Origin of the sequence: Ornithinibacillus sp. 4-3, from assembly GCF_040958695.1 — a bacterium.
In the GTDB taxonomy this organism is placed as follows: Bacteria; Bacillota; Bacilli; order Bacillales; family Amphibacillaceae; genus CALAMD01.
On the sequence record NZ_CP162599.1, the window covers coordinates 230686 to 288356 of the forward strand.

The 57671-nt window shown below is 36.7% G+C and carries 58 protein-coding genes, 3 tRNA genes, 3 rRNA genes and 1 pseudogene (2 of these 65 only partly in view); 57 read left to right on the plus strand and 8 right to left on the minus strand.

The genetic code is table 11. The features are described from left to right. The 4 genes from AB4Y30_RS01215 to AB4Y30_RS01230 all read left to right on the plus strand — a co-directional run. A protein-coding gene (locus tag AB4Y30_RS01215) for a DUF3885 domain-containing protein (protein ID WP_368653715.1) crosses the window boundary here: on the plus strand, positions 1 to 622 show its 3' portion. 20 nt of this gene lie to the left of the window's left edge; the window shows 622 of its 642 coding nt (coding positions 21-642); its start codon lies off the left edge, out of view; the stop codon is at positions 620 to 622. Positions 623 to 824: 202 nt separating this feature from the next. After that, positions 825 to 2450 carry a diguanylate cyclase gene (locus tag AB4Y30_RS01220; protein ID WP_368653716.1) on the plus strand — a complete coding sequence of 542 codons (1626 nt, stop codon included), beginning with the start codon at positions 825 to 827 and terminating at the stop codon, positions 2448 to 2450. 305 nt (positions 2451 to 2755) lie between these two features. Further along, a complete protein-coding gene (locus AB4Y30_RS01225) occupies positions 2756 to 3532 on the plus strand; it encodes a MerR family transcriptional regulator (protein ID WP_368653717.1) in 777 nt (258 codons plus the stop codon). Further along, positions 3489 to 4565 (plus strand): hypothetical protein, encoded by a 1077-nt coding sequence (locus AB4Y30_RS01230; protein WP_368653718.1) that lies wholly within the window; start codon positions 3489 to 3491, stop codon positions 4563 to 4565. Before AB4Y30_RS01225 ends, AB4Y30_RS01230 begins: the two co-directional genes overlap by 44 nt. A 95-nt stretch (positions 4566 to 4660) precedes the next feature. On the opposite strand, the gene pepF is transcribed toward AB4Y30_RS01230, so the two are convergent. Together pepF and AB4Y30_RS01240 are read right to left on the minus strand one after the other, a co-directional pair. Further along, a complete protein-coding gene (gene pepF / locus AB4Y30_RS01235; RefSeq protein ID WP_368653719.1) occupies positions 4661 to 6472 on the minus strand; it encodes an oligoendopeptidase F in 1812 nt (603 codons plus the stop codon). A 210-nt stretch (positions 6473 to 6682) separates the two neighbouring features. Then, positions 6683 to 6964, minus strand: coding sequence for a hypothetical protein (locus tag AB4Y30_RS01240; RefSeq protein ID WP_368653720.1), 282 nt, complete (start codon positions 6962 to 6964; stop codon positions 6683 to 6685). A 136-nt stretch (positions 6965 to 7100) separates the two neighbouring features. On the opposite strand from AB4Y30_RS01240, the gene AB4Y30_RS01245 reads away from it, so the two are divergent. The 3 genes from AB4Y30_RS01245 (at position 7101) to AB4Y30_RS01255 (ending at position 10310) form a co-directional block, all read left to right on the plus strand. Beyond that, positions 7101 to 7979: a GNAT family N-acetyltransferase gene (locus tag AB4Y30_RS01245; RefSeq protein ID WP_368653721.1), complete on the plus strand. Its 879-nt coding sequence runs from the start codon at positions 7101 to 7103 to the stop codon at positions 7977 to 7979. Positions 7980 to 7991: 12 nt separating this feature from the next. Further along, entirely contained in the window at positions 7992 to 8858 is an 867-nt protein-coding gene (locus tag AB4Y30_RS01250; RefSeq protein WP_368653722.1) for a putative RNA methyltransferase, read from the plus strand. A 264-nt stretch (positions 8859 to 9122) separates the two neighbouring features. Then, positions 9123 to 10310, plus strand: coding sequence for an amidohydrolase family protein (locus AB4Y30_RS01255; RefSeq protein ID WP_368653723.1), 1188 nt, complete (start codon positions 9123 to 9125; stop codon positions 10308 to 10310). A gap of 93 nt (positions 10311 to 10403) precedes the next feature. Here the strand turns inward: AB4Y30_RS01255 and AB4Y30_RS01260 are convergent, their stop codons facing one another. Next, positions 10404 to 11096, minus strand: coding sequence for a Crp/Fnr family transcriptional regulator (locus AB4Y30_RS01260; RefSeq protein WP_368653724.1), 693 nt, complete (start codon positions 11094 to 11096; stop codon positions 10404 to 10406). A 51-nt stretch (positions 11097 to 11147) separates the two neighbouring features. Between AB4Y30_RS01260 and AB4Y30_RS01265 the strand changes: the two genes are divergently transcribed. The 5 genes from AB4Y30_RS01265 (at position 11148) to AB4Y30_RS01285 (ending at position 17517) form a co-directional block, all read left to right on the plus strand. Further along, on the plus strand, positions 11148 to 12281 hold the full coding sequence (locus AB4Y30_RS01265; protein ID WP_368653725.1) for an aminotransferase class V-fold PLP-dependent enzyme: 1134 nt from the start codon (positions 11148 to 11150) through the stop codon (positions 12279 to 12281). A 107-nt stretch (positions 12282 to 12388) separates the two neighbouring features. After that, positions 12389 to 13969, plus strand: coding sequence for an ABC transporter substrate-binding protein (locus AB4Y30_RS01270; RefSeq protein ID WP_368653726.1), 1581 nt, complete (start codon positions 12389 to 12391; stop codon positions 13967 to 13969). A 350-nt stretch (positions 13970 to 14319) separates the two neighbouring features. Next, on the plus strand, positions 14320 to 14649 hold the full coding sequence (locus tag AB4Y30_RS01275) for a nucleotide pyrophosphohydrolase (protein ID WP_368655141.1): 330 nt from the start codon (positions 14320 to 14322) through the stop codon (positions 14647 to 14649). 245 nt (positions 14650 to 14894) lie between these two features. Beyond that, positions 14895 to 15836 (plus strand): RimK family alpha-L-glutamate ligase, encoded by a 942-nt coding sequence (locus AB4Y30_RS01280; RefSeq protein ID WP_368653727.1) that lies wholly within the window; start codon positions 14895 to 14897, stop codon positions 15834 to 15836. Positions 15837 to 16065: 229 nt separating this feature from the next. Further along, entirely contained in the window at positions 16066 to 17517 is a 1452-nt protein-coding gene (locus AB4Y30_RS01285; RefSeq protein ID WP_368653728.1) for an Msr family ABC-F type ribosomal protection protein, read from the plus strand. A 602-nt stretch (positions 17518 to 18119) separates the two neighbouring features. Here AB4Y30_RS01285 and AB4Y30_RS01290 read toward each other — a convergent pair. After that, the gene (locus AB4Y30_RS01290) at positions 18120 to 19160 is read right to left on the minus strand and encodes an AI-2E family transporter (RefSeq protein ID WP_368653729.1); all 1041 of its coding nucleotides are present in this window, start codon (positions 19158 to 19160) and stop codon (positions 18120 to 18122) included. A 323-nt stretch (positions 19161 to 19483) separates the two neighbouring features. Between AB4Y30_RS01290 and AB4Y30_RS01295 the strand changes: the two genes are divergently transcribed. Beyond that, positions 19484 to 20470 carry a ring-cleaving dioxygenase gene (locus AB4Y30_RS01295; protein WP_368653730.1) on the plus strand — a complete coding sequence of 329 codons (987 nt, stop codon included), beginning with the start codon at positions 19484 to 19486 and terminating at the stop codon, positions 20468 to 20470. Between the two features lie 62 nt (positions 20471 to 20532). On the opposite strand, the gene AB4Y30_RS01300 is transcribed toward AB4Y30_RS01295, so the two are convergent. Continuing rightward, entirely contained in the window at positions 20533 to 21843 is a 1311-nt protein-coding gene (locus AB4Y30_RS01300; protein WP_368653731.1) for an MFS transporter, read from the minus strand. A 167-nt stretch (positions 21844 to 22010) separates the two neighbouring features. Between AB4Y30_RS01300 and AB4Y30_RS01305 the strand changes: the two genes are divergently transcribed. The 7 genes from AB4Y30_RS01305 (at position 22011) to AB4Y30_RS01335 (ending at position 29891) form a co-directional block, all read left to right on the plus strand. Continuing rightward, on the plus strand, positions 22011 to 22889 hold the full coding sequence (locus tag AB4Y30_RS01305; RefSeq protein ID WP_368653732.1) for a Cof-type HAD-IIB family hydrolase: 879 nt from the start codon (positions 22011 to 22013) through the stop codon (positions 22887 to 22889). 567 nt (positions 22890 to 23456) lie between these two features. Then, entirely contained in the window at positions 23457 to 23990 is a 534-nt protein-coding gene (locus AB4Y30_RS01310) for a YceI family protein (protein ID WP_368653733.1), read from the plus strand. 223 nt (positions 23991 to 24213) lie between these two features. Further along, entirely contained in the window at positions 24214 to 25410 is a 1197-nt protein-coding gene (locus AB4Y30_RS01315; protein WP_368653734.1) for an MFS transporter, read from the plus strand. Positions 25411 to 25561: 151 nt separating this feature from the next. Further along, complete coding sequence (locus AB4Y30_RS01320) at positions 25562 to 26611, plus strand: DUF917 domain-containing protein (RefSeq protein WP_368653735.1); 1050 nt, start codon at positions 25562 to 25564, stop codon at positions 26609 to 26611. A 276-nt stretch (positions 26612 to 26887) separates the two neighbouring features. Continuing rightward, positions 26888 to 27823: a DUF1177 domain-containing protein gene (locus AB4Y30_RS01325; RefSeq protein WP_368653736.1), complete on the plus strand. Its 936-nt coding sequence runs from the start codon at positions 26888 to 26890 to the stop codon at positions 27821 to 27823. 114 nt (positions 27824 to 27937) lie between these two features. Then, positions 27938 to 28687 carry an N-acetylmuramoyl-L-alanine amidase CwlD gene (gene cwlD / locus AB4Y30_RS01330; protein ID WP_368653737.1) on the plus strand — a complete coding sequence of 250 codons (750 nt, stop codon included), beginning with the start codon at positions 27938 to 27940 and terminating at the stop codon, positions 28685 to 28687. A gap of 148 nt (positions 28688 to 28835) precedes the next feature. Beyond that, positions 28836 to 29891, plus strand: coding sequence for an Mrp/NBP35 family ATP-binding protein (locus AB4Y30_RS01335; RefSeq protein ID WP_368653738.1), 1056 nt, complete (start codon positions 28836 to 28838; stop codon positions 29889 to 29891). 132 nt (positions 29892 to 30023) lie between these two features. Here the strand turns inward: AB4Y30_RS01335 and gerD are convergent, their stop codons facing one another. After that, entirely contained in the window at positions 30024 to 30626 is a 603-nt protein-coding gene (gene gerD / locus AB4Y30_RS01340; RefSeq protein ID WP_368653739.1) for a spore germination lipoprotein GerD, read from the minus strand. A 255-nt stretch (positions 30627 to 30881) separates the two neighbouring features. Here gerD and AB4Y30_RS01345 point away from each other — a divergent pair, with 255 nt between their 5' ends. After that, complete coding sequence (locus tag AB4Y30_RS01345; RefSeq protein WP_368653740.1) at positions 30882 to 31547, plus strand: KinB-signaling pathway activation protein; 666 nt, start codon at positions 30882 to 30884, stop codon at positions 31545 to 31547. A gap of 50 nt (positions 31548 to 31597) precedes the next feature. Here the strand turns inward: AB4Y30_RS01345 and pdaB are convergent, their stop codons facing one another. Then, a complete protein-coding gene (gene pdaB / locus AB4Y30_RS01350; protein WP_368653741.1) occupies positions 31598 to 32356 on the minus strand; it encodes a polysaccharide deacetylase family sporulation protein PdaB in 759 nt (252 codons plus the stop codon). Positions 32357 to 32805: 449 nt separating this feature from the next. Here pdaB and AB4Y30_RS01355 point away from each other — a divergent pair, with 449 nt between their 5' ends. The 7 genes from AB4Y30_RS01355 (at position 32806) to AB4Y30_RS01385 (ending at position 38855) form a co-directional block, all read left to right on the plus strand. Further along, complete coding sequence (locus tag AB4Y30_RS01355) at positions 32806 to 33057, plus strand: hypothetical protein (RefSeq protein WP_368653742.1); 252 nt, start codon at positions 32806 to 32808, stop codon at positions 33055 to 33057. A gap of 407 nt (positions 33058 to 33464) precedes the next feature. Then, positions 33465 to 35029: ribosomal RNA gene (locus AB4Y30_RS01360) — 16S ribosomal RNA — on the plus strand. A gap of 253 nt (positions 35030 to 35282) precedes the next feature. Further along, positions 35283 to 35360, plus strand: a tRNA-Ile gene (locus tag AB4Y30_RS01365). Positions 35361 to 35390: 30 nt separating this feature from the next. Beyond that, positions 35391 to 35463 (plus strand) — tRNA-Ala (locus AB4Y30_RS01370). 114 nt (positions 35464 to 35577) lie between these two features. Beyond that, positions 35578 to 38500 (plus strand): 23S ribosomal RNA (locus AB4Y30_RS01375). A 113-nt stretch (positions 38501 to 38613) separates the two neighbouring features. Then, positions 38614 to 38730: ribosomal RNA gene (rrf, locus tag AB4Y30_RS01380) — 5S ribosomal RNA — on the plus strand. Together the 16S, 23S and 5S rRNA genes with 3 tRNA genes alongside form the textbook arrangement of a ribosomal RNA operon. A gap of 52 nt (positions 38731 to 38782) precedes the next feature. Continuing rightward, positions 38783 to 38855, plus strand: a tRNA-Thr gene (locus AB4Y30_RS01385). Positions 38856 to 38957: 102 nt separating this feature from the next. On the opposite strand, the gene AB4Y30_RS01390 is transcribed toward AB4Y30_RS01385, so the two are convergent. Then, positions 38958 to 39662: a site-specific integrase gene (locus AB4Y30_RS01390; protein WP_368653743.1), complete on the minus strand. Its 705-nt coding sequence runs from the start codon at positions 39660 to 39662 to the stop codon at positions 38958 to 38960. A 127-nt stretch (positions 39663 to 39789) separates the two neighbouring features. Here AB4Y30_RS01390 and AB4Y30_RS01395 point away from each other — a divergent pair. The 29 genes and pseudogenes from AB4Y30_RS01395 to AB4Y30_RS01535 all read left to right on the plus strand — a co-directional run. Further along, a pseudogene (locus AB4Y30_RS01395) lies at positions 39790 to 40029 on the plus strand (SAM-dependent methyltransferase); the annotation flags it as partial. A gap of 269 nt (positions 40030 to 40298) precedes the next feature. Next, positions 40299 to 40799, plus strand: a complete 501-nt coding sequence (locus AB4Y30_RS01400; protein WP_368653744.1) for an ASCH domain-containing protein — start codon at positions 40299 to 40301, stop codon at positions 40797 to 40799. Further along, positions 40790 to 41119 carry a hypothetical protein gene (locus tag AB4Y30_RS01405; RefSeq protein WP_368653745.1) on the plus strand — a complete coding sequence of 110 codons (330 nt, stop codon included), beginning with the start codon at positions 40790 to 40792 and terminating at the stop codon, positions 41117 to 41119. The genes AB4Y30_RS01400 and AB4Y30_RS01405 overlap by 10 nt, the downstream gene beginning before the upstream one ends. Further along, positions 41116 to 41613 carry a dUTP diphosphatase gene (locus AB4Y30_RS01410; RefSeq protein ID WP_368653746.1) on the plus strand — a complete coding sequence of 166 codons (498 nt, stop codon included), beginning with the start codon at positions 41116 to 41118 and terminating at the stop codon, positions 41611 to 41613. Before AB4Y30_RS01405 ends, AB4Y30_RS01410 begins: the two co-directional genes overlap by 4 nt. After that, a complete protein-coding gene (locus AB4Y30_RS01415; RefSeq protein WP_368653747.1) occupies positions 41613 to 41777 on the plus strand; it encodes a DUF6877 family protein in 165 nt (54 codons plus the stop codon). The genes AB4Y30_RS01410 and AB4Y30_RS01415 overlap by 1 nt, the downstream gene beginning before the upstream one ends. Positions 41778 to 41844: 67 nt before the next feature. Then, positions 41845 to 42042 carry an XtrA/YqaO family protein gene (locus AB4Y30_RS01420; RefSeq protein ID WP_368653748.1) on the plus strand — a complete coding sequence of 66 codons (198 nt, stop codon included), beginning with the start codon at positions 41845 to 41847 and terminating at the stop codon, positions 42040 to 42042. 60 nt (positions 42043 to 42102) lie between these two features. Further along, positions 42103 to 42564 carry a hypothetical protein gene (locus AB4Y30_RS01425; protein ID WP_368653749.1) on the plus strand — a complete coding sequence of 154 codons (462 nt, stop codon included), beginning with the start codon at positions 42103 to 42105 and terminating at the stop codon, positions 42562 to 42564. An 84-nt stretch (positions 42565 to 42648) separates the two neighbouring features. Further along, a complete protein-coding gene (locus tag AB4Y30_RS01430; protein ID WP_368653750.1) occupies positions 42649 to 42801 on the plus strand; it encodes a hypothetical protein in 153 nt (50 codons plus the stop codon). After that, positions 42801 to 42938, plus strand: a complete 138-nt coding sequence (locus AB4Y30_RS01435; RefSeq protein ID WP_368653751.1) for a hypothetical protein — start codon at positions 42801 to 42803, stop codon at positions 42936 to 42938. The genes AB4Y30_RS01430 and AB4Y30_RS01435 overlap by 1 nt, the downstream gene beginning before the upstream one ends. Then, a complete protein-coding gene (locus tag AB4Y30_RS01440; protein ID WP_368653752.1) occupies positions 42898 to 43416 on the plus strand; it encodes a sigma-70 family RNA polymerase sigma factor in 519 nt (172 codons plus the stop codon). Before AB4Y30_RS01435 ends, AB4Y30_RS01440 begins: the two co-directional genes overlap by 41 nt. 179 nt (positions 43417 to 43595) lie before the next feature. Further along, a complete protein-coding gene (locus AB4Y30_RS01445) occupies positions 43596 to 43802 on the plus strand; it encodes a hypothetical protein (RefSeq protein ID WP_368653753.1) in 207 nt (68 codons plus the stop codon). Between the two features lie 775 nt (positions 43803 to 44577). Beyond that, entirely contained in the window at positions 44578 to 45162 is a 585-nt protein-coding gene (locus tag AB4Y30_RS01450) for a hypothetical protein (protein ID WP_368653754.1), read from the plus strand. 270 nt (positions 45163 to 45432) lie between these two features. Further along, positions 45433 to 46368 carry a terminase small subunit gene (locus tag AB4Y30_RS01455; RefSeq protein ID WP_368653755.1) on the plus strand — a complete coding sequence of 312 codons (936 nt, stop codon included), beginning with the start codon at positions 45433 to 45435 and terminating at the stop codon, positions 46366 to 46368. Next, complete coding sequence (gene terL / locus AB4Y30_RS01460) at positions 46358 to 47935, plus strand: phage terminase large subunit (protein ID WP_368653756.1); 1578 nt, start codon at positions 46358 to 46360, stop codon at positions 47933 to 47935. The genes AB4Y30_RS01455 and terL overlap by 11 nt, the downstream gene beginning before the upstream one ends. Before the next feature lie 2 nt (positions 47936 to 47937). After that, entirely contained in the window at positions 47938 to 49485 is a 1548-nt protein-coding gene (locus AB4Y30_RS01465; RefSeq protein ID WP_368653757.1) for a phage portal protein, read from the plus strand. After that, positions 49482 to 50393 carry a phage minor head protein gene (locus tag AB4Y30_RS01470; protein ID WP_368653758.1) on the plus strand — a complete coding sequence of 304 codons (912 nt, stop codon included), beginning with the start codon at positions 49482 to 49484 and terminating at the stop codon, positions 50391 to 50393. The genes AB4Y30_RS01465 and AB4Y30_RS01470 overlap by 4 nt, the downstream gene beginning before the upstream one ends. A gap of 11 nt (positions 50394 to 50404) precedes the next feature. Next, the gene (locus tag AB4Y30_RS01475; protein WP_368653759.1) at positions 50405 to 50566 is read left to right on the plus strand and encodes a hypothetical protein; all 162 of its coding nucleotides are present in this window, start codon (positions 50405 to 50407) and stop codon (positions 50564 to 50566) included. Continuing rightward, entirely contained in the window at positions 50566 to 51666 is a 1101-nt protein-coding gene (locus tag AB4Y30_RS01480) for an XkdF-like putative serine protease domain-containing protein (protein ID WP_368653760.1), read from the plus strand. The genes AB4Y30_RS01475 and AB4Y30_RS01480 overlap by 1 nt, the downstream gene beginning before the upstream one ends. Before the next feature lie 24 nt (positions 51667 to 51690). Continuing rightward, the gene (locus AB4Y30_RS01485) at positions 51691 to 52611 is read left to right on the plus strand and encodes a major capsid protein (protein ID WP_368655142.1); all 921 of its coding nucleotides are present in this window, start codon (positions 51691 to 51693) and stop codon (positions 52609 to 52611) included. A gap of 63 nt (positions 52612 to 52674) precedes the next feature. Continuing rightward, positions 52675 to 53013: a hypothetical protein gene (locus AB4Y30_RS01490; protein WP_368653761.1), complete on the plus strand. Its 339-nt coding sequence runs from the start codon at positions 52675 to 52677 to the stop codon at positions 53011 to 53013. A 5-nt stretch (positions 53014 to 53018) separates the two neighbouring features. Then, the gene (locus AB4Y30_RS01495; RefSeq protein ID WP_368653762.1) at positions 53019 to 53393 is read left to right on the plus strand and encodes a DUF3199 family protein; all 375 of its coding nucleotides are present in this window, start codon (positions 53019 to 53021) and stop codon (positions 53391 to 53393) included. Beyond that, complete coding sequence (locus AB4Y30_RS01500) at positions 53390 to 53743, plus strand: DUF3599 family protein (protein WP_368653763.1); 354 nt, start codon at positions 53390 to 53392, stop codon at positions 53741 to 53743. Before AB4Y30_RS01495 ends, AB4Y30_RS01500 begins: the two co-directional genes overlap by 4 nt. Before the next feature lie 2 nt (positions 53744 to 53745). Continuing rightward, positions 53746 to 54246, plus strand: coding sequence for an HK97 gp10 family phage protein (locus tag AB4Y30_RS01505; RefSeq protein ID WP_368655143.1), 501 nt, complete (start codon positions 53746 to 53748; stop codon positions 54244 to 54246). A gap of 18 nt (positions 54247 to 54264) precedes the next feature. Further along, positions 54265 to 54705, plus strand: a complete 441-nt coding sequence (locus tag AB4Y30_RS01510) for a DUF6838 family protein (RefSeq protein WP_368653764.1) — start codon at positions 54265 to 54267, stop codon at positions 54703 to 54705. Further along, positions 54706 to 54948, plus strand: coding sequence for a hypothetical protein (locus AB4Y30_RS01515; protein WP_368653765.1), 243 nt, complete (start codon positions 54706 to 54708; stop codon positions 54946 to 54948). Position 54949: 1 nt separating this feature from the next. After that, positions 54950 to 56275: a phage tail sheath family protein gene (locus AB4Y30_RS01520; protein WP_368653766.1), complete on the plus strand. Its 1326-nt coding sequence runs from the start codon at positions 54950 to 54952 to the stop codon at positions 56273 to 56275. A gap of 65 nt (positions 56276 to 56340) precedes the next feature. Next, entirely contained in the window at positions 56341 to 56787 is a 447-nt protein-coding gene (locus AB4Y30_RS01525) for a phage tail tube protein (protein ID WP_368653767.1), read from the plus strand. Positions 56788 to 56847: 60 nt separating this feature from the next. Beyond that, positions 56848 to 57327 carry a phage portal protein gene (locus AB4Y30_RS01530; RefSeq protein WP_368653768.1) on the plus strand — a complete coding sequence of 160 codons (480 nt, stop codon included), beginning with the start codon at positions 56848 to 56850 and terminating at the stop codon, positions 57325 to 57327. Between the two features lie 206 nt (positions 57328 to 57533). Next, a protein-coding gene (locus tag AB4Y30_RS01535) for a peptidoglycan DD-metalloendopeptidase family protein (protein WP_368653769.1) crosses the window boundary here: on the plus strand, positions 57534 to 57671 show its beginning. It continues 4977 nt past the right edge of the window; 138 of the gene's 5115 nt are visible here — the first part of the coding sequence; it begins with the start codon at positions 57534 to 57536; the stop codon falls past the right edge of the window.

Sequence of the window (57671 nt, forward strand, 5' to 3'; positions counted from 1 at the left end):
ATTTCTTAACGAATACTTCCCAAAGTTAAGTCTCACACCAGGATTATTTTATGAATGGTCACCGGCTTTGCGTTTTGAGCTTGGGATTGATTATTCACATGAGCTTGCTTATCCTAATAGTCCATATTTACAGCAAGTATATCACCGCGCGAAAACATTATTTTCTGCGGTTAATGATAAGGAGGATGACATCTTTCTTTTGGTTGACGCAACTGGAGGAAAGGTTTTTGATAAGAAGAAGTTACCACATAAGCATCAAAATTTATTTTTCCCTTATGTTAGAAACAGGGAAATATTAAAGAAACTTACCTTAGAGAAAATAGATTTACCAGAAGAAGAGAGATGCTTCTCGCGATTTGTTCTGCCTTGTAAAGTCAAAGAAATACGCATGCATAAGTTATTAGAGGCAATTTGTAATCAGGATATGGGTATTATTCCACAGTATCAACTGCCAGTATATGTGGTGAATAAAACGAAACAAACGATTTTTTATGCCTATGATGATCAGGGTTGTGATATTTTAGCAGCAAAGACAAGTAAAATTACCCATGTCTATGAACAATTCAATGCTTGGATATTAGATTATGATCGTAAACAGATTGATTCTGTTTTTAAGCGTTAACAAGTTTTATCTCCATATTTTTACTAGATTTACCAGTCCCTTTGGTTTTTATGGATAATAACTTATTAAAAGGAAATATTTAGAATTTATTATCGAAATTGTTAGAAAAACGTCGAGTTTTTGTATATTTTTCCTGCATTTTAGTAATAAAGTACGATATACTTTATGAAGAACAAAATGCAAGGTTGATGGGGAGATTAGAATGGATTTGGAAAAGTATGGAAATCTAGTGTACCAGCGCATACGTGAAAACTTTCAAACATGGAGCGAAACAGATTCCGTAACTGAAAAAGATATATATTTCTTTTTACAGAAAATCAAGGGAACTGCAGGGGCGATTGGGTTAACAGAATTAATGACAATTGCAACAAAAAAGCTGGCAAAGCTAGATGGAGATAGTGAACAACTATGGTCCAAAAAGCAATGGTCAGCCTTTTTAGGGCCGCTTATGGAAATGCAGTCTTTCCATGATAAAAATAATCTTTCAGAAATAGAGAAATGGACGAATAAAGAAAGTATGATGAAAGAGTTTATTCTAATTATTGACGATGATATTGTGTTTATTGCTTATTTAAAAAATATATTAGAAGCAAAAGGTTATTCGGTAATTGTTGCCCATAATGGTAAGCGTGGTCTGGAATTAATTTATGAGCTACAACCTGCAATTGTTTTTTTAGATATTATGCTCCCAGATACAGATGGATTTTCCATATTAAATAATATAGAAAGTATTAAAAAGGATCGTACCTTTATTACAATTATTAGCAGCTTTAATGAGAGAGAGAATAAAGTCCGTGCATATGAGCTTGGAGCAATGGATTTTATATCAAAGCCTATTGATAAAGATATTTTAATAGCTTATGTAGAAAATCGCCTTGCTTATCGTAAAGAATTAGAATATGCGGTTTTAATGGATGAATTAACACAAGTATATAATCGTAAATTCTTAGAAAGCCAGTTACATACGCTAACCGAGGAATATAAGAATAATAAGGATGTATTTACCGTTGCTGTTATGGATCTTGACTTTTTCAAACAGATTAATGATACACATGGACATTTAATCGGTGATGAGGTATTGAAAGGATTTGCGCAGCTTGTGATGGACATGAAGCGTTCTCAAGATATCTTCTGTCGATACGGTGGTGAAGAATTTGTATTACTTATGCCAAATACGACGAAAGAAGAAGCTCATCCTATTATTGAAAAACTACGTCAGTTATTTGAAAAGAAGATGTTTATAGGTAGTGGTAAGTTTTTTCGAACAACATTCTCATCTGGGATTATGGATATTAATGATGAATATACACATGAGAAAAAGCTTTTTGAAGCAGCAGACAAAGCCCTTTATGTTGCCAAAGAAGCAGGTAGAAATAGAATTGTTCTCTTCAATCCTACTTTAGAGACGGTGAAGAACAAGGTGAAGCTACGTGTTATTGTGGTAGACGATGTGAATTTAATTCGTCAAATCATCATCCGACATTTCGCTGAGCTGCCTAAAAATGACCTCATTGATATAGAAGTATTAGCTTTTGATGATGGACTTAAATTTTTAAAAGCAGATTGGTTTGAACCAGGATATAAATATGTCATCCTACTTGACTGGATGCTACCGAACATGAATGGTATTGATATATTAAAAGAAATCCGTAAAAAGTATTCTTCTAAAGATGTCATTGTTTCCATGTTAACCGGTAGAACGGGAGAAGAATATGTACTTGAGGCCTTTAGAAATGGTGCAGATGACTATATTTTAAAACCGTTTCAAATTGGTGAAGTGTCTGCACGGATTCTAAATTTAGCAGAACGTATTTTTACAAAGGGTTAAATCATAGATTAGAAAAACAGTTAGTATCCAAGACTTTTTTATGGATACTAGCTGTTTTTCTGCTTTAGGGGATATAGTTAAAGAGGTTGTTCAAAAAGTCCAATAAAAATGACACATCGAATTTCTGCGTTAGCTTGCTTTTCCGTTGCTCATGTATTAAAACCATACATTCCGCTACTCTAAGCTACGCTGCCTTGAACTTCTCGGTCCTTTTTACTGACCTTTTTGAACACGCACTTAAAGATAAATTTGACGTTGACCTAACGTCATGATGTAAAATTCTATTTGAATAGAGGTGAATAGATTTGAATGAAAAAATGTATACAGTAAAAAAATTTGCTGAACTAACTGGTGTTACAGAGCGTACCCTCCGTTACTACGATCGAAAGGGCGTATTGGTTCCAACGAATTATAATGAAAAAGGTCATCGTTTATATAATCATGCAGATATTGTTAAAATGCAAAAAATTTTAACACTTAAATATTTAGGTTTTTCTTTGAAGGAAATTATTGAAAGTCTTTCTAAACATTCCACAAATAGTGTGCATGATACATTGAATAAACAAAAAGAGCTACTCAAGAAAAAAAGAGATGAAATAGATAATGTAATTCAGACAATTTCAAGGGTGGAAGAAATTATTCAGCACGAAGAGGTTGAAAGCGATCTACTGCTAGCGATAATTCACTCGATTCAAATTGAAAAAAGACAGGAAGATTGGTTATCTAATCAACTTTCTAAGCCAATGGTTGACAAGGTATTTATGCAACATCTGTCTGAAGAGGAGAAGTTGAATACCGAGCGCGAGCTGTTAATTGCTATAAATAAGCTACAAGGTTTTTATGAGCATGGAGTTCCCCCGAATGCTATAGAAGTTCAAAGCTTAATGAAGCAATTAGGAGAGATTCTAAACAAAGTTATCGAACCAGAATATCAAGAAGAACTAGAGAAGCTAAAGATAGAAGAAAGCTCAACATATTATTTTTCCCTTATATCAAAAGGGCTCCAGGATTATGCTTCAGAAGCCTCAAGAATATTAAATGAGGAAAATAATACCAAAGGAGGGGATAAATATAAAAGGTAATCGACTGCAAATACCCATTTTACTTATGATACTTTCTATTGTAATAATAAGTAGCTATATTATTTTGCGTTTAAATAATGTTAGTAGTTTAGTCGTAATATTATTAACTTTAGCTTTAATGATTTTATGCCCATTGAGTATTTATTTCTTTTGGATACGTCCTAGAGCTATGCCGAAATTATTAGTCTATTTATCATTTATTTTATGTTTAGGAATTACCTATGTTATTATCCCAACTTCCCAAAAAGCCTTTTTAAATCAAATGCTAGTATGGATTATTCCTATATTGGAAGTTAGTATCTTCATTTTTGTTGTATATAGTATTGTGAAAAGCATTATTCGATATAAGAGAATTAATTTGAATAAGCGTTATAATTTTCTGGAGGTAATAAGGAAAGCACTCGAGCCAAAATTGGGTAATGGTTTTGTGCTAGAAGCCATTTTAACAGAAGTCAGCGTTTTCTATTACGCAGTATTGGTATGGTTTAAGAAGACAAAGAAACAAGAGAGTGGAGCATATACATACCATAAAACTTCACAAATAAAAACTGTAATCATTGTATTTTCCATTCTCCTTGCTATAGAGGGAGTGGCACTTCACTTTATTATTCAGTTATGGAGTACTATTGCAGCATGGATTTTTACCGTATTAAATGTTTACGCACTGTTTTATATGGTGGGCCTTTATAATTCTACCAAGTTTTTGCCTCATATTATTCATCGAGATAAGCTCATTGTACGTCTTGGCTACCAAAGCAGTATTGAATTAGATATTAGAAATATAGAAACAATTAAAACGGCTCAAGCTCAAGGAGGAATTGGAGAGAAAATACCGAAAACGACCTATTATTCATTGTTGAATATGGATACTCCACATTATGAAATTTTATTAGAAGAGCCAGTTTTGATGAAAGGTGCTTATGGCAGAAAAAGGCATGTTAATACTGTTGTTTTCAGAGCAGATAAGCCTAATGAAATGATTGATCAAATAAACTTGATGAAGAATCAATTTTCGGATGAAAAGCAAGATTAGCTTGTTGTGTTAGACATAAAAATACTCCCTTCCTAGCATAAGAGAATTCTTCCTACTTCTCTGCCCACTATAAAGGGAGTATAGCTATAAACGTATTATTGACCTTCTAATTCATCTGTTAATTGAACTAATTCATCAATTAATTCACCAATATATGCAATGGTGTTCTTCAGTGGTTCATCTGTTGTAATATCAATATTTGCCATCTTCGCTAAGCCAATTGGATCCTTAGTTCCACCAGCGTTCAGCACATTAATCCAGTCTTCTACTGCAGATTGCCCTTCATTTAGTACCCGTTTTGCCATTTCCGTAGAGACAGTCAATCCGGCACTGTACGTATATGGATATAAGCCCATATAGTAATGAGGCTGACGCATCCATGTACGCTCTGCTCCATCATTTATTTCTACTGTATCTCCCCAGAATTGCTCCAATGTCTCGCGTTTTAGCTTATTCAATACATTGGCATTCACACTACCACCAGCATCGATAATTTCATACACTTTGCGTTGATAGTCACCCTCTAAGAGATGTGTGACAAAGTTATGATAGTAGGTGCGAGAAACAATGGAAGAGATTACCCAGCGTTTGAAGCGTAAATCATCCGTGTTTTTCAGAAGATGATTTGCAAGTAACATCTCATTCATTGTAGATGGAGCTTCAATAAAGTAAAGAGATGGACGTGCATTTAAAATAGATTGTGAGTCATTTGCATGGTAGAAATGTCCAGCATGACCTAACTCATGAGCAAGAACAAATACATCCTCCATACTTCCTGTCCATGAAATAAGAATATATGGATGGTGACCATATGGACTAGCACAGAATGCTCCAGTTGATTTTCCAATATTTTTCACAAAATCAATCCAACGTTCATCATAAGCACGTTCCACCATGCCAAGATAATGATCACCCATGATGGAAAGACCTTCTAGAATATGTTTTTTAGATTCCTCTACAGTGATTTTTGGCTCATATGCAGGATCGAGAGGAATCTTTAAATCTGCAAAAGTCATTTGATCTAACTTATGAATACGTTTTAAGAGTTTTGCATATTTACGCATATGTGGTGCCAACTCATTCATAATTAAATCAATTTGACGATTGTACATGTTTCGATCTACTTCCTGATTGTGTAGTAAGTAATCGAAGATAGAGTCATAGCCACGCAGATCGGCAGTTGTTTTTTCTGTTTGTAATAAAGTGTCATATGTTTTCGCAGTCGTATGCTCGTAGTTTTGTAATTGGCTATAAAAGGCTTTATACGCAGCACGACGCACATTGGTGTCAGGAGTAGATTCTAAATCTCCTTCAAAGGTGGTGTAGCTTAAGGAATAGGTGTTGTCATCCACTGTAAAATCATCAAACTTTAAGTCAACAAGCTTTGTTGTGTTATATAAACTATATGGTGCTTGGAAGGTAGAAGCATATGCAGCCAATGTTTTTTCTACTTCTGGTGCTAATTGATATGGCTTACCACGAATAATTTGTTCAAAGTATTTCATGAAGTCTGGCTCTGCATCTTTAAGTGCAGTTAATTTTTCTGTTTCTAAATTCATTAATTCACTTCGAACAAAGGAGAGAGAACTCCCAATTTTACTAGAAATACTTGCTAGCTTATTAGAACGCATTTGTGCCTCGTCATCTGTTTGGTCCCCACTTAATGAAAGTCGTGCATAGGTTTCAATTGGTACGAGCTGTTCAGCAATTTTCTGGTAAGCGCGTAATCCTTCTAATAGAACCTGGTCATTTGCTAGCTGTCCTTTATAAGTTGTTTCGAAAGCCACTACATCTTCCTGAACTTTGGCAAGCGCTGCTTCATATTGCTCCTCCGAAGAAAATAAATCCTTTAAATTCCATGTATACTGCTTGTCTACTTCAGCACGTGTTGGTAATTTTTTAGACACATTGTTTCTCTCCTTTATATGAAAATTGATTTTAAGAGGTTGTTCGAAAAGTCCACCAAAAATGACACATCGAATTTCTGCGTTAGCTTGCTTTTCCGTTGCTCATGTATTAAAACCATACATTCCGCTACTCTAAGCTACGCTGCCTTGAACTTCTCGGTCCTTTTTACTGTCCTTTTTGAACACGTATTTTAAACAATAAAAACAAAACTACAGACCCTTAATATGTTTTTTATATGCTCGAATGAAATCATTTGCATCTTCAACAATGTGAAAGCTAAAGACACCGCGAATGGTATGAATATATAGCATTCCATTCCCGTTTGAGAACTTCTTATAAGATAAATCAAATGTTTCCTTATGCGGAAATTGGGATGTAAATGAATAAATTCCTTGTGCAGTAAGTTGTAGTTGATATATTTGTGCAACATAAGTTACCCCAGAGATATCAATCTTTCGCTCAACTTCTTCATATTTTAATATGATATTCATGTTTCCCACCTAATATTTACAGATTCTTAAATATTTTTGCACTCTTTCTTATTACTTTAACTTAAGATTGAAAAATATCCAACAAAGAAGGCTGTGTTAAGATAAATATATATGAAAGAGCTTTAGGAGTGTGCCTATGTATAAATTAGTCTCCAACTATCGAAACAATCAACAATTAAGAGAGAGCTTTAATCAATTAGCGCTCAAAACCTTTGATCTTGATTTTCGAAATTGGTATCAATATGATTATTGGAATGAGGATTATATTCCGTATTCTTTTATCAAAGGAAATCAGGTAATCGCAAATGCATCCATCACTAAATTACATATCATTATCAATGGAAAATCCTACCATGCTATTCAGATTGGTACAGTGATGACAGATGAAAAATACAAAAAACAAGGGTTAGCTCGCAAATTAATGGAGCATATTTTAGAGAAATATAAAGATGCTTGTGATTTCATTTATTTATTCGCAAATGAAACGGTCTTGAATTTCTATCCGAAATTTGGTTTTACACGTATCGATGAATCCGTATATTGTCTGGATTTAGAAGAAACTGGATTAGCTTCTTCTATTTCTGAAAATATCCGAAAAATTATGATTGAAGAAGACCGTGCATTATTAGAGAAGTTTGCAAAAGAAAGATATGTGAATAGCCAAGTATTGGATGTGCAGGACTATTCTAGCTTATTATTATTTTATTTTTCTATTCCTTTCCATGATATGATTTACCACATAGCAGAATTAGATACACTTGTTTTAATGGAGGAAGAAGGAGATACTATTCATGTTTTTGATATTATTGCTTTAAAGAAGCCGGATATTAAAACAATAGTAGCTAATATCCAAAAAGAAACGACTAAAAAGGTAATTTTTTATTTTACAATCGATGAAAATATGACTGGATTAAGTGTAGAAAAACAGTCGAATGATGAAGATGCATTATTTATTTTAGCAAAGGAACCACTATTAAATGGGCATTTTTTGTTTCCAATTACATCACATACTTAAGGAAGATTAATTATGTCAAATAAAGAAAAGAGCGCAAAGCTCGTTCAGAAATATGAGGATAAACTACGCTGTCCAATTTGCGAGGAACAAGTTCAGGTTGTGGAGCTACGTAGTCTACAATGTGCGAATAACCATAGTTTTGATTTTGCCAAGCAAGGATATATCAATATGTTGATGCGATCTGTAAAAACACCTTATGATAAGGCATTGTTTGCTTCAAGGCAGGAAGTGATAAGAGAAACAAATTTATACACGAAGCTGCATGCAAGTGTGGCAGATATCCTTAAAACACACCTAACTAAAGAGATTACGATATTGGATGCTGGGTGTGGTGAAGGTTCACACTTAGAGCAGATTATGAAGAAAAGCGATCTCAATAATATGCTTGGAATTGGAATTGATATTGCAAAAGAAGGTGTGCTTCGAGCGGCTAAGCATTATCATCATGCGATATGGCTAGTTGGCGATTTAGCAAATGCTCCACTAGCTAATCAATCCTGTAACGCCATTATAAATATCTTATCTCCAGCAAATTATCAAGAGTTTAAACGGATTTTATCAGAAGAAGGCATCGTAGTGAAGGTTATTCCAGGCAAGAACTACTTTAGAGAGCTAAGGGAAGCACTTTATGCGGATGATAAACAGACTTATTCAAATGAAGACACGGTTGAATTGTTTGAAAATCAATTCCAACTTATAGAGCATATGCATGTACAAACAACAGAGAGCATATCAGAGCAAGAACTAGAGCACTTAATCAATATGTCCCCATTAGCTTGGAATATAGAAGAAGGAGAAAAAGATCAACTGCGAAAGCATGGGATCGATCAATTAACGATTGATTTGGAAATTTTGGTTGGCAAAAAGTCAGATAGATGAGACAGCGTATATTTTTGATACGCTGTTTTTTGTTGTGCAGAAAAATAGGAGATATTTAATTTATTTTTCCTCTACGATGACTAAATATATTTCTTTGTTTGTAAATAACTGAAAATTATTTATTGATTCAATATGTTAAATATTTTATATTTTTACTGACTTTTATTATCTATAATAAATTCGTGGATTAGATATAAATATTTCCACTAACTTACATAGACTGTGAAGTATTATTTTTTAATTATAGAAGGGATGAGTAAAAATATGAAAACAAAAATTACGGATGTAACAATCTATGATGGGGTAGGTAAAAAATTAGAGAATACAGAAATTCTGTTTGATGAATCTGGTATTCTAGCAATTGGTCAAGAAGCAGAAGCACAAGATGCAGATATGAAAATAGATGGTTCTGGCTATACATGCTTGCCTGGTTTAATAGATGCGCACGTTCATTTAAACAGTGATGGAGAACCGGATTCGATGAAACAGAAAGCAGAAGATAATGAAGCAACAGGTGCGTTAAGGGCATTAGTTAATTCAAACAAACATATACAGGCTGGAGTTGTTACAGTCCGAAATGCAGGCTCTAAATATAATATTGATATTTCTCTTCGCAATGCAATTAATGAAGGAATTGTAAAAGGTCCGAGAATTCTAGCTTCAGGTTATCCTATAGTGATGACAGGAGGTCATTGCCATAGCTGGGCAATGGAAGCAGATGGAGTTGATGAAGTTCGTAAGGCTGCCCGAAAACAATTAAAAGCTGGAGCTGATTTTTTAAAATTTATGGCAACTGGTGGCGGATTAACTCCTGGGGTGAAATCAGGTGCTTCCCAATTAAGTAAAGAAGAAATGAAAGCAGGATGCCAAGAAGCGGAAAATACCGGTAGAACTACAGCTGCACATGCCCAAGGAAATGAAGGGATTAAAAATGCAATTCGAGCAGGAATTACAACTATAGAACATGGTGTAGAGCTTGATGATGAGGCGATCGAGTTAATGTTAGAAAACGGAACATATTTAGTAGCTACATTAGCAGCGCCACATAATATTGTGAAACATGGTGTAGAGGCTGGTATTCCTGAATATGCTGTTCAAAAAAATAAAGAAGCTATTGTGCCGCATCAAGCAAGTTTCCAAAAGGCATACAGTGCTGGAGTTAAAATTGCGGCGGGTACAGATGCAGGGACACCTTTTAATTATCATGGAGATTTTGCTACGGAATTAGAGCTTATGGCAAAGTTAGGCATGTCAATTAGAGAAGTTATTACTGCAGCAACTTATACAGCAGCAGAAGCTCTACGTATTGAAAAAGAGACAGGAAGTTTAGAAGTAGGAAAATGTAGTGACTTAATTTTATTAAAAGGAGATCCTGAAGAAGATATTTCAGCATTTCGTAAGGTAGAGTATGTGTTTAGAAATGGAAATTTAATGTTTAAATCTAGTATTTAGAAATTGATTTGAACTATTTCATGGAATGGAGAAAAGAGGAAGAACTGTACGAAGAGGCGCGGAAAAATGAAAGCGTTTTATCCCTTTCGTATTTTAAGTTTGGATCGAATACAGTTCTTCGTTAAGCTTTGCTACATTCTCAATACAATAATATTTTCCTGATTTTGAAATAATGTTTTTAGAAATTAATAATTTGATATTGTTAGCTACTGTAACACGTGTAGCTCCAACCAAATCAGCCACTTCTTGTTGAGTAAAAGGGATAGTAATGTTGATCTGGCTGGGATTTTTAGGATCATCCCCATAAGACATCCCTAATTGTAAAAACATCAAGCATATTCTTTGATAAGAAGAGCTGTGGGCCAAGTATAAAGAGTCCTGTGTAAGGAGACGGATTTTAAGACTCATCATCTGTAGGAGTTGATTCATGTAAATCTTGTTTTTAAAGATAACATTTTGGAAGTCCATTGGTTTTACTTTTATAACAATGCTAGGACTAGAAGCAATAGCAGTTGCTACATGCCTTTGGTTTTGGAAGAAGTCACTTTCTCCAAGGAGTCCATTTTTACCGATAATTGCGATCGTTTTTTCGTCACCTGAGACAGAATTTAATGAAAGACGGATTCGTCCCTCTCGAACAATGTAAATATATTCAACAGGATCATTATAAAGAAATAAATTTTCGTCCTTTTTTATAGAAATCACAGCACCTAATTCTTCCAGCTCTGACCAATCATATGGAAGCTCGTCTAACCATGGTGAAAGTGACCAATCATTATTTAACATAGAATCTTTCCTTTCGTAAATGAAAAATATGCTGAATAGGAGTTTATATTTATGACAAAAATTTTTTTGAATTATCGTAATCAGTTTCCCATATTAAATCAAAGTATTCAACTTTCTAGCTGTTCACAGAGTGCAATGAATAAAAATGTAAAAGCACATATTAATAAATATATCGAGTCTTGGGAGAATAACGGGATGGATTGGGAAGGTTGGATGGATGCAGTAGAAAATTCACGTAAAAATTTTGCCCAATTAATTAATGCAGATGTAGATGAGATTGCAGTAGTTTCTTCTGTTTCTCATGCCATATCTGCAATTGCAAACAGCTTAAATCCTTCTAAAGCTCGAAATCAAATTCTTTTAACTGAAAATGACTTTCCTTGTGTTGGTCATGTTTGGCTATCACAGTCAAATGAAGCGTATGATGTGATTTTTGCATCAGAAGAAAATGGAAAAGTTTCATCAAAAATGTATGAAAAACTAATTAATCAAAAGACACTCCTCACCTCTATATCACATGTAACTTACTATAGTGGCTATAAACAAAATCTTAAAGAAATTGCAGAAATTGCGCATAAGAAAGGATCTTACTTATTTGTAGATGCATACCAATCTGCTGGCCAGGCTTCAATTGATGTGAAAGAGTCAAATATCGATTTTCTAGCTGCTGGTATGCAAAAATATCTTCTTGGTATACCTGGAATTGCTTTTCTTTATATCAAAAAGGAAATTGCTAAAAATCTTACACCTGAAGTGACAGGCTGGTTCGGTCAGAGTGATCCGTTTGCTTTTGATATTCAAAATATTAAGTATGCTTCGGGCGCTAGACGATTTGACTCGGGGACTGCGCCTATGATTAATGCATTTGCGGCAGAAGCAGCGTTAAATATTTTATTAGAAATTGGAGTTTCAAATATTGAAAAGTATTTACAAGAGCTATCTGCATTTACGATCGAATATGCAAAAGAAAAAAACTTAATAGTCAAAACCCCGTTGCTTCCAGAAAAAAGAGGAGCAATGACGGCGATTTATGTTCCCGATGCCAGTGAAATAGAAAAAAGAATGAAAGAGAAGAATGTTATTGTTTCTGCTAGAAATGATGTGATTCGTGTCGCACCACATTTTTATAACCATAAAGAAGACATAAAACATGCCATAGATTTATTGATCGAATTATCAAGATAAAGACTATATACCATGATCCTTTAACTTTTGTTATAGAAGCGTTTCTCTTTATGAGGGAGTTTTAAATAACATCTACTAAATAATAAGAATAATGTGGAGGATTTGTAATGAAAAAATACCAGTACAGGCTGTTTGCTGCCTTATTCGTTTTGATGTTTTTAATTGTAGGTTGTAGCTCAAAAGAGGATGGGACTTCAGAGGTAAATGGAGGAAGTCAGGAAAATAATGCTGGTGGAGAGTTGCGGATTGCGTTAAATGCGCAACCGCCAACATTAGATCAACACTTAGCTTCGGGAACTTCTACAAGAGATACAGGTAGATTAATTTTTGAAACACTTGTAACAACAAATTCAAAATATGAAGTGATTCCAATGCTAGCAGAATCAGTTGATATAAGTGATGATGGAAAAATATATACATTCAACTTAAGGCAAGGAGTTAAATTTCATAATGACAAAGAAATGATTGCTGAAGATGTCGTTGCTTCTATGCATCGTTGGTTAGATAAATCACCAGTTACGGGTTCAATTTTTGAGGGTGCAAAATTTGAAGCAATAGATAATCATACAGTTGTTTTAGAGCTAGCAAAGCCCTCTGCTCTTGTGATGGATACATTGGCATCACCTAAACAAGCAGCAGCAATCATGCCAAAAGAAATTATTGAAGCTGAGACAGAAGATGGATTACAAGAATATATTGGAACAGGTCCTTTTGAATTTGTAGAGTGGAAGCAGGATCAGTATATTCATTTTAAAAAATATGAGGATTATAGTTCAGTTGATTTTGAGTCAGATGGGCTAGCAGGAGAAAAAGTTGCTCTAGTTGATGATATCTACTTTGATATTGTAACAGATCCATCTACCCGTATAGCAGGTCTACAAACAGGCAGATATGATATTGTATATCAAATTGCGTATGATGACTATGAGAACGTAGATAGTGACCCGAATCTACAAATAATGTTAGATTCAGGGGGAGAATTAATCTACCTTTATAATAAGGAAGCAGGACCTGCAGCAGATTTTAAAATGCGAGAAGCAATAAATGCAGCATTAAATATAGATGAGATTCTTTTAGCTGCATTTACGCGAGAAGAGCTTTATAGTTTTTCACCAGGATATATGAGTCAAGACATTGTAAATTGGTCAAGCAATGCAGGGGAAGAATTTTATAACCAAAAAGATATAGAAAAAGCCAAAAAAATTCTAGAAGAAATTGGATATAATGGCGAGGAATTTAAAATATTGGTTACTCGCGATTATCCTGCATATTATCAGGCAGGGGTAGTTATTCAAGAACAGTTGACCAAAGCAGGGATGAATATAAAACTAGATGTATTTGATTGGGCAACATTTAACGAGATGATTAACGATAGTGATAGCTGGGATTCGCTAGTTGTTGGCGTTTCATCAGTAAATACTCCTATTCAATTAGTACAGATTAATCCAACTTTTGCAGGTGGAGTAGGAGATCAAGCGATAATCGATTTATTAGAAGAAATTGAAACCTCTCCTGACGAAGAAGAAGCAAAAAGATTATGGGATGAATTACAAAGTTATGCGTGGGAAGAACACCTGCCACTTTCACAATTAGGATGTTATTATAATTTGTTTGGTGTTAGTAATAACGTAGAAGGATTCACAACATCCTCTGGTCCTGTTTTATGGAACACTCGAGTAACTAATTAACTAATTAATGTTTAAATATTCTTCAAAAAGGGGCTGTCCAATAAGCCCTAAAAATAAAACAAGGGGAAGAAAAATAACTCATTCTTCCCCTTGTTTTTCATTTGTAAAAAATCCTTGAAAAGTAGCTTGCGAAGCTCAGCTACTTTCAGGATATTGTGGGCTAATGCCAGGATCCCGAATTTCATGTGGAACTTATCGATGCCCCGTAAAGAAAATCTAATATGCCTAAAATGGATTTAGGCATATTTTTTGAGGAAAATAAGTGTTTGTTCAATCCTTTCAAGAAGTGATAAGATGAAATATATAGAATATAAGCTAATTTCAGTAAAGCAGGTGACATAATGAGTGATATTAAAGAATTACAAAAGAAGGCTGTTGCTTTTCGTGATGAACGGAATTGGCAACAATTTCATAAACCAAAGGATTTAGCATTATCCTTATCTTTAGAAGCAAGTGAGCTACTAGAGTTGTTTCAATGGAAAACAGATGAGGAAGCACTGGCAGAAAATCACCAAGATATGCAGGACGAGCTAGCAGATGTGGTTATTTATGCATTGCTAATTGCAGAGGCTACGAATATTGATCTTTATGATGCGATTGAAAATAAGATAAAGAAGAATGGATTAAAGTATCCTGTGGAGAAAGCAAGTGGAAGCAGGGTGAAATATACGGAATTATAATTAAAAATAATAAATAACCTGTGGCTATCTTTGATTATTAGATAGCCACAGGTTATTTATTTTGGCATCTAATATGTATGGTAATCAAGCATATTTTGCTTAATTATAAATTAATTCATAGTAAACTAATCAGAATACTTTACTTAATGGGAGTTTTAAAGTAAAATATTTAACAAATGAGTAGGAGATGTAACAAATAAAATGTTTGAATAGTTAGACATTAAATATAAAGGAGCGGTATATAGATGACAAAAGTATATATTTTACATGAGAATGATGAGTGGACAATTCATTTAACAAATCGTTTGGAGGAATTAGAAGTACCTTATGAAACATGGCATTTGGACCAGGGGGTTATTGATTTAACATCTGTTCCGCCTGAAGGTGTATTTTATAATCGAATGAGTGCCTCTTCGCATACAAGAAATCACCGTTATGCTCCTGAATTGGCTGGGGGAGTCCTAGCTTGGTTGGAATTACATGATCGTACTGTATTTAATGGATCACATGCACTTTCGCTAGAGATTAGTAAGATTAACCAATATACTGCATTAGAAAAAAGTGGGATTAAAACCCCGAAAACAATTGCAGCTGTTGGTCGGGATCAAATTTTCGAAGCTGCTGAGAAATTAGGAGAATCATCATTTATTACTAAACATAATCGAGCTGGAAAAGGCTTAGGTGTACGATTATTCCATTCAAAGGAAGCACTTAAAGAATATGTAGATGGTCCAGAATTCGAGGAGCCTGTGGATGGAATCACATTGATTCAACAGTATATTCAAGCTCCAAAGCCATTTATTACGAGAACTGAATTTGTTGGTGGAAAATTTGTATATGCAGTTAGAGTTGATACATCAGAGGGGTTTGAATTATGCCCCGCAGATGCATGTCGAGTGGATGATTTATATTGCCCAACAGGAGCAGTGGAAGAAGCGCCAATGTTTGAAATTATTGAATCTGGTATTGATCCAGACCAGATTGCACGATATGAAGCATTTTTAAAAGAAAACAAAATTGATGTAGCAGGAATTGAATTTATTCAAGATAGTGATGGAGAAATCTACACTTATGATGTAAATACAAATACAAACTATAATGCAGAAGCTGAAGCAAAAGCAGATAAATACGGTATGCTTGAGCTAGCAACATTCTTAAAAACTGCATTGGCCAATGAAAGTAAATAGGAATTAAACATACTAAGATTATTGGGTAATGTCATCAAGGGGTGACTTTACCCTTTTTTGATCATTTTAAGATAGGGATGAAAAATGTTATACTTATCTGTAGTAAAGAGTAGGAGGAATTATGATGATGTATTTACCATTATTCTTTTAATACGAGCTTTTAAAGTAAAAAAGCTCGTATCGATCTAAGCTGTCGATACGAAATTTAATTATTTTGGAGGATAGCTAGATGGAAAAAATATGTTATGAAATAGAAAATGTAGAAATGCATTATTTAGATAAAGAGATTTTGAAAATAGATCGCTTAGCTGTGCATCAATTTGACCGTATTGGTATCGTAGGGAAAAATGGTGCAGGGAAAAGTACCTTATTAAAATTATTGACTGGAATGATTGAACCGACGAGGGGCAGAATATACCGCCATGTATCAGAAGGTTATTTAAAGCAGATGGAGATGCCAACAGAAGAAGCGGCAGACCCTGCATTGATTGGTAAGTTAAATGTACCAAAAGAATCATCATCCTTAAGTGGCGGCGAACAAACAAGATTAAAGCTGGCACAATTATTTTCGGATTATCATGAGGCAATACTCATAGATGAACCAACCACACATTTAGATCGTGATGGAATAGCATTTTTGACAGAGGAGTTACGTTATTATTACGGTGCTTTAGTGATGATAAGTCATGATCGGACACTGCTAAATGAAATCGTTACAACGATTTGGGAAGTAGCAGACGGTCGTGTTCAAGTATATACAGGCAATTATCAAAATTACCTTGAGCAGAAAGAATTAGAACGTGAACAGCAACAACAAGCACATGAACAATATACGAAAGAAATGGCCCGTTTAGAGAAAGCGGCTGAAGAAAAGCTGCAACGCGCACAAAAAATTACCCAAGCAAATAGAATGTCTAAAAAAGAAGCAAAGGCTAAACCAAATAAATCGCTGATGACGAAATCCAAAGGAACAAGTCAAAAAGGGGTACAGCGTGCAGCGAAAGCAATTGAAAGTCGTATGGAACAAATGGAAGTGGTTGAATCGGTGAAAGAGGAACAATCGATTATCTTTCGTCCAGCAAAAACGAAGCCACTTCATAATAAATTCCCAATTATGGCTGATCGAATCACATTACAAATAGGTTCGCGCACTTTGTTGAACGAGGTAAGCTTTCAACTGCCTTTAGGAAAGAAAATAGCGCTTACTGGTAAGAATGGTAGTGGGAAAAGCTTGTTGCTGCAGCATATTGCAGCATATGATACGCGTTTTGATATTTCGCCAAAGGTAGAGATTGGTTATTTTCAACAAATGAGCTACCAATTCAGTGCAGATGAAACTGTACTTCAATTTATTAAAAATCGTTCATCCTATGAAGAAGGTTTCTTACGTAGTGTACTTCATATGATGCAATTTACAGGAACAGATATAGAAAAAAGAGTGCAGGATTTAAGTGGTGGTGAAGCTATACGCCTGCAACTATGTCATCTGTTTTTAGGAGCTTATAATGTTCTATTACTTGATGAACCAACAAATTTTCTAGATGTGCAAGCCATTGAAGCATTAGAGAAATTTATCCTTGGCTATGAGGGAACGATTTTGTTAGTAACACATGATCAACAGTTTATGGAGCATGTGGCAGATGCTGTATGGCGTATTGGAGAGAAACAACTGCATTATTAAATAATAAAACAGGCTGATATCTCATGATATCAGCCTGTTTTATTTTTACTCTCCATCGCTTTTACGAAACGAATAAACCAATACAATAGAATCCAAGGGAGAATGAATTTTGTTAACCATGGAATTCCGTTTATCAATATCCAGGTAGAGTTAAAGAAATATAAAATTACAAATATCAATACCAGACAAAGAGCAATCAATAGAGAAGTTTTCTTTTGCATAAGCATGTCCTTTCGTTTTAAAGGTTCATCTCAACTTAGTAAAGTCCATGCAACATAAAAAGTCTGAAAAATTAAATAAGTAGTGACTGGACAAAAGAAATTTTTATTTAAAGAACCGAACAAAGCGCAAAAAAAGCGTAGGAAATATACGTAGACTCCTATGGGAGAAAGGCCTAGGTGAGACCCCGGAGTGCTAAGCACGAGGCAGACGAGTACGCCACGTCCTGTGGCAACGTCTGCATTAGGACGTCCTGTCCGTCGAGGCTCTCCAGCCGCCCATGGAAAGCGAAGTATATTTCCGAAGCGGGTTTTTATAGCATTTATGTTTGTGAACCCTAACTAGAATACTCTTGCGCTAATCTTTGTTTATTATAATAGCTTCTATCCAGTTGTTTTTGGCTTCTTATTTGCTTTAATTCTTTGCGACATATTACTAACATCTAACACATCAAGTAAGAAAACAAATACTGGAATACCAATGATTAATCCCCATACACCGAAGAAGTGCTGTGAAAAAATAAGGACAACAAAAGTATAGAACACTGGTAAGTTTGTTTTTGATGACATCAGCTTAGGATTTAAAATATATGCTTCAATGGCATGGATGACAGTAACTGCTATGAGTAAGTAAACAACCTTCATAATACCACCAATGGTAAATGCAATGATGGATAATGGAATAAGGGAGATAATTACTCCTGCCACTGGAATCAAGCCGAGGAAGAAAATCATAATAGATAACCCAACGATTTGTGGGAACCCTAATACCATAAGCATAATGATAGATAAGAAAGTATTGATCAAGGCAATCATAAATTGTGCTTCAATCACTTTTCCGAAAGTAAGAGAAAAGCGCTTACCGAAAAATGCAATCTCATGGTAAAAAGGAGCAATTTTACTGTCTTTAAATTTATTTGTGAACTTGATCAAACGAACCTTTTCAAGAAGGAAAAACAAGCTTAAAATAATAGCGATTAACACTTGGACACTTGTTTTACTAATATCTGTAAAGGATTTTAATAGGAATGAAAATCCGCTTTCTAAATATGCTTTAATCTGGTTACTTGTTACTACAGATTCAATGAACTTTATGACTTTACTATCATATGATTGTGCAGAGAAATTAGAAATTTGCCTGATCAGTTGGCTGATTTCCATTGAAATAACAGGTAAATATCGTATAATGCCAATGGTCAAAACTCCGACAATGATAGAGTAGAGAAATAAAACGAGAATAGCACGATTGATCTTCACTCGTCTTAAGATAAACTCTACGAGCCCATTCATCAAAAATGTAAATATAAATGTAAGTAGGATAAGGTTTAACATGCTTCTCATACTGTATAAAATAAGTATAATTAAACCAAAAATAATTGCTCGTTTTACTGCTTTCTTTTGAAAGAATGCTGTTAAAGCTTCCATTTCTTAATTCCCTTCTAGTTTTCCGGTTTTCTGTCTTTAGCTATATGTTTAGTATCTGATTAATAGTGGAAAAACACAAGTAAAAAATTAGTAACAAATAGGATTTTTTCTTTATGTAAAACGTAAATGCAGTTAATTGCTGCTTTACTATTATAGGGATAAAGAACTTGACAGTTGATAATATAACATGTTATTATTATCTCGAATTAGAGATATACTAATTAATTTTATATCAAATACGATTTTATCTAAAAGAATAGGTCATTATTATTTTAGACGATAATTTAAGAAAATAAACGATTTAGATAAGGAGATGTTTATTGATGACAAATGAATTAAAAGGAATTCATCATGTTACAGCGATTACAAGTAGTGCAGAAAAGAATTATGAATTTTTCACTTATGTATTAGGTATGCGATTAGTAAAGAAAACGGTAAATCAAGATGATATTCAAACCTATCATTTATTCTTCGCTGATGATAAAGGATCTGCAGGAACAGATATGACGTTCTTTGATTTCCCAGGTATTATGAAAGGGCAGCATGGAACAAATGAAATTTATAAAACAGGATTTCGTGTTCCAACAGATGATGCACTAGCATATTGGGTAAAGCGTTTTGATAAATATGAAGTAGCTCATACAGGGATAAAGGAGCTTTTTGGCAAGAAAACATTGTCATTTGTCGATTTTGATGATCAGCAGTATATGTTAGTTTCAGATGAAACAAATGAAGGAGTTTCTTCAGGTATTCCTTGGCAGGATGGTCCAGTACCGCTAGAGTATGCAATTACAGGACTTGGTCCAGTTCATATTCGTATTGCACAATTTGATTATATGAAAGAAGTTCTAGAGAAGGCTTTATTGTTTAGATTAGTAGATCAAGAAGGAGATTTAAGCCTATTTGAAGTTGGCGAGGGTGGCAATGGTGCTCAGTTAATCATTGAGCATAACACGGCTTTACCAAACGGTATGCAAGGCTATGGAACTGTTCATCATCTTGCGTTCCGTGTTGAAGATACAGAAGTTTTACATGAATGGACGGAACGCATGGAGAAGTTTGGTTTCCGAACATCCGGTTATGTAGATCGTTTCTTCTTTGAATCACTTTATTCTCGTGTTGCGCCTGGCATTTTATTTGAATGGGCAACAGATGGACCTGGATTTATGGGGGATGAACCTTACGAAACACTAGGTGAACGCTTGTCATTACCACCATTTTTAGAGAATAAGCGTGAACAAATTGAAGCAGCTGTTCGACCAATTGATACAACCCGCAGCACATTAGAAATAGAAAAAGAATATTTATAAAAATATGCCCACCTTGTTAGTTCTTAAAGTTTAACAAGGTGGGCATTTGATTTATTAATGTCTTAACTAGTCATTCTCATTTTATCTTGCGCGAGCTTTTTCTCTTTTAAGCGTACCCAGAAGATAAGTGGGATAAGTAAAAGTGCTAGATACATTCCGATAAATCCAAGGATAGAGAAGCTGGCATTTGCAACAATAATTCCTGATAATAAACTACCAGCACTTCCTCCAAGGGCGATGAATACATCCACGGACCCCTGTGTCTTTGCACGGGTATAAACATTTGTAGAGTCAACGATAATTGCTGTTCCACTAATTAATCCAAAGTTCCAGCCGAGCCCAAGTAAAATAAGTGCAAATGCCATCCAGAAAAGTGATTCTCCTGGTGCATATGCTGCCATAATACCTGAAATCCCAAGGGTAATACCAGAAGCAATAACAATTCGATGTCTACCAATTCGATCGACAAGTCGACCGGTGACGATAGAAGGTAAGTACATTGCAGCGATATGAAGTCCAATAACTAATCCAACTGCAGATAGACCAGATCCATGATCTCGCATATGCACAGGTGTCATAGTCATAATCGAACTCATAACCATCTGAGATAGAACTAAAACAATGGAACCAACGATAATTCCGATACGCTGAATACTTGTATGTCCTCTATCTACTGGAATTCCCGCTGCGTCTGCTTGCCTACTTTCTTCTTCAGCAATTGCTTGTGCGACAAATAGTGGATCGGGACGTAAGTAAAAGAAGAAGGTTAATCCAGCTAGAATATAAGCGACAGCTGCCAAAATAAATGGACCAGCAAGTGACGGGATATTAATAAATTCAGCCACCTTACCCATAGGTTCGACTAGGTTTGGACCAGCTACAGCTCCAAAGGTTGTGGAGACCATTGCAATACTAACAGCGGTAGCACGCTGTCTTGCATTAGCTAAGTCAGCACCGGCATACCTTGCTTGAAGGTTTGTCGATGTTCCTGCACCATAAATAAATAACGCGAGGAAGAAAAGCCAAATAATATTAAAAGTAGTAGCGAAAATGACTCCAATTGCTCCGATTCCTCCGGTTACAAAACCAATTGTTAGACCGAGACGCCGCCCTAATCGTTGTGAAAGCCGTCCAACAACAAAAGCAGAAAGTGCTGAGCCTAGTGTGAAAAGAGCAGCAGGTAATCCGGCATAACGAGTTGTTTCCAGCATATCTTGAGCGATAAGTGCACCAACCGTAATTCCAGCAGCTAATCCTGCCCCACCAAATATTTGTGACATGATAACAACAGTCAATGTACGTTTATGTAGTTTTTCTCTTTCGGCATCTGATTTTGTATATTTTTCATACTGTCTCGGATCTTCTTTGCTCATCCCATATCCCCCCATGTTCTATTTTAAATATACTTATTAATTTATCTTACTTTTCACCAAATTCATAAGTATTTGCTTACAGGTTTCTTACCCGATTGTAATAAAAGCTTCATTTGATGTTTACAATTCCTTTATACTCTCCTGGTATAATCAAGATGAAAGGAGGGATGAAAACAGAAATGAATCAGCAAGATTTAGCACAAACTAAAGAAAAATATAGAAAGGAAAGTGAGAAAATGAAATTAATTGCTATTGATCTAGATGGAACATTATTGAATAATGAAGGTCGTTTGTCAGAAAGGACTATCGATGTCATTACAAAGGTTCGTGAAGAAGGGCATAAAGTAATTGTTGCAACAGGAAGACATTTACATGGTGCGTTGCCAATTGCCTCGCAGTTAGCATTAACAGATGCGCTCGTATGCTTTAATGGGGCGCTCGTATACAATTTAAAAAATTACACATCAGATTTTGCGCTTTCATATGAGAAAGAAGATATTACGAACCTTGTTTCACTAGTTAAAACTTGGGAATACGAGTATTTCACATCAACAGAAGATAAATTTATTATAGAGTCAAATTATGAGAGATTACTAAATCAGTTCATTTCAAAAGGTATTCCGACTAATGAAGTAGAAGATATGTTGCAGTTGAACACACCGATTTTAAAAACAACAATTATTGGTGATATGACACAAATGGATAATATCGAACGTTATGTTCCAAATACGGTGCCAAGTTTAAATGTTGTTAGAAGTGGCGAAGGATCGATTGATATCATGAGTAATGAAGCGAGCAAAGGAAGAGCTGTAGAATGGTTAGCTAATCGTTTTCAAATCAGTCCAGCTGATATTATTACTTTCGGAAATTATGATAATGATATTTCCATGCTAGAGTATGCCGGAACTGGTGTTGCGATGGATAACGCTCCTGCACATGTGAAGAAGCATGCTGACATCATCACTTATTCGAATGAACAAGACGGTGTGGCACAATTTTTAGAAGAAAACGTTCTCCGTAAAATGTTATTCCGTTCCTATGCATAATATGTTTTGGTTTACAAATAATAGAATTGGCCATCAGAAAAGTTCACCAAAAAAGGTGAATTTTATTACATACACTAGAAATTATAAAAATTGCGTAAAGTAATGCTTATTCAAAGATAGCATTGTCTAGCTCCGAGCGCCAAAAACTAAGAGATTTCACGTCATTCCCTACAATAAGTCAACATCGGTTTTGTTTTATAAGGAAGCCCAACGTTGGATACCCCTTAAAGAGGCATGTTTCCTTTATCTCGGTTGTGTCCCTCCAATTTCTACGTTTTTCGACGCATAGGATGTGCTAGTGCAGGCGTTGCGACAGAAGGTCGTGTTCTTAGCCTGTAAGGGCGATCTGCGCTTTTCGTTCTTTTCCACATTATTTTTTCCACATTTCTTGTTTTTTCTTCCCTTTATTGGGGAATAGAATAAATAGTTATCCTTTTGTACATAAAGGATGTAAGGACATACAGCAAAGAAATCATTTTGTATATTATTAAATAAAATATCTTGACTTCGAGATAATTTTATTTTATAGTAAATTTAATAAATGAATTTAAAGGAGAAGATGAACAAATGACAGTTTGGAATATTGATGCATCTCACACAAATGTAGGTTTTTCAGTTAAACATATGATGATTTCAAAAGTGAAAGGTAGTTTTTCAGGTTTTACAGGGGCGATTGAAGGAGATCCTGAGAATTTAGAAACAGCAAATGTTTCATTTACAGTAGATATGAATACGATCCATACTTCTAATGAAGATCGTGATAATCACTTACGCTCAGCAGATTTCTTTGATACAGAAACTTTCCCAGAAATGACTTTTGTATCTACAAAAATCGAAAAAACAGATGACGATGAGTACGATCTTACTGGTGATTTAACAATCAAGGGAGTTACGAAACAAGTTACCTTTGAAGTGGAGTATGAAGGTAAAGGAGTAAATCCATGGGGGCAAGAAGTGGTTGCCTTTTCTGCAGAAGGGAAGATTGATCGGAAGGAATTTGGTTTAACATGGAACCAAGCATTAGAGACAGGCGGTTTCCTAGTTGGTGATACAATCAAAATTAGTATCGAATTAGAAGCAAATCCAGCTCAAGAAGGATAAGAGTTTTTAAATGAATAGTAGTAAAGAAGAGAACGACGACCATATCATTATGGCGTCGTTTTCTTCTTTACTTATTGGTAAAATAAATTATAATTAATTCGAGAGGCAAAATAATTTAGGGATGAGAAAAAATACATATTTCGGAACATTCTGTCTCTTGCAGGTAGAAAGTCTCTTTAAGCATAGAGCAAATAACAATGACATCCTGAAATGAGGGCATGATATGGAGAAAGAAAAGCTTTGGACGAAAGAGTTTGTTATTGTTGCCATGATGAGTTTCCTGCTTTCATTAATTTTCTTTTTATTAATTGTGACAATTGCTAGTTATGCTGTAGATGAATACAATGCTTCGACCAGTACAGCTGGTTTAGTATCTAGTATTTTTATCATTGGCTCTATTTTTGGTCGAATTGGTGCAGGTCGTATGATAGGGAAAGTTGGACCAAAGAAAATTTTATTTATTGGCTTAATATGCTTTTTAATTACTTCTATCTTTTATTTCTTTATGTTCAATTTAAGTACATTGATTATCAATCGTTTGATTAATGGAATAGCTATAGGAATCGCAAGTACAGCAACAGGAACAATTATAGCAGAGATTTTACCTGACTCTCGTAAAGGAGAGGGGATTGGCTACTATAGTTTAAGTGGGATTTTCGCAACAGCTATTGGACCTTTTATCGGTATTTTATTAATGAATTTAGAAAATGGATTTTTAGTTATTTTTATTATGAATGCAGTTTTCTCTGTTGTCTGTATCGCGGTTTACTTCTTGCTTAAATTAGATCAACCTATCCATGTAGTAGATAGTTCTATGGAGGTACGAGAAAATCATTGGATTGAAAAATTTGTGGAGCTAAGAGCAGTGCCTATCTCCTTTATCGCATTAATGATCGGCTTTAGTTACTCAGGAATTATGTCATTTATTTCATTTTATGCAATTGAAGTAGATCTTGTTGCGACTGCGAGCTATTTCTTTATTGTTTATGCAATTGTCGTTGTTTGTACAAGACCATTTACAGGGAGAATTCTCGATATGCGTGGTGCGAATATTGTTGTCTATCCTTGTCTTATACTATTTGTCTTAGGAATGTTTTTATTTAGCCAAGCGACGATAAGTTGGATGTTATTGCTTTCTGCTGTTCTCATTGGTATTGGATACGGGAATTTTAATTCGGTTGCACAAGCTATTGCGATTAAAGTAACAGCGCCACATCGCTTTGGCTTAGCAATTTCAACTTATTTTATTTTCTTTGATATAGGTCTTGGCTTTGGTCCATATATTCTTGGATTCTTTGTTCCATGGATTGGCTATCGAGGTATTTTCCTTTGTATGGCAGGTTTGATTGCATTAAGTATTCCTTGTTATTATTTCCTGCATGGTAGAAGAGATCGCCAATTATTAAGCAGAGCGGCTTAAAAGGCTGCTATGTTATTCGATTTGCAAAAAAATGATAGAATGTTAATAATAAAAAGACAAATATTTTAATCTTAGAGTAAAACTAATTTAAGATTTCTTTATATTTCGAATTACGTAGATAGAATTCATAAATAAAAGGAGAGAGTTTGAATTGACACGAAGGATTTTAACGCACGAAGATGTGGAAAAGGCAGTCTATGGTGGGTGTATTTTAGGCGGTGGCGGAGGAGGCTGGATTTCTGACGGGTTAGAGAGAGCAGAAACAGCCTTGAAAACAGGAGTTATTGAGCTTATTACTATAGACGAACTTGCAGATGAAGATTATGTCACATGTGTGTCTATGGTCGGTGCGCCTTCAGCAGAAGAACGCTATATTGACGAAGGTCAATTTATAGATACTGTTAAACGAATGCAAGCGGAATTTGATGAACCTATTAAAGCATTAATGACTAATGAGAATGGGGCAAGTGGCACTGTGAATGGTTGGATTCAAGCTGCTGCAACAGGATTGCTATTGCTTGATGCTCCTTGTAATGGGAGAGCACATCCGACGGGAACAATGGGAGCATTAAATTTATCCGAACAGCCAGATTATGTATCTATCCAGACCTTTGCAGGAGGAGACGGAGAAAATCGTATTGCTGGTATAGTTAAAGGTACACTTACCAAAACATCTTCTATTGTGCGGAGAATGTCAGTAGAAGCAGGGGGTATGGTATTAGTATGCCGTAATCCAGTTTCCATAGCATATGCAAAAGAAAATGCTGCACTTGGTGGAATCACACAAGCAATTGAGCTTGGTGAGGCGTTTTTATCTAAGCCGAAAGGAATAGAGCGTGTACATGCGGTTGCAAGCTTCTTAGGAGGAGAAGTGCTTCATACTGGCGAGGTTACAGGATTTAATCTTAAGAAGGACGGCGGTTTTGATGTAGGGCTTGTCCAGTTAGAAAATGTAGAACTAACCTATTGGAATGAATATATGACTGCTGAAGTTGGAGGAGTTCGCAAAGGAACATTCCCTGATTTAATCATGACATTTAATGCTAAAACTGGTGAACCAGTTGTGACTGCAGAAATTGAACTAGGAATGGAACTTGCTGTCATTAATGTGCCAAAGGAAAATTTAAAATTAAGCTCGACGATGTTTAATCAAAAATTACTTGCAAGTATTGAACCAATTATTCAGAAGAAGATATTATAGAGGATGTTCAAAAAGTCCAACAAAAATGACACATCGAACAGGGAACTTCGGCTAAGTTCTTACATGTCCTGTGTTGAACGTTGAAATCACCACACAAGCGCAAGTCTGCTATTCTAAGCTGCGCACCTTGAACTTTTGATGGACATGATGTGCTATGACGTACAGGATGTATTAGTGCAGATGTTACGCTCGTGATGTTGCGAACTTAACCGATGACGGACATTTTCAAGGACTTTTTTGAACACGCACTTATAGGAATTTCAGGAGGGAAATAAAATGTCTTTAAAATATACAATGGAAGTAATAGAATTGCTTGATGATGCTAGTGCAAGTGGGGAAATGGTTGTTGATTTATTCACAGCATTCCCTCATGTAGAGGCATCCTATGAAACGGTAGCTGGTGAAAAAGGTTCCACAGATTTTGTAAAAATAATTATTAAAGGAACAGAAGGGAAAATAAGTGGAGGAACAGCACCGTCAATCGGTATTGTTGGACGCTTAGGAGGCTTAGGTGCACGACCAAATCGCTTAGGCTTTGTATCTGACGGAGATGGAGCAGCTGCTGCTGTTACCGTAGCACTGAAGTTAGCACATATGTCTGAAAAAGGGGATCGTTTGCCTGGTGACGTGTATGTCACAACACATATTTGTCCAGATGCGCCAACGAGACCACATAAACCAGTAGAGTTTATGGGATCTCCAGTAGATATGACAGCAAAAAATAATTACGAAGTTTTCCCTGAAATGGATGCAATATTATCTATTGATACTACGAAAGGGAATCGTATTATTAATCATCGAGGCTTCGCAATATCTCCGACCGTGAAATCAGGATGGATTTTAAAGTTTTCAGATGATTTATTGCGTATTATGGAAATGACGACTGGAGAATTACCTGTTACATTTGCATTAACGATGCAGGACATTACCCCTTATGGAAATGATATTTATCATTTAAATAGTATTATTCAGCCAACGATTGCAACAGATGCTCCGGTGGTAGGGGTTGCCATTACGGCGAAAACAACAGTACCGGGCTGCGGAACAGGTGCGAGCCATGAAGTAGATATTGCACAAGCCGTGCGCTACTGTATTGAAGTGGCGAAGGAATTTACACAAGGACAAACCGTGTTCTATGAGCAGTCGGAATTTGCCCGCCTAGAACAACTTTATGGATCTATGAAACATTTACAAACATCAGGAAATGAATAGAAATGAAAGAGTCTATCTCTTTAATAAGCCCATAAAAATATAGGATAGAGGTATAAAATTCGCCCTTGTCCCATACACTATGAATAAAATGTGTATTGGAAGGGGCGTTTTTTTATGCAAAAATATCGAGGAGTCATGCTATGGATTATAGGATTTATTATGTTAATTTTGCTTATAAAAATGCCGGTTCCTAAGATAAATCAGTCAATACTTCAAGAGTCATCAGGCACATCACGCAGTATGCTTCCACTTTCAGAGAAAGTAATTGTTATAGATCCGGGCCATGGCGGGCCGGATGGAGGTGCTGTAGGCAAGGATGATACGAACGAGAAGGAGATTGCCCTTATCGTAGCCAAACAATTAAGAAATTATCTGCAACAGGCAGGAGCATTGGTTTATTTAACAAGGGAAAAGGATGAAGATCTAGCAAGTGAAGATACAGTAGGACTTTCGAAAAGAAAATCAGAAGACATTCGAAATCGTTTGAACCTGATTCATGACAAAGATGCAGATTTCTTTATTTCGATTCACTTAAATGCAGTTCCATCTAGTCGTTGGCGTGGCGCGCAAACCTTTTTTTATCCAGAAAATGAAGAAAGTGAGCAACTAGCAAGTATGATTCAAACGGCAATTAAAGATAATTTACAAAACACAGATCGAGAGCATTTGCCAATTCACACAGTATATTTGTTGAAGCATGCTGAAGTACCTGGTGCATTAGTAGAAATTGGCTTTCTATCAAATGATGATGAGAGAGAATTACTAAAACAAAGAGATTACCAGCGCCGCATGGCTGCAAGCATATACGAAGGAATTATCCGCTATATTGTTGATGATGGTAGTGATGATACATCGGGAAATTAATAACGAAGCTTCCTTTTACTTTTAGTTAAAGGAAGCTTATTTTCTATCATTTTGAAAATAGACTAACACCTTTCAAAGGTGGATTTTTTTCAGTTATGTTATACTGAACAAGGAAACAAAATGAAGTGAATAAAGGATGTGCATATATATGCTAACAAGAGAAGAAGTCATTCAATTCTTAAATAAGGTTGAAGACCCATTTTTACATAGAACGCTCGAAGAAACTGGTGGAATTATTGAAGTGTCTGTGAAAGAAGAACGAAAACATGTAAGTATCAAACTTGCGATTGGTAAACCAAACACAGCAGAACAAATGCAATTACAGCAAGAAATTGTAGCTGCCTTAAAACGCAATGGTGTTGCAACGGTTGGTTTGCGCTTTGATGCATTACCAGATGAAGTGATTCAAAAATTCCAGCCAGCAGATGCGCAAAATCAATCTATTTTTGGTGGAAATAAAGAGCCGCATTTTATTGCGATTGCGAGCGGTAAGGGTGGCGTAGGAAAATCAACAGTTACTGTAAACATGGCAATGGCTTTAAAACGTTTAGGGAAAAAAGTAGGCATTATTGATGCGGATATTTATGGATTCAGTATTCCAGATATGATGGGAGTAGAAGAGCGACCTGTTGTCCGTAATGAAAAAATCATTCCTGTAGAGCGTTTAGGTGTAAAAGTTATTTCAATGGGCTTCTTTGTAGAAGATAACTCCCCAATTATTTGGAGAGGTCCAATGCTTGGTAAAATGCTGACAAGCTTTTTTAAAGAAGTAGAGTGGGGAGAATTAGATTATTTATTATTAGATTTACCTCCAGGTACGGGAGATATTGCGTTAGATGTACATGAGCTTCTACCAACCTGTAAGGAAATTATTGTTACAACTCCACATCCAACAGCGGCATTTGTAGCGGCAAGAGCGGGACAAATGGCTTTAAAAACAGATCATGAGATCCTTGGTGTAGTGGAGAATATGTCTTATTTCAAGAGCCAGGTTACTGGAGAGAAAGAACATGTCTTCGGCCGTGGTGGTGGAGATAAATTAGCAGAAGCATTGAAAACAAAAGTGCTAGGGCGTTTATCTTTACAACAACCATTTGAAGAAGAGGATGTCTTTGCACCGTCAATTTACCAAGAGGATCACCCAAATGGCAAAGAATTCCATTTAATGGCAGCGAAAATTATCGCTCAGTTAGAAGAGGAATAAAATAACTATGCCTAAACCTTTGCCTATTGAAAAGGACAAAGTTTAGGCATATTTTTTTATCATGTATTATTAAGAGATTGCGAATTTTTTGTTTGGTTAAGCTAATATTCAGTGGGGAGAGCTCGCTCGATGTTATTCACCTCCTGCATCTTGTTCTTGCCCTTCTTCAGCACCATCACTTTCTTGCTCTTCTTCTTGTTGTTTTTCTGCAGCACGTAATAAAGCTTCAGTCATTTTGGATTGGAAAAGTGGAGAGTCAATGGCTTGTTGAATTGTTTCTTCTAAATGAGAGCGAAATTCTTGGCTTTTCAGTGCAGTAATCATTTGTTTTGTTACTTCTGGGTCTTGAAGAATACCAAGTAACTGCTCTTGGAAGCTCGAATCACTCATGACGCTCTCAAGTAGTTTTTTCTGTTCACTCGCAATAGATTGAGCAAATGTTTTTGCGAATTCAGCATCTTTAAATAGATTTTCCCACATTTTCGCACCTTCTTCTGAAGCTAGGATTTCCTGTAAGGTACTTTTAACCACATCAGAATCTATGATAAGAGCTTGTTTAATTTGATCTTCATTTAATGCACTTAGTAATGCCTTTTTTCCGTCTGCTGTTTCTAAAATATCTGTTACCATTTTTTTCATACTATTGTAATCTATATCTGTTGCAGGAGAAGAATTCTCACTACAACCAATTAAAAGAAACACACTTACCAGTATGGCTGTAATTAGACGATACATGAACAACATCCTCCTTCTATCTATATGTTAATATGAGTTATTCATAAAAAAATATACACATGATAAAGGAAAAAAAAGGCTGTTCATGGTAAGATAGCTACGATGCAATTTTTAAGAAGGATATACTTCAGTGGAAGTGTGTGTAATAAAGAAATTTTACAAGCATGGAACACTTTGATTGGATCAAATCACAATTAGTAGATGATTCATAAAATCAATGCTAGTTGAAGTTTTATTTTTCAGGAGGAAATGCAATTGAATAGCCGTAAATTAGTAGGTTTTTTCTTTAAAACATTATTTCTTGGAGCAATTATTTGTTTGGTTGCCAGTTTCTTTATTAAAAGTGACGTTTATTTAGATAATATCAAAGCAGGAGAATGGTTTGGTCTTGTCGGTCTATTTGCATGGTATATGGTGTATGGAATGCTATATAGTATTATTAGTCAGGCTGGATTTTTTGCTTATTTATTTATTAATCGTTTTGGACTTGGATTATTCCGCTCATTCTGGCCAACAGTACAAGGCTTATTAATTGCTTTTGTTATATTTGATTTAGTGTATTTTCCATATAAAGCAACAGAGGGTATAGCTCTTTATTGGTTTATTGCGATGGCATTAGCTATTTTTGCTTACGGCTGGATTATTGCTAAAATTAAAGCGAAAGAAACACATGCCCGTGCATTTATGCCAGCGTTATTTTTAATGGTTGTTATGACAGCTATCGAATGGGTCCCTGGGTTACGCTCAGAGGGAATAGATATTACTGCATTAATGATTATTACTTTACTAGCATGTAATACATATCAATTGCTGATGCTGCATCGTCTAAGTCCTCCGGGGCAAACTCAAGCATCACAAAAGTCAGCTGGAAACCAAAAAAATCCAGCACAAAATCAAAAGTTAAATCCCAAAAAAGCATAGAAATAAAAAATGACAAAACCAATTAAATCTGGTTTTGTCATTTTTTATGATTAGTCTACTGATTTTAAATTAGATTCTGTTTGATGAATCATCTCGGAAATAGAAATAAATTGAAAGTCTTTCTTTTTTAAGGCGGGTAACATGATATCCAAGGCCTCTGCAGTTTGTTTTGCAGCATCTGATGCATGCAATAAAAGAATGTCTCCGTTAGATGTTTTTTCTATGGTGTCTTGTGCGATTACGTTGACACCAGGATTTTTCCAATCATTGGGATTGATATTCCAGTGAATAATTTGGAAATTTAAGCTTTCTGCTAGTTTAATAATCTCTTTATTAAAATGACCGCTCGGTGTACGTAATAAACGCATATCTTCATAACCTAATTTATTAAATACCTCTTTAGCGTATTGGAGATCTTTTTGGACTTGCTCTAGTTCTTGGTCTACATAACTTTTATATCGATAACCAAGCATGCCTAGCTCATGTTTTTCTTCAGTGATTTTTTCTAAAATATCTGGATGACGTTCTGCCCATTCACCACTGACAAAAAAGGTTGCATGAACCTCATGCTTTTTCAATTGTTCTAAAATGTCATGTACTTTCTCATTTCCCCAGCTAATATTAAATGTAAGAGCGATAGCTTCATTATCTTTATCTCCACGTGTCAGAGCAACAGGCTCGTCTTCTTGAAACATAGAAAGTGCACTTTCTCTTTCCATCCATAAAAAGGTCGTAGCTAAAATAACAAAACAGGCAATAAAGGCCCAACGCTTCCATTTAGTTAAATCAATGACAAAAAAGGATTGCATTATTTTTCCCCCAATCTCTATAAAAGATATTACTGTTATTTTATGAAGGCTGTCCCATAATAGAACAAGGATTATATTTTGGTATGATTGAAAGGTGATTTTCCGAAAACATCAAACATCAAATTGAAGAAGTTAATTTGAATTTATTATCATGCTTGCTGGCAGTTAACTAGTTTATGTTATATAAATTGCCACATCAGTCAGGAATTTTACTTTTGTTTTGATTTCCAGAACAAAAGAATTCACTTTGGTTGAATACTTATATGAAGTTCAGGTAAGTATATTATTTGTCATAAATAATAGAATTAGGTCATTTGATGGATTGTTTTAAAATAATCTTTTTGGGAACATATGAACTTGTGGAGATATTTATTCATGAATAGAGATGTGTTTTTTAAAAGGCAGTTTAGTTGAGATAGAAGTTATAGTTAAACAGTGGAGGCAGAAAAATGTTAGGTTTACTAATTAATGAAATGGAAACAAAAGAGCTTGAGTATGTATTGAAGAGAGAAATGGAAGAAATCATGTTAGATTTAACAGATTCTCGGATTGATGATGTTGTCAAAGAAACAATGAAGGATCGTTATCAAGTCTTCTTTAATTTATTTCGACGTGTAGCAAATGAAAAGGATTGCTTACAATATATGTTGAAAACAAACACCACAAAACAAGAGAAACATTTGAATCTGTTTAAATCCTAATTGAGATGATGAGATACAATATATAAATATATTAGATAAGGAATAGTTTCTTTAAAGAAATGATATGAAGAAACTATCCTTTTTACTTTGTTTTATAATGTCTAGGATAGAAATTAAAATATATTGTAAAAAAGGATTGCGTAGAGTAGTTAAATATGATATATTATTTCTTGTCGCCAAGATAGAAAATGCTTTTGAAAATAAAAGCAAAAAAGTGGTTGACTTTTAAATTTTACCGTGTTAAATTATTAAGCGTCGCCAAAATTGGTTGAGATAAATAATGTTAATTGAATTTGGCAGAATAAAGGTAAATATTGATCTTTGAAAACTGAATAGAACAACCAGTAATGTCAAGAAAAGCGTAAAGTTTTTCTTTTACAACGTAACAAAGCTAAGAAACACAAACTTTTTTGGAGAGTTTGATCTTGGCTCAGGACGAACGCTGGCGGCGTGCCTAATACATGCAAGTCGAGCGCAGGAAGCAGACTGACCCCTTCGGGGTGACGTTTGTGGAATGAGCGGCGGACGGGTGAGTAACACGTGGGCAACCTACCTGTAAGATTGGGATAACTCCGGGAAACCGGTGCTAATACCGAATAATCTTTTCCATCGCATGAAGGAAAAGTGAAAGATGGTTTCGGCTATCACTTACAGATGGGCCCGCGGCGCATTAGCTAGTTGGTGGGGTAAAGGCCTACCAAGGCAACGATGCGTAGCCGACCTGAGAGGGTGATCGGCCACACTGGGACTGAGACACGGCCCAGACTCCTACGGGAGGCAGCAGTAGGGAATCTTCCGCAATGGACGAAAGTCTGACGGAGCAACGCCGCGTGAGTGATGAAGGTTTTCGGATCGTAAAACTCTGTTGTTAGGGAAGAACAAGTACGAGAGTAACTGCTCGTACCTTGACGGTACCTAACCAGAAAGCCCCGGCTAACTACGTGCCAGCAGCCGCGGTAATACGTAGGGGGCGAGCGTTGTCCGGAATTATTGGGCGTAAAGCGCGCGCAGGCGGTCCTTTAAGTCTGATGTGAAAGCCCACGGCTTAACCGTGGAGGGTCATTGGAAACTGGAGGACTTGAGTGCAGAAGAGGAGAGTGGAATTCCATGTGGAGCGGTGAAATGCGTAGAGATATGGAGGAACACCAGTGGCGAAGGCGACTCTCTGGTCTGTAACTGACGCTGAGGCGCGAAAGCGTGGGGAGCGAACAGGATTAGATACCCTGGTAGTCCACGCCGTAAACGATGAGTGCTAGGTGTCAGGGGGTTTCCGCCCCTTGGTGCTGCAGTTAACGCATTAAGCACTCCGCCTGGGGAGTACGGCCGCAAGGCTGAAACTCAAAAGAATTGACGGGGACCCGCACAAGCGGTGGAGCATGTGGTTTAATTCGAAGCAACGCGAAGAACCTTACCAGGTCTTGACATCCCGCTGATCGTTATGGAGACATAGCTTTCCCTTCGGGGACAGCGGTGACAGGTGGTGCATGGTTGTCGTCAGCTCGTGTCGTGAGATGTTGGGTTAAGTCCCGCAACGAGCGGAACCCCTAACCTTAGTTGCCAGCATTAAGTTGGGCACTCTAAGGTGACTGCCGGTGACAAACCGGAGGAAGGTGGGGACGACGTCAAATCATCATGCCCCTTATGACCTGGGCTACACACGTGCTACAATGGATGGAACAGAGGGCAGCGAAGCCGCGAGGTGAAGCAAATCCCATAAAACCATTCTCAGTTCGGATTGTAGGCTGCAACTCGCCTACATGAAGCCGGAATCGCTAGTAATCGCGGATCAGCATGCCGCGGTGAATACGTTCCCGGGTCTTGTACACACCGCCCGTCACACCACGAGAGTTGACAACACCCGAAGTCGGTGAGGTAACCTTTTAGGAGCCAGCCGCCGAAGGTGGGGCCAATGATTGGGGTGAAGTCGTAACAAGGTAGCCGTATCGGAAGGTGCGGCTGGATCACCTCCTTTCTAAGGATAATAAGAAAGCGTAGGCGACCGTTTAGAAACGTACAAACTGGAGCACTTTGCAAAGAGATAAAGGAAACACAGTGACTGTAAGGAACTGATGTTGACTTATCGATTGGAAAAGGGTGAAGTTTGAAAGTTTTTGGTCGCCGGAGCTAGACTATAACGGAACATCTAACAAGGTTTAGATGAAAACATTACTGTGTTGTTCGGTTCAGTTTTGAGGGATTAATTTCCTTTATAATAGTTTTTAGATGGGCCTGTAGCTCAGCCCGGTTAGAGCGCACGCCTGATAAGCGTGAGGTCGATGGTTCGAGTCCATCCAGGCCCACCATCTAATAACATTTTAAATAATATTAAACATGGGGCCTTAGCTCAGCTGGGAGAGCGCCTGCCTTGCACGCAGGAGGTCAGCGGTTCGATCCCGCTAGGCTCCATTTTTGTACCTTGAAAACTAAATAAGAGTAAAGTAACAACGACATCAAACCGAAAAAGTCATGTACGTTCGTACATGCAGATGAAAAAGAAACAAAGCTTATTCATAAGTAGCTAGTTAAGTGAACAAGAGCGCACGGTGGATGCCTTGGTACTAGGAGCCGAAGAAGGACGGGACTAACACCGATATGCCTCGGGGAGTTGTAAGTAAACATTGATCCGGGGATTTCCGAATGGGGAAACCCACTACTCGTAATGGAGTAGTACATCTAACTGAATAGATAGGTTAGATGAGGCAGACCTGGGGAACTGAAACATCTAAGTACCCAGAGGAAGAGAAAGCAAAAGCGATTTCCCAAGTAGCGGCGAGCGAAACGGAAACAGCCCAAACCAGAAAGCTTGCTTTCTGGGGTTGTAGGACATTCCAATAGGAGTTATCAAGAAGTGTTTTAAACGAATCGATCTGGAAAGATCAGCCAAAGAAGGTAACAGCCCTGTAGTTGAAAAGACATTTCCTCCGGAATGTATCCTGAGTACGGCGGAACACGTGAAATTCCGTCGGAATCCGGGAGGACCATCTCCCAAGGCTAAATACTCCCTAGTGACCGATAGTGAACCAGTACCGTGAGGGAAAGGTGAAAAGCACCCCGGAAGGGGAGTGAAATAGAACCTGAAACCGTGTGCTTACAAGTAGTCGGAGCACGTTATTGTGTGACGGCGTACCTTTTGTAGAATGGACCGGCGAGTTACGATTGTATGCAAGGTTAAGTGGAAGACACGGAGCCGTAGCGAAAGCGAGTCTTAATAGGGCGAATGAGTATGCGGTCGTAGACCCGAAACCGTGTGATCTACCCATGTCCAGGGTGAAGGTCAGGTAACACTGACTGGAGGCCCGAACCCACGTACGTTGAAAAGTGCGGGGATGAGGTGTGGGTAGGGGTGAAAAGCCAATCGAACACGGAGATAGCTGGTTCTCTCCGAAATAGCTTTAGGGCTAGCCTCAAAGGAAGAGTACTGGAGGTAGAGCACTAATTGGGCTAGGGGCCCCCACCGGGTTACCAAACCTAGTTAAACTCCGAATGTCAGATACTTATCTTTGGGAGTCAGACGATGGGTAATAAGTCCATTGTCGAGAGGGAAACAACCCAGACCACCAGCTAAGGTCCCCAAGTATACGTTAAGTGGAAAAGGATGTGGAGTTGCACAGACAACCAGGATGTTGGCTTAGAAGCAGCCACCATTTAAAGAGTGCGTAATAGCTCACTGGTCGAGTGACTCTGCGCCGAAAATGTACCGGGGCTAAACGTATCACCGAAGCTGTGGATTGTTCCGTAGGAACAATGGTAGGAGAGCGTTCTAAGGGCAGAGAAGGTTGACCGAGAGGACAGCTGGAGCGCTTAGAAGTGAGAATGCCGGTATGAGTAGCGAAAAAAGAGTGAGAATCTCTTTCACCGAAAGCCTAAGGTTTCCTGAGGAAGGCTCGTCCACTCAGGGTTAGTCGGGACCTAAGCCGAGGCCGAAAGGCGTAGGCGATGGCCAACAGGTTGATATTCCTGTACCACCTCATATCCGTTATGAGCAAAGGGGGGACGCAGGAGGATAAAGAATCGCACGGATGGAAGTGTGCGTCCAAGCAGTAAGAGAGTCAGATAGGCAAATCCGTCTGACAAGTATCTTGAGCTGTGATGGGGAGGGAAATATAAGTACCGAAGTTCTTGATTCCACACTGCCAAGAAAAGCCTCTAGCCAGGATATAGGTGCCCGTACCCTAAACCGACACAGGTAGGCAAGAAGAGTATTCTAAGGTGAGCGGGAGAACTCTCGTTAAGGAACTCGGCAAAATGACCCCGTAACTTCGGGAGAAGGGGTGCTTCTTGCATGAGAAGCCGCAGTGAATAGGCCCAAGCGACTGTTTATCAAAAACACAGGTCTCTGCGAAGCCGTAAGGCGAAGTATAGGGGCTGACACCTGCCCGGTGCTGGAAGGTTAAGGGGAAACGTTAGTACTTCGTACGAAGCGTAGAACTGAAGCCCCAGTAAACGGCGGCCGTAACTATAACGGTCCTAAGGTAGCGAAATTCCTTGTCGGGTAAGTTCCGACCCGCACGAATGGTGCAACGACTTGGGCACTGTCTCAACGAGAGACCCGGTGAAATTATACTATGCGTGAAGATGCGCATTACCCGCGACAGGACGGAAAGACCCCGTGGAGCTTTACTGCAACTTGATATTGAATGTTTGTGCAGCTTGTACAGGATAGGTGGGAGCCATTGAAACCGGAGCGCTAGCTTCGGTGGAGGCAACCGTGGGATACCACCCTGGCTGCACACACCTTCTAACCCAGGACCGTGATCCGGTTCGGAGACAGTGTCAGGTGGGCAGTTTGACTGGGGCGGTCGCCTCCTAAAGAGTAACGGAGGCGCCCAAAGGTTCCCTCAGAATGGTTGGAAATCATTCGAAGAGTGTAAAGGCAGAAGGGAGCTTGACTGCGAGACCTACAAGTCGAGCAGGGACGAAAGTCGGGCTTAGTGATCCGGTGGTTCCGCATGGAAGGGCCATCGCTCAACGGATAAAAGCTACCCCGGGGATAACAGGCTTATCTCCCCCAAGAGTTCACATCGACGGGGAGGTTTGGCACCTCGATGTCGGCTCATCGCATCCTGGGGCTGTAGTCGGTCCCAAGGGTTGGGCTGTTCGCCCATTAAAGCGGTACGCGAGCTGGGTTCAGAACGTCGTGAGACAGTTCGGTCCCTATCCGTCGTGGGCGCAGGAAGTTTGAGAGGAGCTGTCCTTAGTACGAGAGGACCGGGATGGACACACCTCTGGTGTACCAGTTGTTCCGCCAGGAGCATAGCTGGGTAGCTACGTGTGGCAAGGATAAGTGCTGAAAGCATCTAAGCATGAAGCCTCCCTCAAGATGAGACTTCCCATCATTTTAAATGAGTAAGATCCCTTAGAGACGATAAGGTTGATAGGTCCGAGGTGGAAGTGTGGTGACACATGGAGCTGACGGATACTAATAGATCGAGGACTTAACTAACACATTTCGGTTGTCACACGTTACGATGCACTCTTATTTAGTTTTTAGGGTACAAAACCTAAAAAAATATGGAAATTCTTTTGAAGCAGAAAAGAATGACCAACAGAAGTTGGTCTGGTAGTAATAGCAGAGAGGTCACACCTGTTCCCATGCCGAACACAGCAGTTAAGCTCTCTAGCGCCGATGGTAGTTAGGGGTTACCCCCTTGTGAGAGTAGGACGCTGCCAGGCCATATTAAAAACTTGTTAGGTATATTTTACTTAACAAGTTTTTATTGCATATGCTCCCATAGCTCAGTAGGTAGAGCGCATCCATGGTAAGGATGAGGTCATCGGTTCGATCCCGGTTGGGAGCTCTTGCGTAAACGCTTGATACATAAGGTATTGAGCGTTTTTTATTTTTTGTGTGTTTGATCATTTTGATTAAGAAGGTGCCAGAAAGGTGCCAAAAAGTTTTTTTATAATAAAATATCATCAAAAAGCTCTCCTGCAGCTAAGTCTTCTTGTTCTGTAACGTGGCTATATAAATTTAATGTTGTTTTTATATTTCTATGGCCTAAACGCTTTTGAACAGTCCTCATATTCATGCCCTTTTTCGTTCCCTCATTTAAAATATAAGTAGCGCTAGAGTGCCGCAAATCATGGAATCTTATTCTCCTTAAGTCATCTTCGTGTTTAATAGCAAATCGGTTCCAAAATTGTGTAATGGAATCTGGCCTATATGGTTTTCCTACTTCATTTGAAAATAAAAGTATCACTTCTTTACCATTAATATCTGTAACATTATGCCAAAGAGGACCTAATTCCATCTTTAAGTTTAATTTTTGTAAATATATAGTATGAAGCATTTCCATCACTTTGCTCGGAAGGATAACTGTTCTTGTGTCTTCTGTTTTAGTGCTTTTTAATTTTAACCCTTCTTTTTTAGATTGCTGCAAGGAACGCTTTACCAAAGTACTGTTATCTTTAAAATTAAGAACATCGGTTGCTAATCCAGCTATCTCACCTCGTCGTAATGCACCAGTTAATGCCAATAGAACTATTGCTTGATGTGTTAGACTATATTCTTTTAAGAAACTTAACATCACTGGTATTTCATGTGATCTATAAAAATCCTTATTTTCTTGTTTTTTAGATGATTTTGGCTTGTCTTGTTCTTTCATAGGATTGTCTTCGGCTTTAATGATTCCCCACTTTACAGCGTGTTTAAAAATGGATTGCAGTACTTTATATTTAGTACCAAGCGACGCTCTTCCTTCTTTTCGTTCTTTATTGAAAAAATCTACGATTGGTGATAATTCCTGGATGGCCAAGAAATATGGGAAGTTAAATAAAAATTGGCAAACTGATTTAAAACAGGGATTTAATGAATGTATGAGGGTACTTAAACCTAATGGAACACTAATCTTTAAGTGGAATGAAGAGCAGATTAAATTGAGTGAAATTCTAAAATTGATAGATTACAAACCATTATTTGGGAACAGAAGAAGCAAAACGCATTGGTTGGTGTTTATGAAAGAGAAATTGTGATGGAATTAATTATAAAAGGGGAAGGAAATATGATTTGTTCGGGATGTAGTAAGGATTTTTATTCAAAAGACGAAATTTATTATTGTGAAAGTTGCAAAAGAGAAGTTTGTGGAAATTGTAGCTACCTAGATGGTACATGTAAGGTGTGTGATGATTAATGAGCATACTGATATCTATTGCAATATCTGTAGTTATATCTTCTGTCATAACCTATCTGATTGTAAGTAGTGTTATTGATTAGAGGTTGAATAAATGAACGGAGGGTGTATATGAAAGCTATAACCATCAAACAACCTTGGGCAACATTGATTGCTATAGGGGCAAAGAAATTCGAAACAAGATCATGGCAAACTAAATACCGTGGACCGATAGCAATACATGCAGGAAAAACAATTGATATAGATGCTTGTCATGATAAATCAATCATAGAAGCTTTAAATAAAGTAGGTATTTTTTTAACAAATGATTTACCAACAGGAGCAATTATAGCAATTGCTGAATTAAAAAAATGTTGGTCAATTGTTCATCATCCTGGAACAGATGTAGATATAGCAAAAACTATTCAAGTTGGTGGAGAATTAAACGTCCCAAGGAAGCATCCTGATTTTCATAAATATATTGTTCCAACTGAAGAAGAAGTAGATTTTGGAGACTGGACACCAGGTCGTTATGCTTGGGAGTTGGATAATGTACAAAAGTTGAATATCCCTGTTCCAGCTAAAGGAAAACTTAGTCTGTGGGAGTGGGAGGAGTATTCGGAATGTCTCTAAAAGATAAATTAAATAATAAATCTAACGAGAAGATTAAAGAAGCGGCAAAGAGTCTAGCGAAGATAATGGAACCTAAATTGATAAAATCAGCTGAAAAGGGTTATCAATCATTAAGTATAAACTTAGAAGATAATCCAGATTATATGGAACCCTATTTAATTTTTACAGGTGTAGAAAAATTTAAACAAGAATTATCACGGTGCCTGGATAATATATCAATTCGCTTGGAGCAAAAACCCAAATATTTTGGTGTTTTTCGTAAAAAACAATTAGTTAGTTATACACCATATTTAATCTTTGATTGGAGACATAAACAATGAACTTACAAAAATTATTTGAAACACAAGCTGAATTGGACGCTCATATCATCGAGGAAAAGGGATTGCAAGGACATGATTTACTAGACAAAAAGATACTAGCATTACAGGTGGAATTAGGAGAATTGGCAAATGAATTGCCAGAGGAATTCAAGTTTTGGGCAAACAAGAAAAATAACTATGAAAAAGCGTTAAAAGAGTATGTTGACGGATTGCATTTTATATTGAGCATTGGAAATGACGTTACTATAAATAAATATGAATACGTTGAGTTGATAGATTTAACTAACGACATAACCGCCCAATTCAATGAAATTTTCAAATTGATAGGGAACTGGGAAAAAGAATATTTGCTAATGAATAATGAACTATATTTTGATGTGGTAAACGAGTTTTTGCATCTTGGTAAAATGCTAGGCTTTACATGGGAAGAAATAGAACAAGCATACTATGCCAAAAATGATATAAATCATAAACGACAAGAACAGGGATACTAATGAGCCCATTAAAAGAAATAACAGCCATTGCACATAAGTTACCGTTACCAGTGCTAGAAGATATAAATAAGAGAATTGGAGATTGGTTGGCATCTGGTGGAAAAGAAGATGATCCATACATTGAACAGCAGTTAAGATTCGCTAGACATTTTGTAAAAGAATAACAAAAAAGCTGGAATCTCTCCCAGCCCAACTCTACAGAAATTATAACATATGGGAGGGGTTCTTGCTATGAAAGTACAAGATATAGATATAAATGAGACTAGTAGACTAGATATTGATATAATGGAAATACCATCCAGTTGTGTGATAGTGATTTGCGACGGAAAGGCCAAAATTAGAGAACTGCCACCGCATGGCGAATATAAAATTGTTACACATCAAGGGAAAGTAAAACGGATGCGGAAGGAAGAGGGGGAGGAGTTTTAAATAAAATATATTGTTCAATTTTTTTATTATATTATTGAAATATTTGTTGTAGTTTTAATTATGTTTTCAATTTCCAATTTTATAATAGAAGGTACTTTTTTTGGATGGATAAATAACATAAGAAGTTTTGAGTTTTTGGAAAAATGCACCATGTTCTTCGCGATTTATCAAGTTGGTGTTTTTGCGGTATTGACCTTATCAGACTCATCTCGAAAAGATTCCATACTGTCAATAATAAAGATAGTAAAGTTGGCTATTGTAAGAGCTGAGTATGATATGAAATTTGACGACATAGAGAAGGTTCGGAATGAGTTTTCAAATGATCCAAGCATATTTTTCACCAAAGGCAGCAAGCAAGATATCGAAGAAATATATATGAGTTATATGGCCTATTTAAATAGGACGATTAGTAAAAATGAGTATCAACATTATTTGAAAAATAAGTTAGTTAATTTGGAACATAGTTATGAATTTCATGAATTAGCCTGGAGATTATCATTTATTCTTAGAATAAAAAAGTAATTGTTCTACCAGCCAACTGGAGGACACTGAATGACGCAATAGCGTTGTTTGGTGTCCTTTTTTTATTTAAAGGAGGAGAAAACTATGGTTATTGCATTACAGGTTATATTACTCATTATTATTTTTATTTCATTTATAGGTTCTTTTACAGAAAAAGAACCAGGATTAAGAAGAGATATTATGTTGGTTTTTATAGCTTCAATCCTAGCGTACATTGTGAGTGCGGTGTGGTTATGATGATTAAGAAAATAGTATTCAAAACAAATCCATGGCGCAAGGAACGTGGTGTATTAAAACCAGATGCAAAGCCAATTGCAAGGAGTAAGTATGCCAGTGAATTATTTAAAATTGGGGCTGGTTGGAAAAATGAATAATTGGGCTGATCAGTTAATTGCAGAATATAAAGAAGGCCGTAGTAGTTTGAAATCAATTCATGAAGTGCTAGGAGAAACAGAGATAGATAACTTAGATAAGACTCAAATTAATAGCATGATTGACAGCATGACTTATGCTATTGATTGGATGGAAATAGGAAGAGAGCCTGATACATATAGGGGGGCGGATAGAAGAGATGCTTATCGTTTTTCCTCATATGAGGATATGGACATTATTCCAGATATAACTGCTGAACTAAAAAAAGAACGTGAATCATTCTATATGGATAGAGGGCAGAGACAGGCATTGATTAATCTGCTTAGAAACTTTTCTGATAGAGAAAGGCAATGCTTTGTCATGTATGAAGCTGAGCATCTGAGTATGCAGAAGATTGCTGATAGATTAGGGATAAGTAAATGGACGGTGAGAACCTATATTTATAGAGCGAGGGAAAAGGTAGAAGCTATAATTGTTTGATTTTTGTGTCGCACATTTGTCGCACATGTTAATTATTAGTAGAGGGAGGATTTAGGTGGGAGTTACCACCAAATTCTCTTTCTTACGTTTTCCTCCTCTTTCAATGCTACTTGGTGAAAACTAGACAGGTAGCCATATATTTTGAATTGTCGTAAAATGGAGAAAAGGGAGGGGATAAGATGAATAATTATTACATTCAGTACTATCATGGTGCAGAAGTTTTAGCAAAAGAATTCAAGGAGTTTAAAAATGAAAGTTTAGCGATATCTTACGTTAGAAGCTTAGACGACGTTTTTGTAGTAAAAAACCGAGGTTCTACGCAAGTGGTATTTAAGAGTAAACTCACGAATATAAAAATAACTGAAAGAGAACCTGATAGGTTTTAAAGTAAACAATTTAACTTAAAGGCATCCTGAAGGGTGCTTTTTTCACGGTGTGCCAGGCATGGCATCTATCTAGGTGGTGAAAGTCCACTGTGGAGGTACACATCGACCAACCACTAGGGAAACGCAAGGTACTTATCGTGAGGTAAGGGCTAAAGGAAGCGTGTACCAAAATCTTGGCTCGACGAACAGAAATCTAATACTAAGGCTCGATAGGTGGATAAGGCTCCCATACCAGTCAAATTCCAAAAGATGTGCTTAACCCTAGCTGAGTAGATGAGACGGGTAAAAGAGGAAAGATAGTTGTCTTACCCTGGGAGATCTCACGGACGGCTGAGGAGTGCCCTATTAAGAAAGTCGGTCGAAAAAGGTTTACTGTGAGAAGTCAGCCGAGGTCGTAGTAGTGACAATCGTCATGAAGGACTGAACAATTTATATTGTTTCTACGCTATGATTGCACGAAAGATATATTTCAGAACGTGTTAATGAGGAAAGTATGAGCGTATCTCAAAGGATACTCAAAATCGAAATGTCTTTTCGTCACATGAAAGGAAAGGAAGAAACGAGTGTGGAACTTTTAGAAGAAATTTTAAGTAATCAAAATATGTGACTGAAGTTGTTGCCGATAGCATCCAATTTGTAGAGACAAAAGGTATTTTGCTAGGCTATTATTCTAAGGTATTCCTTTAATATGATTTTTTATTTGAGATGCCATAATTCTGAATAATATGCTATATTGGAATAATAATACAATTTACATAAAAGGGAAGAGTTAATTATGAAGATGAATGGTTTTTTAAAATTTATTTCTATTAGTTTGATTTTTACCTTATTATTAACATCTATTAATGTATCTGTTTTGAGTGGGAAAGTTGTAGCAGCAGAAGAAAATAAAAGTGATAATTATACTGAAGAAGATGTAGAAGAACTTGCACATGTATTAGAAATATTGTTTGATAAAGGTATTATTTATGATGAAAATGGAGTACAAAAAGGTTTTGATAGAGAGTTAGTAAAAAAGGAACTTAGTGATACTGAGTATTCCGATCTGATAAGTGATTTAGAAGATGAGAATTTATTATATGATTCGAATGAAGAATTGATCTCCAATAATGTACCTATTTTTTCGATTGCTTCTAAAACTCCAAGAGAAGCTTATCTTGATAAGTGTATTACTAATGAACTAAGTAATGCATTCGGATTAGCTGCTGCTAAAACTATTATAGATGCTATAAAAAATAAAAGTTTTAAAAAGGCAGCCAAAGCACTATTAAAAGCAGGTATAAAAGGTGTTGGTGTACCTGTAACTTTAGGGTATATTCTAACGAGTTGTTTGATTAAAACTGATAAAAAATTTAAATAAAAAAGAATCTTGTGGTGGTGTTTCATATTAAATTAAATATATCTTTTATAATTCGTAATATTATTGTGTTTATTTTTGTTTATGTTTTTTTGATAATAAAACAATCTATTTTTGATGATAAAATAGAATGGTTGTCAAATATTGTGTTTTCTATTTTTATGACGTTTTTAAATATTTATATTAATAGATTGATTGAAAAAGATAGAGAAAACAAGAACGCATAAAGTCATATGAAATTAATTAAAGCCACCAAAATGGTGGCTTTTCCTTATGTCTAAATTTAAAGGAGGCAGGTGTTATGTAGTGAATTGGGATAGAATTAGAGAAGATTTTGAGACATCTACACTTACTTTAAAGGCACTTGCCGATAAACATAATGTAAAATTAGGAACTCTGAAGAGTCGAAAAAGTCGAGAAGGTTGGTCAAGGGATCCAACAAAAAAGGATGCAACCAAAATCAAAAAGGTTGCAACCCCTAAAAATAAAGTTGAAACTAAATCGGTTGAACAAATTGAGCCAATTGTTGAAAGTGATGAACTCACAGAGAAACAAGGGCTCTTTTGTATTTATTACGTTAAGAGCTTCAACGCTACTCAATCCGCAATAAAGGCAGGATATGCTCCAGAGAGTGCCCATGTGGAGGGAAGTAGACTGCTAAGAAATGTTAAGGTATCAGAAGAAATTCGGAGACTCAAAGGAGAGTTGCAGCAGGGTGTGTTTATTGATGCTATGGATGTGCTTAATAAGTACATTCAGATAGCTTTTGCTGATATAACGGACTATGCAACGTTCGGAAAGAAAGAAGTCCAGCAGATAGGTATGTTTGGCCCACTTGAGGATGAAGACGGAAATCCTCTGATGAAAGAAATTAACTATGTTGATTTCAATGAATCCTCTTATGTAGATGGCACAATTATTACTGAAGTCAAACAAGGCAAGGAAGGTATATCAATTAAGCTTGCTGACAAGATGAAGGCAATGGACATGCTATCAAAATACTTTGATCTACTTTCCGAAAACGATCAGAAGCGTTTACAAAAAGAAAAGCTTGAACACTCCATGAAAATAGAAGATGCCAAACTTGAACTGCAGAAAAAAGCTGCAGAGAAAGAAAAGTCATTCAATATTATTGATAATAACATTGATCTATCTTCACTATCGGATGAAGAATTGGAAAAGGCGTTGAGTAATTTTGATGAATCGTAGGGCGGTATTAGAAGAGAAGTTAAGACGTGCTATGAGGTCAAGAGCATTGATATCACGAGAAAGCTTCTGGGTTTTCTGTAAAACAATGGCGTCAGATTTTTATAAGGACGAACGCTGGTATCTGAAGCTATATGCAATGACATTAGAAGCTTTGTATGAAAAGAGATTAACTAAAACATACTTTCATGAAATAGCTGAATCCATTGCTCCTGATTGGTTTATGGATGAATTTGAATGGGATAACATACCTGATAGAGAAGAACCGTTTGTGAAGCTTCTAATCAACATCCCGCCACGTCATGGTAAATCAAGAACATTGATTCTATTTTGTCAATGGATATTAGGGAAGAGCCAAGACAACAAAATAATAACCGCTTCCTATAACGAAGATTTGGCTACTGACTTTAGCCGATACACTCGTGATGGAATAAGCGAAGAAAAGACAAGTCTTACAGGGTTTGTTTATTCTGATATATTCCCAATGGTAAAGATTAAACGTGGCGACTCTTCTTACAGGCAATGGTCATTGGAAGGTAAGCATTTTAGTTACAAAGGTGCAGGTCTAGGCGGTTCTGTTACCGGTAAGGGTGGTAACGTGCTTATTGTTGATGATCCTGTCAAAAATGCAGAGGAAGCATATAACGAAAGAATGTTAGATAAACAATGGTTATGGTACACAGGTACATTCTTATCTCGTTTAGAGGAATCAGGAGACAGACCGATTGAGATAGTCAATATGACAAGGTGGTCAAAGAAGGATTTATGTGGACGTATTCTTGATGGAAAAGGAAAAAGAGAATGGTTCACACTGAAAATTGAAGTGAAGAGCAAAACGACAGGTGAAATGCTCTGTGAGGATTTATTAACACGTCATAGGTATGACTATTTCAAAGATGAAATGGAAGAAGGAGTATTCTGGGCTAACTACCACCAAAAGACAATAGATCAAAGGGGTAGACTCTACAAGTCATTTAAGGTATATACCGAACTTCCAAAAGATGAACATGGAAAACTTTTGTTTGAGCGTATTTTTTCTTATACAGATACTGCTGATCAAGGGGATGATTATTTATGTACCTTAGTTGTTGGTGAGTATCAAGGTTATGCTTATGTACTTGATGTTATGTATACCAAAGCTGGCATGGAAGAAACAGAACCCGAAACCGCTAGGCAGTTGGAAGAGAACAATGTTAATCTTGCCATATTTGAATCAAACAATGGCGGGGAAGGATATGCCAGAAATGTTAGAAGAGAAATTAAGGAACTCAATTCAAATTCTGGAGTGATTATCCGCTCCTTTCATCAATCAAAAAATAAGCGGGCAAGAATAATATCAAATAGCTCATTTTTAATGAAGCGTATGATGTTCCCTATTGATTGGAAATCACGTTGGCCAGAATATTATCAAGCCATGAATGAGTATCAACGAGAAGGCAATAATGCCCATGATGATGCTCCAGACGCTAGTACAGGGATTGTGGAAGTGCTTCAAAATAGAATCGATAAATTGAACGATAATCAATCAGGTAGACCAACAAGACAACGTCCTAAAGGAAGGAGGAGATAGAATTGGCAGAATCCACAGTAAGAGCCAGAGTAATTAAGGCATCTGTATCACCAAATACAAAACAAATCTATGAAGATGATTTCAAAAACTCTTATGGAGATATCTTAGAGCCTCCTTACAATTTGAAGGAATTGAAATTGATTGGAGAGTACTCCTCCATCTTGCAACAATGCGTAGATGCATATAAGACTAACATCATAGAGTTTGGCATTGGTCCTGATTATAATATCGATATTAATTCAGATGATGTATCCGAGGAGGATAAGAAAAAGGCACAGGTTGAGTGGACCCGACTCGACGAGTTTATGAGATATCTTAATCTTGATGAATCACCAGAGAAGACCATAGGAGATATGATTGATGATCGTGAGAAGACTGGTAACGGTTATCTAGAAATCATTCGTAATGGCGTTGGAAATCCAGTTGGCATTGAATATGTAGATGCTCAATATATGAGAGTTTGTAAAAAAACTGTTCCAGAAGAGATTGAATATACGATTCTAGAAAACGGGCAAGAAACAAAAGTAACTCGCTGGAAGAGATTCCGACGATATGTACAGATGATTGATGGAAAGAAAGTATATTTTAAAGAGTTTGGCGATCCGAGAACCATGAACTCATCTACTGGTGTATTTGATGAAAACACACCAGAAAACCTAATAGCTACCGAGATTTATCATATGAAAATTGGGAGTGGAACATATGGTAAGCCACGTTGGATAGGAAACATTATTAGTTTATATGGCGCTCGTAAAGCAGAGGAATTGAATCTGACATACTTTACCAACGGTAGACATATTCCTGCAGCAATAACTGTATCAAATGGGAAGTTAGATGATGAATCCTATGCCAAACTTCAAGATTATATGAAAGACTTATCAGGTACTGATAATGCTCATAAGTTTTTGTTGCTAGAAGTCGAGGGTTCTACTCAAGAAACTACTATGGGGGATGATAAATACACACCAGCAAAAGTAGAAATTAAATCTCTTGCAGAAATATTGCAACAAGATGCATTGTTCCTTGAGTACGATGGTAATTCACGAACTAAAATACGTTCTTCTTTTCGCTTACCTCCACTTTATACAGGGGAATCGCAAGATTTTAGTCGAGCAACGGCAGATACAGCACGTAGAGTAACAGAAGAGCAAGTGTTTAACCCAGAGAGAAAGGCATTAGCAAGAGCGCTAAACAGCTTATTCTTAGAGCCTCTGGGTCTTAAATTTGTCAAAATTGCTGTAAAGAGTGCTGATTTAAGGGATCCAATTGAAATAGCAAGAGCCTTATACCCATTGATAACAGCTGGTGGAGTAACACCAAACGATGTTAGACCACTCTTATCAAAAATTCTTGGCCAGAAATTGGATACTTTTGGAGATGAGTTTAATATACCTTTACAGGTACTATTGAGGCAGCAAGATTCAGAAAATAATTCACTTGCCAGTCTCTTTGGGATTGAAAAGTCCCATCATAAAGCACCAAAAGAAGAGGACCTCATTAATCTGTTGAAAGATATGCGGGATGTTCTGGAAGGACTGCAAAAGCAATGAGTAATTTCGATAAACTTATAAAAAATATTAACGAGTTTATTGCTAAGTCTGAGAATGAAGAAGATAGCATCATTCATGATGTCGAAGAGTTCCCAGGTATTGAAAATTTACCACAGTTAGCCGAGGATTTCGAAGCTGGTATTGCTAAATTACTTCGTAGGCAAAAAAAGTTTTATGTAGATGCTTTTAACGAATTTATTTCAAAAGATGATTTAAATACATTAGGTGCATTTTTGAATTTTATGCAACAAGATCTCTTTGCAGAGGATGATTTTGTTGAAGAGTTTGGTAAAGAAGCTGCTAAATTTTTAAATTTAACTACAGAAGAGCTTACCAAATTAATGATGGAATCTATTGATAGAGATGTTAGCTTCAATGTCTTATCCAAAAGGACCACAGATTGGATTCAGAATTGGTCTAGTGAGCTTGCAAAGATTATGCAATTGAGTACACATAAAGCACTTGAAAAAGAGCTTATTCAAGCAATTGAAGCAGGGGAGTCCATAGCACAAGCTGAGTTACGTATAAAGGAATTACCACAGTTTGATCGCAAACGAGCTAGAACAACAGCCCAGACAGAAATATTAACCGCCTCCAGTCAAGCGCATTATGAATCGTTTATGCAAAGCCCTGCAGTAGTAGGGAAGACATGGAAACATTCTGGGACAAAGAAAAACAATCCCAGACCTACTCACGTTGCGATGGATGGAGTTACTATTCCAGTAGATGACTACTTCGAAGTGGATGGAGAAAGAGGATTGTTCCCACGAGATCCCAATTTCAGTGCAAAAAATAGAGTGCATTGTGGTTGTGTGATTGGACCATCGGTGGATAAGAATATTTTAGGATTGTCAGCAGAAGAAAAAGAGCAGATAAGGCAAGAGGTTCTAGCTGAAATGAATAGTTAGGAGGAAAATTCATGAATGAGAAGGGCAAAAGAATGATTGAATCTATAGAAGAAGAGATTAAATATATCCCCTCATTTAATCCAATGCCATATCCAGATGAAGTATTTATCACATTACAGTTACCATTAGAAAAAATTTTCTTTGATGTCAATTTGGAAGGAGGTGAACAATAATGCCACGTGAGCTTATTAATGCAAGTATCACCCATGTTTCTTATGTAGATAAAGGAGCTAACCAGAAACAATTCTTTTTCACTAAATCAGATAAAAAACCAAACATCCAAAAGGAAGTAAAGCTATTTATCAATAAAGATGAAGAAGAACAGCAGTTAGTTTACGGAGTTGTTTATGAGCCTGATGTTGAGGACAGCCATGGAGATGTTATGACAGCAAAAGAAATTGAAAAAGCAGCTCATGGTTTTGTCAAAGATGCTCGCAACATAGATACACAGCATGATTTTCAAGCTGGTGTTGGTGAAGTAGTAGAATCCTATATTGCTCCAATAGATTTTGAGTTAGGAGAACAGACTATTACAAAAGGATCGTGGGTTTTGGTAACGAAGGCGAGCGATGAGATATGGGAATCTATTAAAAAGGGTGATATCACCGGTTACAGCATGGCTGGTACTGCTGAAACAATAGAAAAAGAGAATAGCGCGGAAGAAGAAAAGCCTGTTTCCAAGTCAGAAGATGATGAGGAAGTTAAAGGCTTTTTTAATTTGGTTAAAAACTTCTTTACAAAAGGCGAAGTGCGGGATCGCTATGAACAAAACCAAAAGAGGCGTAACGTTTGGGCAGCATGGGATGGACTGGAAAGTGTATTCTACGATGCAATTTGGGACAATCGCACTGTCGATGTTGCTGATTTTGATAAATTAGAGTCTGCAGCAAGTGACTTTCTTGAACTCGTTCGAGAAATTAGGGGAGACGAAGATATCCAAAAAGCACTAGAAAATAAACCAGAAACAATAGGAAAGGGTGAAGCAGACATGAAAAAAGAAGAAATTGAGAAGTTGCTTGACGATAAGTTAGCGCCAATCAATGAGCAACTAGAGAAGTTTGAAAAAGAGGACAATGTTGAGGACGAAGTAGAAGAATTAGAGGAATCTGATGTGATTAAGCAATTTGCTACAGTGCTTGATGAAAAGTTATCACCAATCAACAAACGTTTGGAGACTGTTGAAAAAGCAAGAGGTATCTCAAAACAGGCTGATGTTGATGAAGAAGAAGGAAAAGAAATCGAGAAAGGTCACTACCTTAAAGGGTTTCTTTAATCATAATAGGGAGGTAAGGAAATGATGAAAAATCAACAAATCATGAAAGATACTATTACAACAGGAAGTATGACTTCGGGATTACTCAATCCTGAGCAGTCGAAAAGATTTATCCGTCAAACGTTTGAGAACACAGCATTGGGTGGATTAATCCGTACCGAAATGCGTAGAGCAAAAACAGGAGAAATCGATAAAATTGGGATTGATTCTCGAATCCTAAGAGCAAAAACAGAAAACACTGATGATGGTTACCGTGCTAAAGTAAAGCCAAGTGCGGTTGAATATGCGACAACTGCAGTACGTTTACCTTGGGAAATCACAGAGGAAACATTGCGTGAAAACATCGAAGGTGAAAGCTATGAGGAAACAATTGAAACATTAATGACTACACAACTAGGTCTAGACTTAGAGGACTTATACATTAATGGGGATGTAGATACACCAGAAGATGATGAGGATTACAACTTTTTGAAGTTGAATGATGGCTGGTTAAAGCAACTAAAAACAGGTTCACATGTTGAGGACAGAACAGACAAGAACGCAGGGGCATTAAGCCTTGACGTTTGGTACGACGCTTTAAAACAAATGCCAAACAAGTTCAACAATGGAACTTTACGTTGGTTGGTTGCACCATCTTTATTACAAGATTGGGAAAAGTATTTATTAGACCTTTCTATTAAAAATGGTGGCGGTCTGTCTGATTCTATGATGAAGGCACCGGCGAGTATTCCTGCGTTACCAGTTCCAAGTGTTCCACATGGAAAAATCATTTTAACAAATCCGAAAAACCTTATTGTTGTGAACTCTTATAGTGTTAAAATCCGTAAGACAACAGAAGGTAAAGAAGCAATTATGAAAGACAAGCGCTTCTATGTTACACATCTTGATTTTGACCCAATCATCGAAGAAAAAGACGCGGCAGTTTTAATTGAAGGGATACAGTAATATGCCAAATGGACAAACAATTGATGTGTCAGGGCATTACAAGATTAATTCGGAGGTGATTAGATGTCTATCAAATTAAAGCTAGTTAAAACGTTATCCTATAGCGGTATTGTGTCTGCTAATCACAAGCAACCTTATGTAACAGTTGAGGATCAAATGATAGCAATGAAGGCCGTATCAACAGGATATTTTGAAATTGTGAAAGAACCAGTGTCAGATGAATCTACAGGGCAAGTTGATAACAAAGAAGAACCAGAAACACCGAAGCACACTAAATCATCTATCAAGAAATTATCTGCAGATGAGCAACGTGCTTTGATTGAAGAACTTGGTGGGGATCCAGATAAGACCAACAATGAAGAAGAGCGTATTGAACTTATTTTAGCATCACAAGGGGAGTGATTATCGTGGCTATCACACCAAAGGATTTAAAAGATTACACTACATTCAAATCCGTTAAAAAACGGCCTGATGCACAGCTAGAAATGGACATCTTAGAAGCTAAGTCTTATATCAATAGTAAAATTGAAATCCCTTTAGATGATTATGATGAGCTACCTACTGAGCTAAAACTTGCTTGGTTGAAGGTAGCTCAATTTTATGCCCTGATTAATGGGGATGAATCAATGGCTAAAGGATATAAGTCAGAAAGAATGGGTGACTACTCCTATACCTTATCTGATGGTAGTAGCATGACCATGCCCGATATTTCTAGTTTAATAGACAAATTTCTCCCTGATGAAGAAAGAAGTGGATTTTTTATGAGGATTAGAGCGCTATGAGTTACGATAATTTATTAACTGATACGTGTGATATCTATCATTTGAAGTCTAGGGAATCAGGTGATAAGTGGGGTATTCCATCTAAGGATACACAGCAGGAACATTACTATAGCGATACACCAGATATAGAGGAAGAACCCTGTTATTTTGTCGAAAAGTCACAGAGCATAACACAGGGAGAACCAAACAATGAGATTTTCCAAACATTTCTGGTTCATTTTTCCATAGATACGGATATTCTTCTAAATGACAAAGTTATCTGGGATGGAATTACTCTGACAGCGCAAAAGCCACGTAAGATTAAAGATCATCATATCGAGGTCAACCTAGTAAGGAGAGTCAGCTTATGAAAATGGAAATTGATGGATTGGACAATCTCATTAATAATCTTGACCAAGCAATTAATGGTGGTTTCAAAGAACAGCTAGGTTTATGGCTTGAAGCGATGGGCATGGAATTCTTGGACCTTATCCAAGATGAGATTATCCGTACAAAAACCGTAGATACTAGAGCTCTTTTGAACTCATTTCAAAAGGGTGACCGTGAGAATATGTGGTCCATATCATCTGGTGGTTTAACCCTAGATATTGGGACAAATTTACATTATGCCTCCTTCGTAAATGATGGCCACTTTATCATTGATCCAAGCAAAGGTCTTGACCGTCGCTGGGTACCAGGGTATTGGCAAGGAGATCGTTTTGTCTATTCTCCAGGTCATGATGGAGGAATGTTACTAAAACAACAATGGATTGATGGTACAGGCTACTGGGATAATGCTTTAGCAATCTTTGACAGGATGTTTGAAAAAGCATTGGATCGTAAGTTACAAGAGTGGCTTGATTCTTTGTTTTAAGAAGGTGGTGTTGCTAATTTGAATCAAGAAATAGGTTCTATTATGGCGTATATGTATAGTTTATTCCCAGTGCAGATATACGATAAAGAATTACCGCAAGAATTTGAGGTACCGTCTATGTATTTTCCCTTGCCAACATCTTTTGGAAGCAATGACACAAATCAAACGTATCTTAAGAGCTACACATTAAATATCAAAGTGTTTCATGATGATACAAATCAAGCCTATTATCAGGCAGAGAAGCTTGCTGATACGATTGCAAGTAACCGAGAGGTAATACCTATGGTGGATGTGGACGGAGCTGAAACAGGGGATTTTATAAGATTTAACAGGATAGAAACTAGAGACGGTAGTAATGGAGCGGCAATGCTTATCCTTAATTGGGATAGTCGCTACTATTATCATCGAGATGATGTACCAGCAATTGAATATGTTGATATTACAAGTGGGGTGAAATAATTGAGCAATGCAAAAACGAATAAAAAAGTTATGGAATCTGAAAAAACTACTGTTACTGCAACTAAGACTATTAAAAAGGAAACAGAGTTTCCCTTGAATGAGTTAAAAAAGCACAGTCGAGAAATTTTTGGTGTAAAACCAGAAGTTCTCGATGGTGCTTTTTTTAATTTCAAAAATAAAAAGATGACTAAGAAACAAGCTGATAGCTTGATTCAAGCCTATCTTAAGAAGGAGGTAAAGTAATATGAATGGTGGAACTTTCACACCGGGTGTAGAAAAACCACGTGCTGGAATCTATTTTAATTTTCAAGTGAAAGCTAATGATAGAATTACCACTGGTGATCGTGGACGAGCTGCTCTTCCACTTGTTTTAGGTTGGGGTAAGTCAAAAGAAATGATTGAAATCAGTGGTGAAAATGATGCTAGAAATCGTTTAGGAGTTGATATTTCAGACCCTTCAATGGCATTGTTACGTGAAGCAAAGAAGCGTAGTGCAACTGTGCTTGTATATCGTATCAATGAAGGAGAGAAGGCAGCTGCTACATTGGGTGATTCTCAAACAGTAACTGCTGTTTATGGTGGTATCAAAGGTAATGACATTCACATTACAGTTAGTACAAACGTGCTTGAAGATACTAAAAAAGATGTAAAAACATTTTTCGGACTTCGAGAGGTAGACAAGCAGATTGTTTCTGCCTTTGAAGAATTGCAATCTAACGATTTTGTTGTATTTGAAGGTGCTGGGGACTTAGAAGATACTGCTGGGACAAATCTAACAGGTGGTTCCAACGGTACTACCACAAATGAAGATTATATTGATTTTATTGGAGCAGCAGAATCAGAGTACTTTGATACTATTGGATTCCCTGTTGATGATGAAGCTCTTAAGGTTACTTTTGCATCATTTATTCATCGTTTACGAGATGAACAAGGTAGTAAAGTTCAAGGAGTTTTGCCAGATTATCCAGGTAACTATGAAGGAATCATTAATGTTACTAATTCTGTTGTATTATCAAGCGGAGCTTTAACTATCCCTGAATCAGTGGCATGGGTTACAGGTGCTAGTGCTGGAGCTACATTACAACAGTCTCTCACTTTTATGGAGTATGAAGGAGCAATTGATGTTAATCCAAGGTTTGATAATGATGAGATTGTACAACGTCTTCAAAGAGGAGAGTTCCTGTTCACCTTTAACGCTCGAGACAAGAGTGTAACAGTTGAGCAAGATATTAACTCGCTTGGAGGCACTAATAAGTTACGAAAAAACAAGATTGTACGTATCTTAGATGCAATCCAAAATGACATTACTCGTAGCTTAAAAGAAACTATAAAAAACAGAAAAAATACAGGTCAAGATATTCCTGCGAATGCAGATGGTGTACAGATAGTGCAAACAGCGATAACAGTTTATTTGAATGAACTTCAAGTAAATAATATCCTGCAGAACTTTGACCCAAGTGAAGATATTACTGTTCATTTAACATCTGCAGGAGATGGAATTGCAGCACAAATTGGTGTACAACCTGTTGATAGTGCTGAGAAGTTTTACTTCACTGTCGTAGCCGAATAATCAATTACTGCTAAAGAGATCCTTAGGGGTCTCTTTTTTCTATACAAAAAAAGGAGTGAAAATACATGGCATTACGATCTAGAGATGTAATAAGCGGAAAAGAAGGACGTTTATTTTTAGATGGAGAAGAGATGGCTCACATCAAAACTTTTGAAGCCACTGTAGAAAAAAATAAAGAAGAAGTACCGATTATGGGCCGTCGTATGATGGGTCATAAAACTAATGGAGGAAGTGGATCAGGCACAATGACTTTTCATAAAGTCACCTCTCAGTTTGTAAAGATCATGCATGGATACGTTAAAACTGGTATTGATCCATATTTTACAGTGCAGTCTGTGCTAGATGATAAAACATCAGGACGAGGCACAGAACGTGTGTCATTATTTGATGTTAACTTTGATAGTGCAAAAATTGCTGGATTAGATGTTGAGTCAGCAGCACTTGAGGAAGAAGTTCCATTTACATTTGAAGATTTCGATATCCCAGAAGAATTGAAATCAGATTTCAATTAATTAAGAGAGCGATTAGCGTCGCTCTTTTTCCAATTTATTAAACCAAGAGGAGAGATTTAAATGACTGAAAACCATGAAAATACATTTGAAAATCAAGAAGAAAACAAGGTTGTAGCAAACGATATTACTTTTTTTATGCCGGGGAATTTTGAAGAGGCAGAAGTTGTAGAATCTCCGATTTCTAAGAGATTTAAAGATAATGAAGGAAAAATTATTCCATTTCGTTTCAAACCACTTTCTACAGAACGAGTTGATGAAATCGAAGAATTAAACCAAAAAACAGTTAGACAGAAAGGCAAAATTCTTGGGAGAGAAACAGATTTTGCACGCTTCATTGCTCATGTAGCAGTTGAAACTACTATTTACCCTAATTTTAAAGATGAAAAATTCCGTCAGGCATATGGAACGCAAGATCCTATTGAAATTGCTAAAAAAGTGCTAAATGTAGCTGGAGAATATAGTAATTGGATTGCAAAAATTAGTGAAGTAAATGGGTTTGATGATACTATCGACGAGCTTGAGGAAGCAGCAAAAAACTAATAAGAGAAGGAAATAAAGATGCTGTGTATTTGCATTATGCATTGCATGAGCTTCATTATTCACCTTCCGAATTGCTTGAACTGTACAAATCATCAAGAAGATTAAAAGCATTTATTTATGGCTCCATCGACCTTCTTTTAGAAGAAAGAGCGAAAGATGCCAAGAAAAAATGATAGAAGCACACGGAAGAAAGGGGGGAATAACTCATGGCCAAACTGACGGCAAGATTTGACTTGCAAGATCGTATCACTAAAAAATTAAAAGCTATAAATGATAATGCCAAAAAGCTAGAAAAATCTAGATCTCAGCTTAATAAACCTATCACTTTAAAAGTGCGAGATCAG

What these genes read in the sequence shown, in the direction of transcription:
- AB4Y30_RS01220 (WP_368653716.1), top strand. Translation starts at nt 825, where the DNA reads ATGGATTTGGAAAAGTATGGAAATCTAGTGTACCAGCGCATACGTGAA.
- AB4Y30_RS01230 (WP_368653718.1), top strand. Translation starts at nt 3,489, where the DNA reads ATGAGGAAAATAATACCAAAGGAGGGGATAAATATAAAAGGTAATCGA.
- AB4Y30_RS01240 (WP_368653720.1), bottom strand. Translation starts at nt 6,964, where the DNA reads ATGAATATCATATTAAAATATGAAGAAGTTGAGCGAAAGATTGATATC.
- AB4Y30_RS01245 (WP_368653721.1), top strand. Translation starts at nt 7,101, where the DNA reads ATGTATAAATTAGTCTCCAACTATCGAAACAATCAACAATTAAGAGAG.
- AB4Y30_RS01250 (WP_368653722.1), top strand. Translation starts at nt 7,992, where the DNA reads ATGTCAAATAAAGAAAAGAGCGCAAAGCTCGTTCAGAAATATGAGGAT.
- AB4Y30_RS01255 (WP_368653723.1), top strand. Translation starts at nt 9,123, where the DNA reads ATGAAAACAAAAATTACGGATGTAACAATCTATGATGGGGTAGGTAAA.
- AB4Y30_RS01260 (WP_368653724.1), bottom strand. Translation starts at nt 11,096, where the DNA reads ATGTTAAATAATGATTGGTCACTTTCACCATGGTTAGACGAGCTTCCA.
- AB4Y30_RS01265 (WP_368653725.1), top strand. Translation starts at nt 11,148, where the DNA reads ATGACAAAAATTTTTTTGAATTATCGTAATCAGTTTCCCATATTAAAT.
- AB4Y30_RS01270 (WP_368653726.1), top strand. Translation starts at nt 12,389, where the DNA reads ATGAAAAAATACCAGTACAGGCTGTTTGCTGCCTTATTCGTTTTGATG.
- AB4Y30_RS01280 (WP_368653727.1), top strand. Translation starts at nt 14,895, where the DNA reads ATGACAAAAGTATATATTTTACATGAGAATGATGAGTGGACAATTCAT.
- AB4Y30_RS01285 (WP_368653728.1), top strand. Translation starts at nt 16,066, where the DNA reads ATGGAAAAAATATGTTATGAAATAGAAAATGTAGAAATGCATTATTTA.
- AB4Y30_RS01290 (WP_368653729.1), bottom strand. Translation starts at nt 19,160, where the DNA reads ATGGAAGCTTTAACAGCATTCTTTCAAAAGAAAGCAGTAAAACGAGCA.
- AB4Y30_RS01295 (WP_368653730.1), top strand. Translation starts at nt 19,484, where the DNA reads ATGACAAATGAATTAAAAGGAATTCATCATGTTACAGCGATTACAAGT.
- AB4Y30_RS01300 (WP_368653731.1), bottom strand. Translation starts at nt 21,843, where the DNA reads ATGAGCAAAGAAGATCCGAGACAGTATGAAAAATATACAAAATCAGAT.
- AB4Y30_RS01305 (WP_368653732.1), top strand. Translation starts at nt 22,011, where the DNA reads ATGAAAACAGAAATGAATCAGCAAGATTTAGCACAAACTAAAGAAAAA.
- AB4Y30_RS01310 (WP_368653733.1), top strand. Translation starts at nt 23,457, where the DNA reads ATGACAGTTTGGAATATTGATGCATCTCACACAAATGTAGGTTTTTCA.
- AB4Y30_RS01315 (WP_368653734.1), top strand. Translation starts at nt 24,214, where the DNA reads ATGGAGAAAGAAAAGCTTTGGACGAAAGAGTTTGTTATTGTTGCCATG.
- AB4Y30_RS01325 (WP_368653736.1), top strand. Translation starts at nt 26,888, where the DNA reads ATGTCTTTAAAATATACAATGGAAGTAATAGAATTGCTTGATGATGCT.
- cwlD (WP_368653737.1), top strand. Translation starts at nt 27,938, where the DNA reads ATGCAAAAATATCGAGGAGTCATGCTATGGATTATAGGATTTATTATG.
- AB4Y30_RS01335 (WP_368653738.1), top strand. Translation starts at nt 28,836, where the DNA reads ATGCTAACAAGAGAAGAAGTCATTCAATTCTTAAATAAGGTTGAAGAC.
- gerD (WP_368653739.1), bottom strand. Translation starts at nt 30,626, where the DNA reads ATGTATCGTCTAATTACAGCCATACTGGTAAGTGTGTTTCTTTTAATT.
- pdaB (WP_368653741.1), bottom strand. Translation starts at nt 32,356, where the DNA reads ATGCAATCCTTTTTTGTCATTGATTTAACTAAATGGAAGCGTTGGGCC.
- AB4Y30_RS01355 (WP_368653742.1), top strand. Translation starts at nt 32,806, where the DNA reads ATGTTAGGTTTACTAATTAATGAAATGGAAACAAAAGAGCTTGAGTAT.
- AB4Y30_RS01390 (WP_368653743.1), bottom strand. Translation starts at nt 39,662, where the DNA reads ATGAAAGAACAAGACAAGCCAAAATCATCTAAAAAACAAGAAAATAAG.
- AB4Y30_RS01400 (WP_368653744.1), top strand. Translation starts at nt 40,299, where the DNA reads ATGAAAGCTATAACCATCAAACAACCTTGGGCAACATTGATTGCTATA.
- AB4Y30_RS01405 (WP_368653745.1), top strand. Translation starts at nt 40,790, where the DNA reads ATGTCTCTAAAAGATAAATTAAATAATAAATCTAACGAGAAGATTAAA.
- AB4Y30_RS01410 (WP_368653746.1), top strand. Translation starts at nt 41,116, where the DNA reads ATGAACTTACAAAAATTATTTGAAACACAAGCTGAATTGGACGCTCAT.
- AB4Y30_RS01415 (WP_368653747.1), top strand. Translation starts at nt 41,613, where the DNA reads ATGAGCCCATTAAAAGAAATAACAGCCATTGCACATAAGTTACCGTTA.
- AB4Y30_RS01420 (WP_368653748.1), top strand. Translation starts at nt 41,845, where the DNA reads ATGAAAGTACAAGATATAGATATAAATGAGACTAGTAGACTAGATATT.
- AB4Y30_RS01425 (WP_368653749.1), top strand. Translation starts at nt 42,103, where the DNA reads ATGTTTTCAATTTCCAATTTTATAATAGAAGGTACTTTTTTTGGATGG.
- AB4Y30_RS01430 (WP_368653750.1), top strand. Translation starts at nt 42,649, where the DNA reads ATGGTTATTGCATTACAGGTTATATTACTCATTATTATTTTTATTTCA.
- AB4Y30_RS01435 (WP_368653751.1), top strand. Translation starts at nt 42,801, where the DNA reads ATGATTAAGAAAATAGTATTCAAAACAAATCCATGGCGCAAGGAACGT.
- AB4Y30_RS01445 (WP_368653753.1), top strand. Translation starts at nt 43,596, where the DNA reads ATGAATAATTATTACATTCAGTACTATCATGGTGCAGAAGTTTTAGCA.
- AB4Y30_RS01450 (WP_368653754.1), top strand. Translation starts at nt 44,578, where the DNA reads ATGAAGATGAATGGTTTTTTAAAATTTATTTCTATTAGTTTGATTTTT.
- AB4Y30_RS01455 (WP_368653755.1), top strand. Translation starts at nt 45,433, where the DNA reads ATGTCTAAATTTAAAGGAGGCAGGTGTTATGTAGTGAATTGGGATAGA.
- terL (WP_368653756.1), top strand. Translation starts at nt 46,358, where the DNA reads ATGAATCGTAGGGCGGTATTAGAAGAGAAGTTAAGACGTGCTATGAGG.
- AB4Y30_RS01470 (WP_368653758.1), top strand. Translation starts at nt 49,482, where the DNA reads ATGAGTAATTTCGATAAACTTATAAAAAATATTAACGAGTTTATTGCT.
- AB4Y30_RS01475 (WP_368653759.1), top strand. Translation starts at nt 50,405, where the DNA reads ATGAATGAGAAGGGCAAAAGAATGATTGAATCTATAGAAGAAGAGATT.
- AB4Y30_RS01480 (WP_368653760.1), top strand. Translation starts at nt 50,566, where the DNA reads ATGCCACGTGAGCTTATTAATGCAAGTATCACCCATGTTTCTTATGTA.
- AB4Y30_RS01485 (WP_368655142.1), top strand. Translation starts at nt 51,691, where the DNA reads ATGAAAAATCAACAAATCATGAAAGATACTATTACAACAGGAAGTATG.
- AB4Y30_RS01490 (WP_368653761.1), top strand. Translation starts at nt 52,675, where the DNA reads ATGTCTATCAAATTAAAGCTAGTTAAAACGTTATCCTATAGCGGTATT.
- AB4Y30_RS01500 (WP_368653763.1), top strand. Translation starts at nt 53,390, where the DNA reads ATGAGTTACGATAATTTATTAACTGATACGTGTGATATCTATCATTTG.
- AB4Y30_RS01505 (WP_368655143.1), top strand. Translation starts at nt 53,746, where the DNA reads ATGGAAATTGATGGATTGGACAATCTCATTAATAATCTTGACCAAGCA.
- AB4Y30_RS01520 (WP_368653766.1), top strand. Translation starts at nt 54,950, where the DNA reads ATGAATGGTGGAACTTTCACACCGGGTGTAGAAAAACCACGTGCTGGA.
- AB4Y30_RS01525 (WP_368653767.1), top strand. Translation starts at nt 56,341, where the DNA reads ATGGCATTACGATCTAGAGATGTAATAAGCGGAAAAGAAGGACGTTTA.
- AB4Y30_RS01530 (WP_368653768.1), top strand. Translation starts at nt 56,848, where the DNA reads ATGACTGAAAACCATGAAAATACATTTGAAAATCAAGAAGAAAACAAG.